Origin of the sequence: Gloeomargarita sp. SRBZ-1_bins_9, assembly GCA_039794565.1 — a bacterium.
GTDB lineage: Bacteria > Cyanobacteriota > Cyanobacteriia > Gloeomargaritales > Gloeomargaritaceae > Gloeomargarita.
Window position 1 is genome coordinate 111,808 of the sequence record JAUQVX010000002.1, and the last position, 54,515, is coordinate 166,322.

Sequence of the window (54,515 nt, forward strand, 5' to 3'; positions counted from 1 at the left end):
AGCCATGTTCTGGGGTTTGGGCTGCCTCCCCGATTCTGGGGGTCGGCGGGTGTGGTTCGGCGCGACCCCGGCATCGGTCCAACCCTATTGAGCTACAGTTGCCGGCTTTGACGGAGCACCACCGCCCCAGGGACCTGGATACGCCGCTCCCCCTCGACCAGGGGTAGAACTAGGGTCAAGGGTTGGTTCAGGGGTAGCACTCCCACCAAAGGCCGCAAGTTGTATTGCCCCACGTTGGTAACGGTCTCGGCTTTGGAAAAGTCATCCGCCGCCTCCCAGGTGGAACCCCAGGCGCAAAGGGTCAGGATGGCGCAGGTGATAGCGCTCAGGAAACCCCAGCAGGCGCAGTTGCAGTTGTTGTCGCCGGGCAAACAGCACCACCTGCCAGGCCCAACCGGCGTCGTCTTCGAGGGTGTGTCGGGATGGCACCAGCACCTGGCCGGGTACCTCGTCAAAAGTGCGAATAAAGGCCTGCCCCGGCAACGCCCAACTCCACAGGACCATCAGCAACAGCCCCAACACCAGCCAACGTTTCACGAACCCGCTGGCTTCTGGGGAATCACCACTTCGTACATCCCCCGCAGGTCCCCCACCCGGAAGTCATAGGCTAGGTCCTGGGGGTAGTTGTTTTTCACAAAAGCCGGCCGCGCCTCCTTGGGGCCATGACAAGCCAAACAACTGGTCTGCACATCAATCCGCCGGAAGTAGTACACCGCTTGGTCATCCTGCTGCCAAAAAGCCTGCACATCCGGGTGCTCCTGGAATTCCGCCAGGGCTTGTTCTTCGCGGGTGTTTTGGGGTCGGTGGTTGGGGTTGCGGTACTTCAGGGCCACCTGGCGCACCTGCCACCCGTGGGTCTGGCCAATCTCCTTGGACCGCCTCCCCACCGGCGCGCACACCTGCTGAAACGTCTCCAGCGTTGGCTCCTGGGCGCGTCCCTCCAGCGTACTGGCCAAGCCCACCCGCATCTGGTCCAATTGCTCAATGGCAGTCACCGCCTCCCCCAGTTCCGTGGGGTTCACCATGGCCCACGCCGGCTGGAACCATCCCCCCAGCAGCCCCAGCAGCAGAGCCAACACCATCAGTCCTCGCATGAAGCACCCCCTTCCTGGGCCTTTTGGGATAAATGGGTTAATGACTCGATACACATCTGGAAACAACGGGGGTCGGCCAGGAAATAAAGGCGGTTGTTGCCCTCCTTGCGACAAGCCACTAGACCCCCTAGACGCAACACCTGCAGGTGCTTAGAGACATTAGCCTGGCTCAAACCGGTACGGGCGCTCAATTCCCCCACACTGACCTCCCCCCGTTGCCCAATCCACCAGAGCAATTGCAAACGACTCGGGTCCGCCAGCAACTTGAAGAGGTCCGCCAGGCGTTCCACATCCGGCATCGTCCCCGTTGGTGGGATACCTAGACCCATCGTGCCCCCCCTAGGAAGCTGCCGGTTGCTGCTGCGGAGCCACCGCCTGGGACAACTCCAGACCAAACAGGAGACGCAGCCCCCACTTTTCCATCGCCGGCATACCCACCCCCAACCGCATCTTAGCAAGAAAGTACTGCTCAAAGACCGCCTTGGCCCAGTTGACCCACACCCCCTGCACCGCATAGGCATAACGGCGTTGACCTGTTTGGGGGTCAGGTAGCACCGGCGCGGCCACATAGCCAATCCCCGTTTCCCCGTACTCGGCAAAACAGAGAGCCTCTAGCGTCGGCACCTGCATTGGTCCGGGGATGGCCCCCAGGGCAACGGCAATGTTGTGGGCTGCCACCACCGCCATGGCCTCCGTCATCTGACCACTTTTGGGCAGTCCAACGGGAACGGGTGTTTTGTCCGGCTGGTCCAGGTGCACCGCCACCCCCACGCCGTAGATATTCGGGTACCGGGGATGCTGGAGCGTGGGCAACACCGGTAAAAACCCCCGTTCATTGCCCAGGTCCGAAGTCCGCACAAAGTCCGCCCCCCGAAACGCCGGTAGGATCATGCTGTAGGCAAAGGGAAAACACCGTCCGTCGGCAAGCACCACCTGAATCGCCGCATGGGTCACCGTTTGGATGCCCCGCCGCCGCATCAGGCCTTCGGTCAACTCGCGGGCGTTTTTCACCCCTGACACCCCCAAGTGACCGATGTAGGGTTCCGGCGTGATGTAGGAATTTGCACCCGCTCCCGTAGGCCATGACGCCGCAACTCCCGCTCCGCCAACAAAACAAATTCGTAGACCGGTCCAAAAAACCTGCCCCCGGCGCTGCTGCCACCACCAGGTCCCCCGGTTGTTCTAAATACCGCTGCCAAGCTGCCCGCGCCGCCAGCCCATGATTGGCCATGCAGATGGAGTGGGCATGCACCCCTAACCCCGGCACCAGCTCCATGGCCAACCCCGGTCCACTGGCAATCACCAAATAGTCATAAGGTAGCTCCTGCGCCGCCGTGTACGCCCGCTGAGCTTCAGGGTCCACCCGCACCACCGCGCCTTCTACCCAACCAAACCATACGGGCTAAGTCCAACTGGATACGCTCCAACGGCGTCAACCCCAAAGCCACCTGCACCAACCCGGGAATAAACGCAAACTGGGGCGATGCTGACACCACCGTCACCCGATGCCGCCGCCCCAATAGATGTCGCAACTCATAGGCCGCCGGTAAGCCCCCTAGCCCGGCCCCAATCACCACAACCTCCGCCATCGCCCTCCTCCAACATACTTGACCTTATTAACTAAATAGTTATATATTCATTTTGGGTGATACTGTAGGAGGTGGTCGAGGGATGGTGGTCAGTCGCAGGAAAAGGCGCTATGGCAAGCCCAGTCAGTGGGGGATGGTGTGGTTATTTTTCCTGATTGCCGTTGGCGGGTTATTTCAGCCCCTGCTGGGGTACCTAATGCTGGCGATGATGTTGTTTATCCCGTTTGAGGCCTATTTCCACGGGCGGTACTGGTGTGGCAATTTGTGCCCGCGGGGGGCGTTTTTGGATATTTTCCTGGCGCGGGTCAGTCCCCGGCGTCCTTATCCTCGGCTTTTTCGCAGCAAGTTGTTGCGCTGGGGAATTTTTGTGCTGGTGATGAGTGGGTTTGTGGTGCGCCTGAGCTATGCCTGGGGTGATTGGCTGGCGGTCGGCGGGGTGTTTGTGAGTATGTGCGTGGTCACGTCCACCGTGGCTATTGCCCTGGGGTTGACCTATAACGAGCGGGCCTGGTGTGCCATTTGCCCGATGGGGACGCTGCAGGAGTCCATTGCCAAGTTGGGGCCAGCTACCCGCAAGCAGCGCCAACCCGCAAAATCCACTCAAGCTCTACCGGCAGCAGGGGAGGTGGAGGAGACATGACGGCTGAGCAGCTCCAGCGCCCCTTGCGTCTGCCGGCTATGGTCTGGACGTTTTTGAAGTTAGGGTCCCTTGGGTTTGGCGGGGGCATGGCCATGATTGCCCTAATGGAGATGGAGTTTGTCAAAAGGCGGCGTTTGATCGACATTGAGGAGTTTATCCACGGGGTGGCCCTGAGCCAAATCCTGGGGTCGTTCCCGGTGAATGCGGCCTTTTTCATCGGCTATCGGCTGCACCGGTGGCTGGGGGGGGTGCTTGCTGGCCTGGCGTTTCTGTTGCCGTCGCTTGCCGCAGTCATCCTGCTGTCTTGGCTCTATTTCACTTACCACCACATGCCGTTGTTGCAGGCGATGCTCGACAGCATGGCGCCAGTGGTGATGGGGATCCTTGTCACCATGGCCTGGGGGATGAAAAGGCGGCTGGTGCATTCGCCGTTGGTCTGGGCGCTGGTCCTATCCGGTTGCCTAGGCAGCGTCGCTCGGGTCAATCCCCTGGCGTTGCTGGGAGGGGGTGGTCTGCTGGGCTGGTGGCAAAGGATGAATACGTCCCATCGCCCCCGAAAACACCCCCAGCCGGGACCAACAGCGGTGGTGGTGGGTGTGCCCTTGGCAGCTCAACTGGTGCCCCACGGAGCTGTTGGGACGATGGTGACATCGGTGCCGTTGGTGACCCTAGGCTGGACGTTCCTCAAGGTGGGGCTGGCCTTTTTCGGTGGGGGGGTTGTGCTCATCCCGCTGCTGAAGCAACTGGTGGTGGACCGGCTCCACTGGCTGACCATGCAGGAGTTCATTGATGGGGTGGCCATCAGTCAACTCATGCCGGGGACGATTGCGGTGCTGGCCACCTTTGCCGGGTATCGCCTGGGGGGATTGCCGGGTGCCCTGGTGGCTACAGCCGGACTGTTTTTGCCGTCGCTGGTGCTGATGACGTTTCTTTCCCAGTTCTACAGCCAGTTCCGCCACCTGGAAAACGTCAAGCATTTCCTGGCGGGAGTCAACCCGGTGGTGGTGGGGATGGTGATGTCGGCGGCCATTTACCTGGCCCCCACGGTGTTTCCCCTGCAGGAACCGGGGCGATTGGTCCTGAACGTGGCCCTGTTTGCGCTGACGTTGGTGATGGTGGGGCGTGACAAGCGGCATCCGGCCCTGGTGCTGGGTATAGGGGCGCTCACGGGGGCAATTTACGGTGCCATCGCCGGCTGATCTGCTATGGTTTCCTTAATGGCGTTGGCAGGAAAACCGATGTGGCGGGTGATCCCAGGCGGGGTGACGGCTCCCCAGGGCTACCGGGCGGGGGCAGTGCGGGCGGGACTCAAACCATCGGGGGCGCTGGATTTGACGTTGATTTACTCGGAACGGCCGGCGGTGGTGGCGGGCGCTTTTACCATGTCCCAGGTGCGAGCAGCCTGCGTGCGCTACTGCCAAGCCCAACTCCAGACGGGACAGCCAGTGCGGGCGATTGTGTGTAACGCGGGTCAAGCCAATGCAGCGACGGGTCCCCAGGGCTGGGAGGACACCTGTCGGACGGCGGTGGCGGTAGCCCAAGCTCTCAGCATCACCCCCCAAGAAGTGCTGGTGGCATCCACCGGGGTCATCGGGCAGCGGATTCCTATGGAGAAACTGCTAGCGGCGATTCCAGGGCTGGTGGCGGCGACGACCCGGGAGGGGGGGGACCTGGCGGCTGCCGGCATTCTCACTACCGACTTGGTGCCCAAGACCATTGCCCTAGAGAGCACAGCCCTTTCGCCGCCTTTGCGGATCGGTGGCATGGCCAAAGGCTCGGGTATGATCCACCCCCAGATGGCCACGCTGCTGGCGTTTCTCACCTGTGATGCGCCGGTGACGGGGGATTTCTGGCGGCAGGTGCTGCGTGAGGCGGTGGCGGTGAGTTTTAATCAGATCACGGTGGACGGCGACACTAGCACCAATGACATGGTGTTGGCCCTGGCCAATGGGGCGGCAGGGGGAACACCCATCCACGCCGAACATCCGGCAGCGCCTACTCTGGCGGCCATGGTGACGGAAGCCTGTACGGCCCTGGCCAAGCAAGTGGCGCGGGATGGGGAAGGGGCCACCTGTCTGATCGAGGTGCGCGTGCAGGGTACGGCCACGGATGAACAGGCCCGCCGCATTGCCCGCACCATTGCCGGTTCGCTGTTGGTGAAGGCGGCGGTGTTTGGCCGGGACCCGAACTGGGGACGGATTGCTGCGGCGGCTGGCCGGGCCGGGGTGCCCTTTGACCCGGATGAGTTGGCTATTGACCTGGGGGACATTCCCCTAATGCGGGCAGGACAACCCCTGACTTTTGACCGCGCGGCTGCCTGTGCCTATCTCCAGAGCGACCCGGTGGTGATCTGGGTGCGGGTGGGAGGGGGACCGGGGCAGGGCTGCGCTTGGGGCTGTGACCTGAGCTATGACTACGTGCGCATTAACGCCGAATACACCACCTAACGCTCCACCAGGTTCCCCTGTTCCAGGGCCACCAGCAGCCCTTCGCAGGCATCCATCAGCAAATCCAACACCCGTTCAAAGCCTTCGGGACCGCCGTAGTAGGGGTCAGGGACTTCCCGGGCCTGGTAAACGCGGCAGAATTCGCACATCATGCGGACTTTGTCCCGGTAGCGCCGTTGCGGGTCCAGGGCCAGCACGTCCCAGTAGTTCTCCCGGTCCATGGTCAGGATCAGGTCAAAGCGCTCAAAATCCGCCGGTTCAAACTGCCGTGCCCGCCCCGTGAGTACAATGCCCCGCTTGCGCGCCGCCGCCTGCATCCGTTCGTCGGGGGGGCTGCCGGCATGATAGCCAATCGTGCCCGCCGAATCGCACACATAGCGGTCCTGGAGACCCCGCTGCCGTAGCAGGTGATTCATCACCCCTTCCGCCGCCGGGGAACGGCAGATATTGCCCATGCAGACAAACAGCAATTTCGTTGGGGTGGTGGTCATAGCCACTGCCAACGCCTGCACCCCCAATGTACCAAAAATCGGTTCCCGCCCGGCCCCCAAACCCGCTACACTGAGCATTGATTCACTGAATCTAAACGGAGATATGGCGGCAGACATATACATTGGCCAGCGGGTGCGGGTCTGTTGTTTGAAGGACCGGGTCGGCCCGGCAGTGAGCCAGAAACTGGGACAAGTGGGGGTGGTCACGGACCTGCGGGTTGTGGACGGCAAAAGCATTGGCCTGGTGGTGAAGTTCAATGACCAGAGCCAGACCTGGTTTTTTCCGGAAGAGCTAGAACCCGTGTATTCATGACCCGAATTCTCACCTGGCTGGGCCAAGCGGGGCGGCGGGCTAAGGTGGTGGCGACGGTGGCCCGGTGGTTTGCCCAACGCCAGCGCCGGGTTCTGCTGGTGACCCATGACCCCAATCCAGCCTTGGAGGGGGAATTGGGGCAACCCCTGCCGACAGAACCTCAGGAAATAAGCGCCGGTCTCTGGGGGGTGCGCCTACAGTCGGTTCGGTTGCTGGAGCAGTTCTGGGAGGAACTCAAGGCCCTGGAGGCCCGCTACATCCGGTCCCCCTTTTTCCGGGATGTCTATGGACAGGAGCTGGGGGTGTTGCCGGGGTTGGACGGCTTGTTGACCCTGAACGCCCTGCGGGGGTATTGGCAAAGTCAACAGTACGATGTGATTCTGTACGATGGGGCCAGCGACCGGGAAACCCTGCGCATGGTGGGCCTGCCTCATCTGGCGGATTGGTACTACCGGCGGTTTCAGGAGGTGCTGCTGGCGTCGGAATTAAGCCGCAATGTGGGACCGTTGCTGGGGCCACTGGTGAGCGCGGTGTTTACGGGGGGATGGGAGCAGTCATCCCTGGACCAGCCCCGGCAATGGTTAGAGGAGCTATTGCGCCAGGGGCAAGCGCTGGTGCAGGACCCCCATACCCTGACGGCCTATCTGGTGACCACGGATGACCCGGCCGATGTGGCTAATGCCCGCTGGTACTGGGGCAGTGCCCAACAGGTGGATGTACGGGTGCAGGGGGTGCTGGTCAGTCAAGGAGACGAGACAGGTCTAAGGGAACCCTTTGCTCCTTTGCCGGTGGGCACGCTGGCGCGGTTGCCGGATTTGGACCAAGTGGTGCCGGTGCCGCCGCCGCTGGAAATGGATGAAGCGGCTAAACAAATTCGGTTGTTTTTGCCGGGGTTTCCCAAGTCCCAGGTTAAACTAACCCAGTATGGGCCGGGGTTGACGGTGGAGGCGGGGGACCAGCGACGCAATATCACCCTACCGCCGGCCTGGCAGGGACGCCGTATCACTTCTGCCCGCTTTCAGGAGCCGTACCTGACGATTACGTTCTAGGGGGGGTGCGATGGGGGACGCAGCGCAACGGCCAGCCGATCACCCAGGCGAAAGCGAAGTGGTTGGGCCTCGGCAGCGGGTTTGGCGTTGTGCCCCCCGGCCCCAGAAATGGCAACCTTTGTCTGCATCGCTGACCTGGCCCCTATGGTTGCTGGGGTTGGGGACGCTGGTGCTGGCTTACTGGCTGGTGCTGCACAGTTTTTATTGGGTGGGGCAATTGGTCAGTCAGGTGCTGTTCACTACTCTGCGTTATTTCACCTGGGTGCGCCCACCGGTGGGCTTGACGCTGGGGCTGTTGGTGGGGTGTTTGACTGTTTCGCCCTGGGTATTGCGCTGGTTGTTGCCGCGGCTGGGACCGGGACGGGGGATGACCTTGGCAGAGTTGGGCGACCGTTGCCCCGAAACGGCTCGGTTAATTGAGCGCTCCTGCCGGGAACGCCGCTGGCCCTTGGTCCGTCTGTGGTGGTTGGACCAGCCGGTGCCGGTGCTGTGGAGTTTTGGCTGGTTGCCCCAGGCCTATTGGTTGGTGTTAAGTGAAGGGGCGGTGGCGGCGCTGACGGACCGGGAATTGCAGGCGCTGGTGGCCCAGGAACTCAGCCGGCGTAGTCTGATGCGGTTGCCCCTGGGACGGACAGCGGTGTTTCTGGGGCTGGGGTTGCTGTCGGGGCTGACGTTGCTGCTGCAAATTCCCTACCGGCTGTATTTGGGCTTGGCGCGGTTAGGGGAGTGGTGGCCTCGGGGGGCGTGGCTGACGGGAACCTTGTCCTGGCTGTTTTATGGGCTGTGGTGGTTTTGGCGCTGGGCGGGGTTGGGTTTGGCCCGGGTGCTGACGTTGTATGCCGACCGACAGGCGGTGCAGATGACGGCTGACCCCAATGCCCTGGCCCGGGGGATCTTGAAACTCCACGGGGCGACGGCGGGCGTGTTACAGGAAAAGGGGGGAATGCCCCATCTGTACCAGTTGTGGGAGTTGCTTTTGCCGGTGCATCCCCGCTGGGGGGTGTATCTGGGAACGATTCCGCCGGAGGTGCCCTGGGAGCAGGTGTTGCGTCCCCGCTGGCCCTGGCTGAATATCGATCTGGCTCAGGCGGATGTGACAGCGCGGTTGCAGTTTTTGATGCAGGTGGCGCGGCAATGGCGCATTCCCCCGGAGGTGGAGATTCCCGAACGGCAACCGTTGCCCTGGCGACAACAGGCGTTGCATCTGGCTCCCTGGTTGGGGTTGGCAGGTGGTTGGCTCACGGGAGTAGTCATCGGTTGGTTAATGGGGGTGTTTGTGGGGCAACCAGACCGTTGGGTGGCCATTGCCCTGGCTTGGTTGGGTTGGGGGTGTGGGATGCTGTTGCGCATCAATTTCCTATACCCGGACATTCCCCCCCGGACGCCGGAGACGGAACCGAATGTGGTGCAAGCAGTGACGGTCGGGGCCTATTCGCCCGCCTACGGGCAACCCCAAATCTGGCAGGGGCAACTGCTGGGGCGGCTCAGTTGGGACAATGCTTTGGGGCAGGACCTGTGGCTGGCCACCCCTGGGGGAACCCTGCCGTTGCATTACCAGCCATCCCCTAGTTACCTGGGGCATTTGTGGTTGGGCAGCCGCCATCCAGTGCGCTTCATCGGTAAAACGGTGGTGGTGCAGGGCTGGTTGCGCTGGGGAGCGACACCCTGGATTGAGGTCCACCAAATAACCACGCGCCAAGGGCAAAAGACCAAGGGGGGACATCCCGTGTGGGCTACGCTGGCGGCGTTTGTGGCCATCGCGATTGGGGTGTATATCCTGGGGTTTGTGGGGGTAAGCTGGCAAATGTGGACGCCGTCCCCGCAACCCATGCCGGACTTGGGTTCGTAATATTCAAGGGCAACTGCTCCTGGCGATGAATTCTCCCGCTCCCAGCGACCAGGCACTGCTCCAGGGCATTCAACGTGGTGAGTCCCGGGCGATGGCGCTCCTTTACGAACGCTACGGTAAGTTGGTGTATTCCCTGGCCTTGCGGCTGCTGCAACAGCCCCAGGAGGCAGAGGACCTGACCCAGGAGGTCTTCGCCAGCCTGTGGTGCAGGGGGAACTACGACGCCCGGCGGGGTTCTGTTCCAACCTACCTTACCACCCTCACCCGCTCCCGGGGCATTGACCGCCTGCGCATGCGCCAGTCCCGGATGCGCTGGGTGCAACGCTGGGGCATTTTAACCGCCGGGCTGACGGAACCCCCCTTGTGGGAGCACCTGAGCCTGCGGGAACGCCAGGAGCGGGTCCGCCGGGCCTTAGACCAACTGGCGCCGGAGCAGCGGCAGCTCTTGGAAATGGCCTACTACCAGGGACTCACCCAAGCGGAAATCGCCCAGCAACTTAACCTGCCCTTGGGGACCGTCAAAACCCGCACCCGCAGTATCCTGAGTAAACTGCGGCAACTTTTGTACGACCAAGTATTATGACGTCCATGGCCGACCCACACCCCGAGCACTTGACCGACCTGGTTCTGGAGGAATGCGACCCGGTTGAACTGCTGGCCTGGGAAGGCCGGTTACAGCAGGACCCCGCCCTGGCCCAGGAAGTCGCCGAGTTACAGGCGGTCTGGCACAGTTTAGCCTACGGGTGCGAGCCGGTGACGCCACCTCCCAGCTTGCGAGGGCGGATTTTGGCGACGGCCCCTGGGCGACCCCGGCGTTGGTTATGGGCGGCAGCCACTGCTGGTCTAGTGGGCATCATGGGGCTGGGGATGGCCAACTGGCAGCTTTGGCGGCAGTGGCGATTGGCCCAGCAGGAATTGCGCCTGCAACAGGTCGTGATGGCTGCGCTCCGGCATCAAGACACCCGCATGGCCATCCTAATCGGGGCGACCCCCATGCTCCGAGGGGCAACCGTTCGCGTCCTTACCCTCCAAAGACAAGTGTTGGTGGTATTCAACGATAAACTGCCCCCTCCCCCGCAAAACCATGTCTATGTCCTGTGGGCCATCACCAAAGACAATCGCCACTTCCCCTGCGGCCAATTTGTGCCCAATAAAAACGGCATCATTCACTGGACCAACCCCCGCTTTTTGCCCCACGACCCCCGGGTGAAAGCCCTGGTCATCACCTCCGAACCGGACATGGGGAATGTTCCCAGGGGTTTTCCGATGATGAGCAGTGGTAGTTTATGAGGTGAAGGGGTTGGGCCGGAAATCCCCACGGGCAAAATCCTTGGCGGCAATCCGGGGTTACGGCCCGGTTTAGCCCTGGACATCGGGTTATCTTTCAGCGCCAGTCCTCGGTAAAATCCCAGTCGTCCTCGTCGTCGGCAGGGGGGGGGGTTTTACGGGGGTATTCCACATAATCCGGTTCCAAGACGATCGGTTCCGGTTCCGGGGGCCGAGGCGGTTGACCTAACCACTTATCCAAGCCCCAAGCCGTTAGCCAGCCGGCCAAACTGGCTAAGCCGAAGGCCACCCCCAACGGCAGCGTGACCAACGGTTGGCCCAAAAACACCAGGGGCACCCAGGGCTGCCAATTTTGCACCACCAGCATCCCCCAGACGACAGCCAGGGTGAGCTGCACCCCCTTTAGGACCACCGTTGCCATGGCACGCAATCCATCCCCAACTGGTCCAGCGCCCGCGCCACCACAAAATCCACCAAATCCAGCACCGACTGCGGCTGATGATACCAGGCAGGGATGGCCGGAACAATGCGGGCGCCCGCTTCCGCTAAGGTGGTGAGATTGCGCAGGTGAATCAGACTAAAGGGGGTTTCCCGAGGCACCAGCACCAACGGCCGCCCCTCTTTCAAATGCACATCCGCCGCCCGCTCAATCAAATCACCGCTGAAACCCGCCGCCAATTTCGCCACCGTCCCCATACTACAGGGCATCACCACCATCCCCAGGGTGCGGTAGGAGCCGCTGGCGATCCCCGCCCCGATGTCCCGCCAGTGATGGCAAATCAATTTTCCGGCTGTAGGTACCCCCACCTGTTCCCGCCAAAAAGCCTCCTGCTGGGGCACCGCTGGCACCTTCACCCCCATTTCCTCACTCCAGACCCGGTAGGCCCCTTGAGATAGCACCAATTCCACCCCATAGCCCGCATAGAGCAGGTGTTTCAACGCCCGCAGGGCATAGATTTGTCCCGACGCCCCCGTTGCCGCCAGCACCACCGGCCAGGACTGCCCCGTCATGCTTGGGTAGCCCATTGTACCAGGGCGCGAATCTGGGCAGGGCCAAATCCCAAAACCTCCCCCAGGGCCAGCTGAGCCAACAACCGCACCGCCGTTTCCCGATCTGCCGGGTCCAGCCCCCGTACCCCCGCCCAAAACAACTCCAGGGGGTCCACCTGCCGCAACCAGGTCTGCACCCGCTGGATCACCCGACTATCCACCCCGAGGCCCAGGCCAATGAGCGGCTTGTGTAGCGACCCCATCTCCGCCGGCGCCACCTCATCGTCAATGGCCATCATCGCCGTTGCCAAAGCCACTAGGGCCTCCTGCCGATTCAGCACCAATGACGACGGCACCGGCTGGCGAAACCGCTCCCACACGTAACGCATGTAACTTCCCCTGGCCGCCCCGCCACCCCCATTCTAAACCAGCAGGTCCTGGAGCGCCGGATGCACCAACCGTCCCGCCCGGGTATTGACCCCCCGTCCCAAGGGCGTATCGGGCGCCAGGGCGTCATAGCCGTGTTCCGCCAGGGTCAGCAGATAGGGCAACAGACTCTGGTTCAGGGCCTGGGTAGCCGTCCAGGGCACCGCCCCCGGCATATTCGGCACCCCGTAGTGCAGCACCCCGTAGCGCGTGTACACTGGCTGGGTATGGGTCGTCGGTCGGGATGTTGCCACGCACCCCCCCTGGTCCACCGCCACATCCACAATCACACTCCCCGGGCGCATCTGCTGCACCAGCTCCTCCGAAACCAGCCTCGGCGTCCGTTTCCCCGGCACCAGCACCGCCCCAATCAGCAAATCCGCCGTGGGCACCATTTCCGCAATGTGGGTGCTGTTACTGTGCAAAAGCAGGACGCGAAACCCAAACAAATCCCCCAGGGCGTGCAACCGGTCCAGATTCCGTTCGATGATGGTCACCTGCGCCCCCAAACCTACCGCCATGCGGGCCGCCTCCGTCCCCACCACGCCCCCCCCTAGAATCACCACGTGGGCCGGTTTAACGCCTGGCACCCCCCCCAACAGCACCCCCCGTCCCCCAGCCGGACGTTGGAGAAAGTGACTACCGACCTGCACCGCCAACCGCCCGGCGATCACACTCATCGGGTGCAACAGGGGCAGGCGACCGTCCTCCAACTCCACCATCTCGTAGGCAATGGCCGTCGTTCCCGCCCGCAGCAAAGCCTTCACCAGCCCCGGTTGCGCCGCCAGATGCAGGTAAGTAAACAACAGCAAGTCCGGGCGCAGATAGTCGTACTCCACCGGCAATGGTTCCTTCACCTTGACCACCAACTCCTGGGCCCAGGCCGTCGCCGCATCCGGCACCAACAGCGCCCCCGCCTGCCGGTAGTCCTCATCGCTAAAGCCCGCCCCTTGGCCCGCCTGGGTTTCCACCACCACCGTATGGCCGTGGGCCACCAGCGTTGCCACACTTGCTGGACTCAACCCCACCCGGAACTCCTGGTCCTTGATTTCTTTAGGCACCCCGATGCGCATGGCGTAACCCCCTTACCGCCGTTCTGCCTGACCCAATAGCGCCTGTCCCGCCACCGTCACCAAAGCGATCACCGTCAGCAGCGACGCCCCCGCAAAGGCCGCCACCGTCTCGTACTCCATATACATCCGCTCGATGTGCAGCGTCAGGGTATTGGTCAAATTAATCACCTTGCCGGAGATCACCGCCGCCGCCCCATATTCTCCCAATCCCCGCGCCGTCGTCAGGATCACCCCGTACAGCAGCGCCCAGCGAATCTGGGGCAACGTCACCCGCCAGAAAATCTGCCACCCCCCGGCCCCCAAGGTCTGGGCTGCTTCCTCCTCCTCCCGACCCATACTCTCCAAAACCGGCAGCACCTCGCGCACCACAAACGGCAAGGTCACAAACAGGGTCGTCAGCACCAGCCCCGGCGGCGCAAAGACAATTGGCAGCCCCCAGGCCTCCACCCAATGGCCAAACACCCCCACCGTCGGGCTGTAGAGCAAAACAAACATCAAGCCCACGATCACCGGCGAAATGGCCAAGGGCGCATCCAACAAAGCCAAAATCAACCCCTTACCCGGCAGGGGATACCGCGCCAGCACCCAAGCCGCCACCAGGCCAAACACCGTATTCACCGGCACCGCAATGGCCACCACCAGCAGCGTCAACCCCAGGGCATGCAGGGCCTCCGGCGTCATCAACCCCCGCAGGTAAGCCGACCACCCCTCCCGCAACGCCTGATAAAACACATTGACCAGGGGCAGGGCCACCATCAACCCCAGATACAGCGTTGCCACCCCAATCAACCCCCACGCCACCCCACCTTTAGGACGCACCGGCTGACGCATAGTTTAAGCTCCCCCCGAAGCCGTCGTGGCCGGTATGCGCGTGCGGGGAATGCTGTAGGTCCAAAAATCCTGGGCCAGCACCGTGTTCGGGAAAATGGCCTGGGCCTCCGCCAGCAAATCCGCCAGTTGAATGGGATTGCCCGGGGCGTAACGGGGACTGAAATGGGTCAGGATCAACTGCTTCACCCCTGCCGCCAGAGCCACCTGGGCCGCCATCGTAGACGTAGAGTGCAACCGCTCAAAAGCCAGAGCCGCATCCAGATGGGAAAAGGTGGCCTCATGCACCAACACATCCGCCCCCTGGGCCAGCGCCACCGCCTCATCGCAATAAATCGTATCAGTGCAATAAACAAAGTGGCGACCTGGTTGGGGCGGCCCGCAGAACTCCCGGCCATCGAACACCCGCCCATCCGGGAGCGTCACCGTTTCTCCCCGCTTGAGTTGCCCATAGACCGGTCCCGGCGGAATCCCCAACTGCTGCGCCTTGGCCACATTGAACTCCCCCGGTCGGTCCCGCTCAGACACCCGATAGCCAAAAGCCGGCACCCGGTGCTTCAGGGGCGCGCAGGTCACCTGAAACTCCTCATCCTCATAGACCAACCCCGGCGCCACCGGATGGACCCGCACCGGAAACCCAAAGCGCATTTGGCTATAGCGCAAACAGGCCCGAATATACCCCTGCAACTCCGCCGGGCCATAGACATCCACCGCGTGGTTATCCCCCGACAGGCCGCAACTGGCCAGCAGCCCCATCAGCCCAAAAATATGGTCCCCGTGCATGTGGGTAATAAAAATCCGGCGGATTTGACTGATGCGCAAATCGCTGCGCAGGAACTGGTGCTGCGTCCCCTCGCCGCAATCAAACAGCCAGACCTCCGCCCGCTGGGGTAACTTCAAGGCCACACTGGAGACATTGCGGCTGCGGGTGGGCACCCCCGAACTCGTTCCCAGAAACGTGATCTCCACCTCGCCTTTGGCTATCCACTCCCTGATCAGTGTAGCGAACCCCAGCGCCCCCGCCATTTGACGACCCCGCCCCCACCCCCTAAAATGAGAAAGCAAGTTACGGAATGTAAATTTTGTAACTCTTGTGTGACATTAGGGCTTTTGGAAGACGGGGTGTGCTATGGGACGACGCTGGTACTGGGTTTGGGGTCTGTTGGCGGTGGTGTTTTTGAGCTGGGGTTTGGCAGCGGCGCCGGCCCTGGCCTATGACAATCCCGATTTGTTGCCTGACCATCCCACGCCCATCATTGACCTGAACCATTCCTTAACCGATTTGCAGCGGGAAGCCCTGGCCCAGGAGTTGGAGCAATTCGAGCGGGAGCATGGCTGGAAGTTGCGGGTGGTGACCCAGTATGACCGGACACCGGGGCGGGCCGTCAAGGAGTTTTGGGGGTTAGACGACCGGAGCGTGTTGCTGGTGGCCGACCCGCGCGGGGGCAATCTCTTGAGCTTCAATGTGGGGGATGCGGTCTATGCCAAAATGCCCCGGCTGTTTTGGATCGAATTACAGGCCCGTTTCGGGAATATGTTTTATGTGCGGGACCACGGGGAAGACCAGGCCATCCTCCAGTCCCTGCGGGTGATCGAAGCCTGTCTGGTCAAGGACGATGGTTGCCGGGTCGTACCTGGTTTACCCCGGGAGCAGTGGCTGTTGACCCTGATTACTTCTTTAGTGGGGGGCATCATTTGTGGGTTTGCCGCCCAACCACGCCGCCCCGGTCAGGTGATTGCTTGGCAGTGGGTACTCATTTTCTCGCCCCTGTGGGGGATGTTGTTTATCTCCTTTGGCATTGGACCGGTGGTGAGCCGCACCAGCGATTGGTTACCCGTGTTTCGCAACGTGGCCGGTTTTGCCATTGGCCTGTTGGTGGCCTACCTGAGTCCCATTTTTGGCGAGCCGTCTCCTTCTAAAACCTGACGGGCGTGCTGGCGGGCCAGGGTGACGTAATGCTGGGCGTGGGCGATTAACTCGGCTGCCTCCTCGGGGGTGACGTGACGGATGACCTTGGCCGGCACACCCACCGCCAGGGAGTAGTCGGGAACCGCTTGAGTGACCACCGCCCCGGCCCCCACAATGCACCCCTGGCCGATGCGCACCCCGTTGAGCACAATGGCCCCCATGCCAATCAGCGTGCCATTGCCGATTTCAGCGCTGTGGATGATGGCCCGATGGCCCACCGTCACCCATTCCCCCAACACCGTCGGTTGCCCCGGGTCCCCGTGCAGCACGCACCCATCCTGGATATTCGTCCCCCGACCCAAAATGATGGGGCTACAGTCGCCGCGCACCACCGCCTGATACCAGATATTCACATCCACCCCAATCCGGACATCGCCGATGACGGTGGCGTTGGGGGCAATAAAACTGGCCAGGTGGGTATCCGGCAGGGAACAATCGGCCTGGTCAAAGTCCTTCATGACTGGGCAGCCCGTCCCCGCAGCGCCAGCACCGGACGATGGGTGTCAATGTCCGTCTGGGTGATGACCGTTTCTTCCCCCGGCGCGCAGGGGTACACCCCAGAGGGCCGGCCTGCTTCCCCGCTCTCTGCTTCGTAGAACGTCACCGGGCCATCCTCGGGACACTCGCGGTAGGCCGAGTACAAGTCTTCCCACGTGATGTCCTCCCCGTCGCGCACCTCTCGGATTTCGGCTAGCAAACCCACCAGGGGGTCGGGTTGGGTTTCCACCTGTACCAGCCGTTCCCCTTCCCAACAAAAGTGATGCCATTCCAGGCCCATGGTTCACTCCGCCCATGTGGTTGCCACTATTATAGGGTCACAACAGCTTGGCCTTGGGTTATTATCAAAGGCGAAGCGTCCTTAGCCTAGCTATGCGGCGGCGGCAGTATTTGTATTTAACCTTGGCGACCGGTTTAGGGGCAATTGCCTGTCAGTCCCAGCCCGTTCCCCCACCCAAGACCGAACCCAGTCCTGGCTCACCCGTCTATCTCAATGGCGCCGGTGCCACCTTTCCCTCCTTCCTCTACCTGAAATGGTTTAGCGAGTACCAAAAAATCTATCCCGAAGTGCAGATTTCCTATCAACCCATCGGCAGTGCCGCAGGCATCCAACAATTTCTCACGGAAACGGTGGATTTTGCCGGCAGTGATGTGGCCATGACCGATGAGGAAGCCGCCCAGGTGAAACGGGGTGCCCTGTTTGTGCCGATGACCGCCGGGAGCGTGGCCGTGGTGTACAACGTGCCGGGGGTGCCCACCGGACTCAAACTGTCGCGTCAGGTTTTACCGGCCATTTTCCTAGGAAAAATCACCCGCTGGAACGATGCGGAAATCGCCGCCTTGAACCCGGAAATCACCCTGCCCGATTTACCCATTACCGTCGTTTATCGTTCCGACGGCAGTGGTACGACCGCCATCTTTACCCGGCATTTGAGCGCCATTGACCCCCTGTGGCGAAACCAGGTGGGCACTGGTTTGACAGTTAAATGGCCAGTGGGGACGGGAATCAAAGACAACGCCGGCATCAGCGCCCAAATCCAGCAAGGCGAAGGGGTGATTGGCTACGTGGAATACGCCTACGCCAAGCAGTTGCAACTGGCGACTGCCGCTTTAGAAAACAAGGCGGGTAAATACCTGCTGCCGACGCCCAATGCGGTGGAAAAAGGGGTGGCCGACGTGGTGCTCGACAAGCGTCTGCGGGGATTTGTAGATGACCCCAGCAGCCCCGAAGCCTATCCCATCGTCAGCTACTCCTGGCTGCTGATTTATCAGAAGTACGACGATAAAAAAAAGGGGGAAACCCTACGTAGGTTTATCCAGTGGGCCTTGGTGGAGGGGCAAAAGTTTGCCACAGAGTTGGGGTATGTGCCCCTGCCGGGTCCGGTGGTTACGCAGGCCCAAACCTTGATGCAAAATCACACCCTGGTTGCATGACCCTACGACTGCACATTGGCGGTAAACATCCCCACCCGGACTGGAAGATCGTGGATATTGAACCCCGGCCGGAGGTGGACTACGTGACGGATGCCGCTAACCTCAGCCTGTTTGCTGACCAATCGGTGGACATGGTCTATGCCAGTCATGTGCTGGAGCATTTCCATTACGGTTTGCAGGATGAGGTGCTGCGGGTGTTGCGGGAGTGGCATTGGGTCCTCAAACCGGGGGGCCAGCTCCTGATCAGCGTGCCGGATTTGCGGGTGCTGTGCTGGCTGTACTGCCATCCCAACCTGCTGCCGGAGGAGCGATTCCATTTGATGCGGATCATGTTTGGGGGCCAGGTGAACCAGTATGATGTGCATAAGGTGGGTTTTGACATCGATATTTTGGGGATGTATTTAGCCGAGGCGGGGTTCAGTCGCTACGAGCAGGTGAGTGAATTTCATCTATTCCCCGATTGCAGTTCCCTGCGGATTTTGGACACCTTGATCAGCCTGAATGTGATTGCCACCCGTTAGGCAGCGTCGCCAGAGAATCAGGGCATCGTCATCGGGGTTTTGGTAATAGCCGGGGCGGCGCCCAAGTACCTCAAATCCACAGGATTGATAGAGGTGCAGGGCAATGGTATTTTGGCTGCGCACCTCAAGGGTGGCGTGCATAACAGTTGGGGGCAAGGTCTGCAACAGATGGTTCAAGGTGGCCCGTCCCAAACCTTGACGCCGGTGCTCGGGATGTACCGCCAGCAAAACAATATGGGCTTCATCGAGGATGACCCAGGCGGCGGCCATACTTCGCAGTCCGTCGGGAGCGACATAACCCACAAATAAGGTGCCGAGTTTTTGCAATTCCTCGGCGTACTGGCGGGGCGACCACCATCCCCCCAAGGCCACTTGGTCGAGAGCCACCACCGCATCTAGGTCCTGTACTGTCAGATGACGCAATGGCATAGGATGTTGGTTTTGCCTTAAACCTAGCTGCAAACCGGCCTTGACTGGCTGGGAGCACCCCAGGACCGGGCAAACCCCGGGAGCCGGACGGTTGTTTGGACTACACACTCAGGCAGCCCTTTGCCTAACGTAGTAAGTATCCTATCCTGGTCATCAACCCCTTGTCTTCAAGCCCTGGCCTATGCCCCGTTTTCGACCGCCAACGACTGCTGCAGCCGATGGTCAACCGACATTGGTGATTGTGGAGTCACCCACCAAGGCGCGTACCATTCGGCAGTACTTACCGGACAACTACCGGGTGGAGGCCTCGATGGGCCATATCCGGGATTTGCCTCAGTCGGCCAGCGAAATCCCCCCGGAGTACAAGGGCCAGGACTGGGCCACCCTGGGCGTGAACATTCACAACAACTTTGAACCCCTGTACATCATTCCGCCAGATAAGAAAAAGGTGGTTAACCATCTCAAGGCTGCCCTCAAGGACGCCAAGGAATTAATCCTGGCCACCGACGAGGACCGGGAAGGGGAAAGCATCAGTTGGCATTTGACCCAGGTGCTCCAGCCCCAGGTGCCCACCAAACGGATGGTTTTCCATGAGATCACCCGCGAGGCCATCCAGGAGGCCCTGCAAAACTGTCGCCAGTTGGACGAAGGGTTGGTGCGGGCCCAGGAAACCCGCCGGATTCTCGACCGGTTGGTGGGGTACACCCTCTCCCCCCTGTTGTGGCAAAAGGTGGGGCCGGGGCTGTCAGCAGGGCGGGTGCAATCGGTGGCAGTGCGGCTATTGGTAGAACGGGAGCGCCAGCGCCGGGCCTTTCGCTCCGCCGTCTATTGGGATGTGAAAGCCCGCCTGATGGCCCATGGCCTACCCTTTGAAGCTCGTCTGGTAACCCTCAACGGCGAAAAGCTGGCGACCGGCCAGGACTTTGACCCCAAAACCGGCCAGTTGTTGCCGGGGCGATCGGTGCGTTGGTTGTCAGAGGCCGAGGCCCAGGAACTGTGCCAGCGCTTATCAGGAGAAACCTGGCGGGTGCAGGCCGTTGATTCCCGGCAGGTCCAGCGCAAGCCCGCTCCCCCCTTTACCACCTCCACCCTACAGCAAGAGGCCAACCGGAAATTACGCCTTTCGGCCCAGGAGACCATGCGCATTGCCCAGAGCCTGTACGAGCAGGGCTACATTACCTATATGCGTACCGATTCCGTGCATTTATCCCAACAGGCCATCAACGCCGCCCGCGCCTGCGTGGAGCATATGTACGGCAAAGAATACCTCAGCCCCCAACCCCGGCAGTACGCCACCCAAAGCAAAGGCGCCCAGGAGGCCCATGAAGCCATCCGTCCGGCGGGCAGCACCTTTCGTACCCCCCAGGAGACCGGTCTCACCGGACGAGAACTAGCCCTGTACGAGTTGATCTGGAAACGCACCTTAGCCACCCAGATGGCGGAGGCCCAAATTACCCACCTGACGGTAATCATCCAGGCAGGGGATGCGGAATTTCGCACCACCGGCAAGCGCATTGATTTCCCCGGCTTTTTCCGCGCCTATGTGGAAGGTTCCGACGACCCCCAAGCCGCCTTAGAGGACCAGGAAATCCATCTGCCGCCCTTGGCCGTGGGGGACACGCCAACCTGTACCCAAGTGGAACCGGTGCGCCACGAAACCCAACCCCCCGACCGCTACACGGAGGCTTCCCTGGTGAAAACCCTGGAGAGTGAAGGAATTGGCCGACCTAGCACCTACGCCACCATCATCAGTACCATCCAGGACCGGGGCTATGTGCAAACCGAAGGCAACGCCCTGGTGCCCACCTTTACCGCCTTTGCCGTGACTGCTTTGCTAGAGCGTTACTTCCCCCACCTGGTGGACACGGGTTTCACGGCCCGGATGGAACAAACCCTGGACGAAATCGCTGCCGGTCACGTCAACTGGCTGCCCTACTTACAGGAGTTTTATCTGGGGGAGCAGGGGTTGGCCAACCAGGTGAAACAGCAGGCCGAAAGTATTAATCCGGCCACCGCCCGCACCCTGGAACTGGAGGGATTAGGCGACGCCAAAGTGCATTTGAGTACCCGCTACGGCCCCTACGTGGAAATCCCCCAAAACGGTCAAACCGTGACGGTTTCCCTGCCCAAGGACCTAACCCCTGGCGAGTTAACCCCGGCGGTTCTGGAGGAACTGCTGCGCCAGAAAACCGCAGGGCCCACCAAACTGGGTCTCCATCCTGAAACCGGCGAACCCATTTACGTTCTCATTGGCAGTTACGGCCCTTACGTCCAACTGGGAGACGTCAGCGAGACCAACAAAAAACCCAAGCGCGTGTCCCTCCCCAAGGGCATGACCCCGGAACAGGTCACCCTAGAAACGGCGGTGGGGTTACTGTCCTTGCCCCGCACCCTAGGTCCCCATCCCCAAGGAGGGGTGGTCAAAGCCGGTATAGGGCGCTTTGGCCCCTACATCGTCCACGACCGGGGCAAAGAGGGCCAAGAATTTCGCTCCCTCAAACCGGAGGATGACGTACTCACCATCACGCTAGAACGGGCTTTGGAATTGCTGGCCCAACCCAAGGCCGGCCGTGGCCGCAGCGCCCCCCTGCGCGACCTTGGTCCCCATCCCGACGACCACCAACCCGTGCAACTCTATCAAGGCCCCTACGGCTACTACGTCAAGCACGGCAAGGTGAACGTCGGTCTTCCCGAAGGGACCTCCCCCGACAGCCTGACGCTCGAGCAGGCCGTGCAACTGCTGGCGCAACGACAACCCACCACCCGCAAGCGTGCTACCACCCGCCGCAAAAAGACCTAGTTAGACTTAGTTCACTACCGGTTGTCGCGGAGGTTCGGGGCGCAGTTCGATCAAGGGGGCCTGGGGGTCGCTCAGGTCAATGGCGGCAATGCGGGGCAGGGGGACCTGGCGGGGCAAATGGCGCAAACGGTCCAAGGCCAGCAATTGGGCCGGCAACTGCTGTACATCGCTCCCTAACCGAACCCAACCCAACTCCGTTTGCAAACCCAAGTCCCCGGGCTGCTGCCAGTCAATGGCCGTGACCCGCACCGGACTGATGGTGATGGCACGGTACACCTGGGGCCACAGGGAGGTGTAGCCGGGATGCCAGCCCCGCACTTGCAGGGTGGGATAGCGCTGGAGACGGCGTAAAACTGGACCGTACTCCGGCCCCAGGCGATGCCCTTGTGCATCGAGAAAACCTTGGTTTTCGGGGGGACAGGGCGGAGGACAAACCAACACCGCTACCGGTTGGCGCTCCTGCACCCAGACCTCTACCCGCGTGGGAAAGGCCTGCCGCCGGACGCGCACCTGGGCCACCACCGGTTCTTGTTGCAAACGCTGGGTTAGTGCCGAGGGGGACACCTGCCACAGGGGCTGGGGGTAGTCAAACGGCAACCAATGTCGCACCTGCGCTTCGGTCAGCAACCCCTGGGTATGAATGACAATTTGCTCCGGTTGCACCACCCACCAACTGGGATGTTGCCCCAGCCAGAACAGGCCTGCTGTTGTTCCCAGGGTCGCCAGGGTTTGCCAGATCTCTAGCAAAAGTTGCCGTCGCTTTTGCCGCCGGATTTGCTGCCGCCGTTGGCGAAAGTCCATCCTGCCCCCAAAACGCCCTCTCCCCCTTAATCCTGACACGGGCGGCCGAGAACCACAACCCGACTACTACCCAGGCGTCAAAGTTTCTTAAAACTCTTTCTCATGTTTTTTTCGCCCAGATGGGTTAAGAATAGGGAGGGATACCTAAGGTGACGGATGCACAGGTGGCTAGCGGGCGCGTTGCGGGTGGAGCGGGTGACTGTTGCCATTCATGACCTGCCCCAGAGCCTAGCAGACGTGCGCGTGGTGCAACTTTCCGATTTCCACTTCGACGGTTTGCGCTTAAGTCCCGCTTTGCTACAGGCAGCTCTGGCAGCAACCCAGGCGGCCCAACCCGATTTGATTGTGCTCACCGGGGATTACATCACCGATGACCCCCAGCCGATTTGGGAACTGGCGGGGTATTTGGGGCAACTGCGAGCCACCTACGGCGTTTGTGCGGTGCTGGGCAACCACGACATCGAATGGCCCCAGGCGCGGACCATCGTCACCCAGGCCCTGACCAGTGCGGGGATTGAGGTGTTGTGGAACCAGGTGAGTTACCCCCTAGGGCCAGGTATGGCGGTGGTGGGTTTGGCCGATTTTTGGTCCAAAGAGTTCCGGCCAGCGCCCCTATTGCAGGCCTTACCCCCCCATTTGCCCCGACTGGTGCTCTCCCACAACCCGGATAGTGCGGACGTACTCCGGCGGTGGCGCGTGGACTTGCAACTTTCTGGCCATACCCACGGTGGGCAAATTGTCATCCCCGGTTGGGGACCCCTGCCGGCCTATACAGATGCCTGGAAACGCCGCTTGCCCCGCTGGTTGTGCCGTCGGATTCCGTCCCCCCTGTTCAACCAGAACTGGGACCGCACCATTGTGCACTGGGAATGGAGCCAGGGATTGCACCGCATTGGCCACAACCAACTCTACGTCAACCGGGGACTGGGCACCTATCTACCCGGCCGATTCGGTTGCCCACCTGAAGTGACTGTCATTACCCTGGTCCCCCACCCCCAACCCTACCCAGTCCATAACTGCCAAGCGGCGTTGGCGGGAATGACTTGACGGGCTTGGAGGGATTCGAACCCCCGACACCTTGATCCGTAGTCAAGTGCTCTGATCCACTGAGCTACAAGCCCTGGCACCGCAGACACCTATTATAGCAAGACCAACCCCCACCCCTTCACAATCTGTAACCTAATTAATGAACAAAATTCCCAATAACTGTGCTATCGTTAGCCGTAGGGTTGCTATTGAGAGTTAATCTCAATAACGGGTTATCCGACTGGGGGTAACCCGCTTTTCCCAAGTGCGTGGATTGAGGAGGTAAGGCGATGCAAACCTACGGAGAGACGGATGTGACCTATGGTTGGTGGGCGGGGAATGCCCGTTTTGCCAACTTGTCGGGGTTATTTATTGCCGCCCATGTGGCCCAAGCAGCGTTAATGACCTTTTGGGCGGGGGCGTTTACGTTATTTGAAATTTCTCGCTTTAATCCCGACCAACCGATGGGGGAACAGGGTCTGATTTTGCTGCCCCATTTGGCGACGTTGGGATGGGGTGTGGGGGAAGGTGGTCAGGTGGTGGATACCTATCCCTATTTCGTGGTGGGGGCGGTGCATCTGATCGCGTCGGCGGTTTTGGCAGCGGGTGCGTTGTTCCACACGTTCAAGGCGCCGGAGGATTTACAAACGGCCACGGGTTGGGCTAAGCGTTTTCATTTCGCCTGGGATGACCCCAAACAATTGGGCATCATTTTGGGGCATCATTTGTTGTTTTTGGGGGCGGGGGCGTTGTTGCTGGTGGCCAAGGCCTGTTGGTGGGGTGGTTTGTACGATGCATCCATCCATAGCGTCCGTTTGGTGACCCAACCAACGCTCAATCCCCTAGTGATTTACGGGTATCAAACCCACTTTGCCCAGTTGGACAATTTGGAGGATTTAGTGGGGGGGCATATTTATGTGGGGCTGATGCTCATTGGCGGCGGCATTTGGCATATTTTGGTTCCCCCCTTAAATTGGGCGCGGCGGGTGCTGTTGTTTTCCGGGGAAGCTCTGTTGTCCTATGCCCTGGGGGGGATTGCTCTGGCGGGGTTTGTGGCGGCCTATTTCTGTGCGGTGAACACCTTTGCCTACCCGCCGGAATTTTACGGCCCGCCCCTGGAGGTGAAGCTGGGTATCACGCCCTACTTTGCCGACACGGTAAAGCTTCCCTACGGTACGTACACGTCCCGGGCCTGGCTGGCCAATGCCCACTTTTTCCTAGCCTTTTTCTGCCTGCAAGGTCACCTGTGGCATGCTCTACGGGCGCTGGGGTTTGATTTCCGACGGGTGGAACGGGCTTTGAGTTCGTTGCAGATTTAGCACGCTGACGCTCCGACACGGCAAGGGGAGAGAGGAGAACTTTTTTTCTAATGTTGTGGAGGTGGGTTCATGGCCAAGGTTGGTTTGTTTTACGGTACGCAAACGGGCAATACCCAAAATGCCGCAAAGCAGATTCAAAAGGCGCTAGGGGGCCCCCAAGTCGTGGACGTGATTGACATCGCCAACGCGGATATTGAGGATTTCGCCCGATATGACTACATCATCATCGGCTGCCCAACCTGGAACATTGGTGAGTTGCAGAGCGATTGGCAGGGTTTTTATAACGAGCAATTGGGGTCCATTGATTTCAGTGGCAAAAAAGTGGCCTATTTTGGCTGTGGCGACCAGGTGGGCTATGCCGATAACTTTCAGGATGCCATGGGCATTTTGGAGGAGATGATTACGTCGTTGGGGGGGCAAACGGTGGGGTATTGGCCGACGGAGGGTTATACGTTTAATGGGTCGAAGGCGCTGCGGGGGGATCAGTTTGTGGGCCTGGCCCTGGATGAGGATAACCAGCCGGAGTTGACGACTAAACGGATTCAAGCCTGGGCTGCCCAGTTGCAGCGGGAATTTGGTCTGGATTGATCCCAGGGGAAGGGGGGGGCAAAAGTGTCTATAACTTCTCCCCCTATGGTTCAGGTACTGCAAAGGGTTGAGAAAAATGACTCGCAACTTATCTGCCTTCCCTTTTACCTATGATGTCCCTGCTATGCCCTTTAATCATTTGGTTGTTCTTAGTGGGCTTTTTTACGGCGGTTTGTTTGGCGTTGGTGGATGGGGTGGAGGTCCTGCAACGACTGCATCGGGTTCCCTGTGACCGCTGCTATTACTTTTCGGGGGACCATCGCCTGCAGTGTGCGGTCCACCCCGGTCGGGCCATGACTCCCCTGGCTGTGGATTGCCCGGACTTTATCGCCGCCAGGCCGCGCCGCTTCTGGTCGGGCAAGGACTAGTCTCCGCCGGGGACCGGGTTGGTGTAGGATCAAGGGGCAAACGCGAAGAGTCGGGCATGGCAGAGGTTTTGACGGTTGAGGGGATTCAAAAGTTGCTGCCCCATCGTTACCCGTTTTTGTTGGTGGACCGGATCGTGGAGTATGTGCCGGGGGAACGGGCGGTGGGCATCAAAAATGTGACGTTCAACGAGCCGTTTTTCCAGGGGCATTTTCCGGGCCGACCGCTGATGCCGGGGGTGCTGATCGTTGAGGCGATGGCCCAGGTGGGGGGGGTGATCGTGATGCAGTTGCCGGAGGCCCAGGGGCGTTTGTCGGTGTTTGCCGGGATGGATAAGGTGCGCTTTCGTCGCCAGGTGACGCCGGGGGATCAGTTGGTGATCGAGGCGCAGTTGGTGCGGGTGCGGCTGGGGCGGTTTGGGCAAATCCAAGGGCGGGCGAGGGTGGAGGGGGAACTGGTTGCCGAGGGGGATTTCCTGTTTTCCCTGGTGGATTGATGCCCGATTTGATTCTCTTTTGGCACCGGCGCGATTTACGCATCGAGGACAGTGTGGGGTTGTATCAGGCGCGCCAACGTACCCCCAAAGTGGTGGGTGTGTTCTGTTGGGACCCCCATATCTTGCGACGGGAGGATATAGCGCCGATACGGGTGTGTTACCTGCGGGAGTGTCTAGCGGATTTACAGCGCCAATACCAGCGGGTAGGCAGTGAATTGTTGATGCTGTGGGCGGACCCGGCGGAGGCGATTCCCCGGTTGGCCCAGGCGCTCCGAGCGGCGGCGGTGTATTGGCATGGGGATGTGGAACCCTATAGCCGTCAACGGGACCAGCGGGTGAGGCAAGCGCTCGACCAACAGGGCATCGCCCACCGCCAGTTCTGGGACCAGTTACTACATGCCCCTGAGGACATCCTGACCCAGGCCGGGCAGCCCTACACGGTCTTTACGCCCTTTTGGAAACGGTGGTCCCAGCAGGCGAAAGCCCAGCCCTATCCCCCTTTGCAGGACTGTGTGGGGCTAACGGAACCGGAGCGACAGGTGGCCCAGCAGGCGGGCGCCATTCCCCTACCAACACTCGAGCAGTTGGGGTTTTCCTGGTCCGGTGGGTTGGACTATCCCATCGGCACGGCGGGCGCCAAGGCCCTGTTGCAGGAATTCGGCCACTCGGCGATTTACAGCTATCACCAGCAGCGTAATTTTCCGGCTGTCAACGGCACGTCCCGGTTAAGTGCGGCCTTGAAGTTTGGGGTCATCGGCATTCGCACGGTTTGGCAATTTACCCAGGAATGTCTGGCGCATTTTCCGGGCAATGAATCGGTGGTCACCTGGCAGCAGGAGTTGGCCTGGCGGGAGTTTTATCAACACGGTCTGTATCATTTCCCCCATCTGGAAACCCACTGTCACCGGGCCAAATTTGACGCTTTTCCCTGGGAGAACAATGAACGCTATTTCCAAGCCTGGTGTGCGGGAGAAACGGGCTATCCCATCGTGGATGCGGCGATGCGTCAGTTGAACCAAACCGGTTGGATGCACAACCGTTGCCGGATGATTGTGGCCAGTTTTCTCACCAAGGATTTGCTGATTGATTGGCGCTGGGGGGAACGCTATTTCATGCAGAAGCTTATAGATGGGGATTTGAGTGCCAATAACGGGGGTTGGCAGTGGAGTGCGTCGGTGGGGATGGACCCGCGGCCTTTGCGCATGTTCAACCCCAATACCCAGGCGGCCAAATTTGACCCCGACGCGGAATACATCTATACCTGGGTGCCGGAGTTGCGTCGGGTGGAGGTGGCGCAGGTGTTGACCAACCAGATGACCCCTTTGGAGCGACGGGCACTGGGATATCCGCCGCCGATTGTGGACCACGCCAAGCAACAGCAACGGTTCAAACGCAAGTACCAGGCCCTAGCTGGAGCGGTATAATGGGGATTTACTGGGAGAGATGGCCGAGTGGTCGAAGGCGCAGCACTGGAAATGCTGTGTGGGGCAACTCACCGTGGGTTCGAATCCCACTCTCTCCGTTTTCAACCTGCACCGCCGTTGGATGGACACAACTGGACTCGAACCAGTGACCTCCACGATGTCAACGTGGCGCTCTAACCAACTGAGCTATGCGTCCCTGTAGTCTCCTATAGTACCATTGGCCTGAGACCTTGACCAGAGGCATGGGTGTTCGGGTTCGGCAGCACGTCAATCCCCTAAGTCGGCATTTTTGGGAACCAGTACCGCTTCCTGATTGGCAGTCAATTTATGCCCAACTCCACCAGCCGTTACACATTGATATTGGCTCAGCTAGGGGGGTGTTTTTGCTCAAAATGGCCCAGCAACAACCCCAGTGGAATTTTTTAGGCTTGGAAATTCGTCGCTCCCTGGTGGACTATGCCAATCAGCAAAAAACAGCCTATGGTTTAACCAACCTGCACTTTCTGTTTGCCCAAGTGAACGCGCATCTGCCAGCCATCCTGGAGAGTCTGCCGACAGGGGTTTTGCAGCGGGTGACGATTCAGTTTCCCGACCCTTGGTTCAAACGCAAACAACGCAAACGCCGCATCGTCAAACCGGAATTGGTGGCGGTCATTGCCCAGTATTTGCAACCAGGGGGTGAGGTGTTCCTACAGTCGGATGTGCAGGAGGTGGCCCTGGAAATGGTGGAGTTTTTTCGCCAGCAGCCGGCGTTTGTCCTGGTGGGGGAACACCTGCCGGACAATCCCCTGGGTATTCCCACGGAACGGGAACTGTCGGTGCTGCGGCGGGGATTGCCGGTGTATCGGTTTTTGTTCCAACGGCGATGACGGCTGTGGTAGGGATGGGGCTGGTGTCGGCCCTAGGACCGGATAAGTACCGTAGCTGGCAGCGTTTACTAGACGGTGATACCCCCATCCGGGTACGGCAACCCTTTGCCCACATTCCCCCGGCCCCGTTGGCTATGGTGGCCGATGCCCCGGCAGACCCCCGTCGGCTCTTGCTCATGGCACTAACGGAAGCCCTGCAGGATGCGGGGTGGACATTGCCCTTGCCGGATTGTGGGGTGGTGATTGCCTCCAGCCGGTGTGAGCAGGCGGTGTGGGAGCAATGGCTCGCAGGACAACGCCAGGACTTGGACCGCTGGCTGGACCACCTGCCTGGACGTTGGGCTGGTTGGGTGGCGGCTAAGGTGGGGGCCAAAAGTTGGGTGGCAGCACCAATGGCGGCCTGCGCTTCTGGCATCTGGGCGGTGGCAACGGCGATGGAATGGCTGCGCCGGGGGGATTGCTCACGGGTGATCGTAGGTGCGGTGGATGCGGCCATTACGCCCTTAACGCTGGCGGGATTCCGGCAAATGGGGGTGCTGGCGACGGAAGGCTGCTTTCCTTTTGACCAGAAACGCCAGGGCCTGGTGCTGGGGGAGGCGGCAGGGGTGTTGTTGCTGGCGGCTGAAGCTCTGCCCAAATACGGCTGGATTCGAGGCTGGGGATGCACCTGTGATGCCGATAGTCCGGTAGCCCCTAGTGCCGATACCGCTGCTGCCCAACAGGCCATCCAAACCTGTTTGGCCCTGGCCGGTCTTGCGCCAGCAAGCTGTGACGCTATTCACACCCACGGCACCGGCACGCCCCACAATGACCGGCGGGAGATGCAACTCATTCAGCAGCTTTTTCCTGAGTCTGTGGCGCTGCTGGCCACTAAAGGGGCAACGGGGCACACGTTGGGGGCGGCGGGCTTGGTCAATGTCATCTTCTCGCTGCTGGCGCTGCACACCCAGATGTTGCCCCCTTGTGTGGGGTTGACCCAGCCGGCGTTTCCGGGCCGGTTTGTCCGCCGCGCCCAACCGGCAACGTTCCAATTCATCCTGAATTTGAGTTTTGGGTTTGGGGGCCAGAATGGGGCGGTGTTGGTGGCTCGCGCCGGGGCGTAATCAGGCCGTAGTCGCTCCAGTAGCTGTGGCGGTTGCCAATAATGACGGTGCAGAACATGTCCACGGGTAATTGGGTGAAATGGGCCAGGTCTGACCGCCAAATTTGTTCGTCCGGGCGATAAGCCTGGCGTACGATAGCAACAGGCGTTTGAGGAGCGCGGTACTGCAAAAAAATGGCCTGGGCGGCTCCGAGTTGCCAGGTGCGTTTGGCCGAGCAGGGGTTGTAAATTACGGTTACAAAATCCCCCTGGGCGGCATGGGTCAGGCGCTGGGCAATCACCTCCCAGGGCACGTGTAAATCACTCAGACTAAGGGCGCAAAAATCCTGCATCAAGGGTGCTCCCACCCGGCTGGCTACAGCCTGTAGCGCCGAAATCCCCGGTACTATCTGCACCCGGTCCCGCAAGGGAGCATCAGGTTGGGCCTGCAACCACTCCAGCACCACCCCCGCCATGCCATAAATGCCGCAGTCGCCGGAGGAAACCACCGCCACCGTTAATCCCCAACTGGCCAGTTCAATGGCCCGTTGCGCCCGCTGGGTTTCTTGACCAATGGCGTACGGCTCCCAAATCTGCCCCGGTCGTCGTAAGGGGGCCAGCAATTCCAGGTACAGCCGGTAGCCGATCACCACATCCGCCTGGGTCAGGGCAGTGCGGGCCGCTGGGGTCAGTTGGCTCAAGTCGCCAGGCCCCATCCCCACCAAATACAAGTAGCCTTGACGGTCGGTCCACTCCCGGGGCGCTAAAGCTACGGCAACGGTGACATTGGGAAAGGTGTGCTTGGGCACCAACAGGGGACCTTGGGCCGCTTGGATGGCCGCCGCTTCCGCCACACTGGGGGTGCCGACGGCCTGGGCGACAACCGCCGATGGATGGGGGACCGGCGTTGCCCGCAATTGCTCCGCGCTGAAGGTACGTAGCGGCCACCTTTGGCTTTGCGCCAGGGCCACCAGCCCCTCTTCGTCCCTTTTGCGGTCAATCGTTGCAAGGCCGGCGACGGCTGCCAGGGCAAGTTGGTGCTGGACAAAAACCTGCTCAATGGCCTGGTAGATGACGGGGGCAGGGGTTCCCCGGGCGCAACCCACCCCCACCCACAACACTCGGGGATGCCAGACCCCATAGGTCACAGGGGGCTGTACCTGTCGGTGGGTGACCCAGAGCTGGGGATGGCGGGCGTTGGGGTGGTCGGTCCAAAGGACGGGTAGGTCCGGGGGGAGAGCCTGTCGCCATAGGGTCTGGCCGGCTTCCTGGATCACTTGCACCGGTTCACCCCGCAGGAACGCGCTGGCTAAGGCCGTCCAGTCTCCGGCTCCCCGACGCCATCCCCAGGGATGTCCCCAGGTATCCACCGCCGGTAGGTCCTGGGCGCTGGCGGCATCGGTGACAATAGCTTGGGCATCCAACCAGGCAGCAATGGCTCGACAGAGGACATCCCCCCGCCCCTGGTGGCCCCCACACACCGTAATGACGTACTGGCTGGATTCGGGGATACACAGCACCAGGGGGTCTTGGTGTTTGTCTCGCAGCAAAGGGGCAATCAGGCGCACCACCGCCCCCAGCGTCAACCCCAACACCAGTGTTCGGTGCCCATCCCAAAGTCGGCGCAGGTGTTCCCCCAGAGATGGGCCGTAAGCCAAGCCGCCGGTTGCCTGGGCCACAGACGGCGCACACCACACCGTTCCCCCAAAGTGCCGAGCGACATCGGTCAAGCGCCGGTAACTGGTCGGGGTTGTGGCGATCCAGGCCAGGGGGTGCCATTCGCTCCAGGGGTGGCTCATGGTGGTGAGGGCAGGGCCTCCTGTTGCTGCACCAGTTCGACCCCCCAGGACGTCCCCAGGCGGGTGGCACCGGCGCGCAGTAGAGCGTGGGCCTGCTCTAAGGTACGAATGCCCCCCGCTGCTTTGATCCCCACCCGTTGCTGGGTCAATTCCCGCAAAGCCGTCACCTGCTCCACCGTCACTCCACCAAACCAACCACTGCCCGTTTTCAGATACTGCACCCCCGCATCTAGACAAATCTCCACCGCCAGCTTTTGTTCGTCCGGGGTGAGCTGGCCCATTTCCACAATGGCTTTCACCGTTTGCCCGGTGTCTTGCACAATCTGGGCGATTTCTTCGTAAACGGCCTGGGTTTGGCCCCCTTTGAGCCAGCCCCAATGCAGCACCACGTCCAGTTCTTGGGCACCGTTGTCCACTGCCTCCATGGCCTCATAGAGCTTGACGGCGCTGGTGGTGGCCCCCAGGGGAAACCCAATCACGGCACAGACCCGGCACCGACGGTGAGGCAAACGTTCCACGCACTGGCGCACGGCGCTGGGATAGACACACACCACCGGAAACCCATACCGATCGGCAATGTCGCAGCCCTCGGCCACCTCCTGGGGGGTGATGCCTGGACGCAACAGGGCGTGTTCGATCACCGAGGCAATGTCCGGTAAATCGGTCAACGGCGGTTCTCCGGCCAACACGATACGATCATAAAGACAAAGTTCGGGACATGGCGATGGTGGATCAATTGATGCGGGCCACAGCGGCTGGGGGGGCCATCCGGGCCGTGGGGGTGATTACCACCCGGTTGGTGGGGGAAGCGCGACAACGGCACGGCTTGTCCTACGTGGCCACGGCGGCCTTGGGACGGACCATGAGCGCGGGATTGCTGCTGGCGTCGAGTATGAAACGGATGGCGGCCCGGGTCAACATTCGCTTCCGGGGGAACGGACCGCTGGGGACCGTGTTTGTGGATGCGGGGCGGGATGGCACGGTGCGGGGCTACGTGGACCAACCCCAGGTAGAACTGCCCCCCAATCCCCAAGGGAAATTGGATGTAGGCAGAGCGGTCGGTGCCGAGGGCTATCTTTACGTGCTGCGGGACAACGGCTACGGCTATCCCTATGCCAGTACGGTGGAGCTCGTCTCCGGGGAAGTGGGCGACGACATTGCCTACTACCTGACAACCTCGGAACAGACCCCCTCGGCCCTGGCGTTGGGAGTGTATCTAGAGGGGGGTCAAGTGCGCGCCGCCGGGGGATTACTCCTGCAAATCCTGCCCAAGGCGGCCCAGGAGGAAGGACTCATCGAGGTACTGGAATCCCGGGTGGCGGCCCTATCGGGATTTACGCCCCTGTTGTTAGCCGGACGCCAGTTGAGCGACATGTTCCAGGAATTGCTGGGGGACATGGACCTGGTGATTTTCCCCGAAGTCCAACTGGTACGCTTCCACTGCGGCTGTAACTTCGACCGGGTGCTGGGGGCGCTGAAAATGCTGGGCATCCAGGAACTCAAAAGCATGATCCACCAGGACGACGGTGCAGAAGTTACCTGCCATTTTTGCAGCTCCGTGTTCCACGCCCAGCGCAACCACCTGGAACAACTGGTGGAGGAACTGGAGCGGGAAGCCGCCGCCAAGCCACTGCGCTAGGGACAGTCCATTAAAAATCTCGCCGTTGCTGTACCGCCTGCATCAGACGCTCCTGCACCTCGGCGATCGACAAGGCCCCCAGGTCCCCACCGTGGCGGGTGCGGATACTCAGGGTGCTGCTTTGCTGCTCCTTGGCCCCCACGATGGCCATCACCGGAATTTTCGCCGTCTCCGCATTGCGGATGAGTTTCCCCAATCGTTCCCCCGACCTATCCACCTCCACCCGGAGGCCCAATTTCTGCCAGTCGGTGGCAAGGTTTTGGGCGTAGGCCACGTATTGTTCGGCCACCGGCAAAAACCGCAATTGCACCGGCGCCAACCACAGGGGAAAGTCACCGGCGTAGTGCTCGATGAGAATCCCAAAGAAACGTTCCAAGGAACCAAAAATGGCCCGGTGGATCATAATCGGTGTCTGGCGAGAACCATCCGCCGCCACATATTCCAAACCGAAACGCTGGGGCAAGTTGAAGTCTACCTGCACCGTTGAACATTGCCATAGCCGCCCGATGGCATCCCGAATTTTAATATCAATCTTCGGTCCGTAAAAGGCGCCCCCCCCCACATCCTCTTTGTAGGTCCAACCCTTGGTATCCAGGGCATTCCGCAGGGCCTTGGTCGCCAGTTCCCACACCTCATCGGACCCCACCGACTTCTCCGGGCGGGTGGATAAATTCACCTCATAATCCCGAAACCCAAAATCCGACAGGATTTGTTCGGTCAGGTTCAACACCCCCAGGATTTCCTCCGCCACCTGTTCCGGCAAACAGAAGATGTGGGCGTCGTCCTGGGTAAATCCCCGTACCCGCATAAGGCCATGCAAGGTTCCTGACCGTTCATAGCGATAGACCGTCCCCAACTCCGCATAGCGAATGGGCAACTCCCGATAGGAATGGAGATGGGTTTTATAGGTCAAAACATGAAAGGGACAATTCATGGGTTTGAGTTGATAGGCCTGGGCTTCGACGGGGATGGCCTCAAACATACTCTCCCGATAAAAATCCCAGTGCCCCGATGTTTTCCACAGGTCCAGGTGGGCCAAATGGGGTGTATAGAGCAGTTCATAACCAGCCCGCAGATGGGCGTCCCGCCAATAGTTTTCGATCAACAACCGCATCCGGGCACCCTTGGGATGCCAAAAGACCAACCCACCCCCCGCCTCCTCCTGGATGCTGAATAAATCCAACTCCTGCCCCAAGCGCCGATGGTCCCGCCGGAGGGCCTCCTGCTTGCGCTGTAAATAGGCCTGCAATTGCTCGGGCGTTTCCCAAGCCGTCCCATAGATGCGTTGGAGCATGGGGTTGCGTTCATCCCCTCGCCAGTAGGCCCCCGCCACGCTTTCCAGTTCGATGGCATCGGGATTGAGTTCCCCCACGTTATCCAAGTGTGGCCCAGCGCACAGGTCCCACCACTCGTCCCCCAGGTGATAAATCGTAATCGGTTCTTCCTTAATGTCAGCCAAAATTTCCAGTTTGTAGGGTTCATTTAAGGCCTGAATGCGGCGCAGGGCTTCCTCCCGGGTGACCTCCTCGCGAATAACCGGCAGTTTCTTCTTAATGATTTTCACCATCTCTTTTTTGATGGCCTTGAGGTCCTTTTCGGTAAAGGGTTCCGGGTGGTCGAAATCGTAATAAAAGCCATCTTCAATCCAGGGACCAATCGTCACTTTGGCCTTGGGAAATAGCCGTTGCACCGCCATGGCCATGACGTGGGAGGCCGTGTGGCGAATGCGTTTGAGCCGCTCCGATTCGCTCGTTTTGGGCAAATGAATAGGGTCCATGGTCCTATGATAACGCAGGGGCGGGGTGGCACAGGGCGGCCAGGCGCTGGCTGTCGAGCAAAAACACCGTTAGCGGTTCCTCAGACCGGCGGATCACATGGCTGGCCAGGCCCAAGGTATCGGCTTGCCGGTAAGTCGGGGGCAGCGGTTGTATTTCTGGTGGCGCCACCTCCATCAGGGCGGGGATGCCACTACAGGGAACGCCGTAGAGTTCACCGCCGCTGCGGACGACCGTGAGATGGGTAGGGGGACTGGCATTGGGTTGACCGAATAAATACTGGTGCAGGTCAAGGACGATGACTTCCTGCTGCTCAAAATGGGCAAGGCCGATGGGGCGCTGGCCGCTGCTGTAAACAGTGGGGTAGGGAATCACTTTTTGCACCTGGGTCAAGGGCCACCCCACCTGGAGGGAACCCACGGGAAAATACAAAACCTTCATGGCCTGATCCCTTGGGCTGGTTGTTCGTTGTCTATCCCTATTATGGAACTAAAAAAAACCAGCATTGGGTTGCTATTTGCAAAGCCAACGGGAAGACTAATCTTGGCGCGGTTGCCCGGCACTCCCCCCTGAGGAGGCCAAGGTCTGGCTGAGTTCTTGCAGTTTTTGCTCGTATTCTGCTTGGGTGATTTCCCCCCTTTGCAATTGCTGGTTGAGTTGTTGAATCCGGTCAGCATGGGCCTGCTGTTGGGCTTGGATCAAGGCGCGGTTTTTTTGATATTCCTGTTCCCCTTCCCGGCGGGCTTGTCTGAAGGCTTCCTGCAGGGTTTGCCGGTCCAATTTACCCCCCGAGGCGTAGTACTGGTTGGCCACTTTGCCGATGGCCCAGGTGGACGCATAGGAAAGGGATGCACCGACCACACTGCCCCAGCCGGGCACCAGCTTGGCCGCATTGCTCACCGCAATCCGAAACAGGGAAATGCCCACCCCCCCCACCATGCCATCCCGCAGTAACTCCGCTTCCCGCCGCTGCACCTGGTAACCCCAGTACTGCCCAATCTCTTCGATCATTTTCAACTGAAAGGTCAACACGGCAATGTCCGTGACCAACGCCAACCCCGGCACAGGAAAGGCCCCCAGCACGGCGGTAAAAATCGCGTAGTTTCGGATGATTTGGTCAATGCGCCGTTCCCGTTCCACCGGGTCCCTAATAGGGGCAATGGGGGTCGGTAGCAAGGTGCTGCGGGTATCCTCCAACAGACGCTGAATAAAATCCGCCTGCTCCTGGGGGATGCGAAAGGCCTGTTTGATCCGGGCCAGGACCTCCCGCTCCTCCACCGAGCGATTCCGGTCGGCGCAGGCCATGGCCAAGGCAGCCGCATAGACCTGTTCCCGGGCGGCGGGGGAGGTAATTTGCGCCAGCTCGGCCTCCAGGTCAATGTCCTGACGCACCAAATCCAGCAGGGATACGTCAGGGGGTAGGTCTAAATTCCGGCAGGTCTCTAGCAGGATTTCTTCTTCCTCGGCCCGGAAAATACCATCCGCCCGCGCCATGAAAATCAAGACCTTAATGCAAGCCAAGGCTTCCTGGGGCGACAAATTGGACATCAACCGACCTACTACAGCCTTGCCTCCATTCTAGGGGTGGATCCGGTTCGGGCGACACTTTCTTTACAATTAGATTAAATTTGCGGTCTGGGTGGAAGCTGTGGAAACAACTGCCCCTGCGTTGCCCTTGCCCTATACCCTGAACCCGGATTACCGTCTGGCTGCGAGTTTGGCAGTGGTAGGTTTGGTGGTAACGCCCTGGTCCTGGCCGGTCGGGGTTGGCTGTACGGCTCTGGCGGCCTTTCTGGCTTGGCAAACCGCTACCCTGCGCTGGACGTTTACGGCAACGGCGGTGGTTCTCACCCGCAACGGGCAGCCGATCCGCACGTTTCCCTATGCCGAATGGCAGGATTGGTACCTGTTCTGGCCGAGGTTACCGGTGGTGCTGTTTTTCCGGGAGGTGCGGAGCATTCACTTTGTGCCGGTCCTGTTTGACCCCGTGGCCTTGACCCAATATCTCAACCGTTACTGTCCCTCTAGGGGAGCGCATTGATGGAAACTCCAGAGACGGCGGCGTTGGCAGCCCAAATCGAACAACTGCGGGCGGACATTGCCCAACTGCAAGCGGAGAAGGCCCGGTGGCAAGCGGAAGTGCAGCAGGCCCAGGCCCAGTTTCAGCAACTGTTGCCCCAGGTGCTGCGGGAATTGGAGGAACGGCGTCAGAAATTGCAATTGAGTATTGAACAACTGGAACGCCGCCAGGAACGCATCCAGAAGGAAATGCGCTCGACCTTTGCCGGCAGCTCCCAGGAGATTGCGGTGCGGGTGCAGGGCTTCAAGGATTATTTGCGGGGGGCGCTCCAGGAACTGGTAGCCAGCGTGGAGGAATTGCCCCTGGTGCCCCCATCGCCGGCCCCGGACACTGAACCACCGCCTCCGGCCCGGAAAAAACCAATGCCTTTGCAAATCGCCGCCCAAACCTACGCGGACCAGGTGGAGGTGATTGAGGAGTGCCTGGAGCAGTACCGCACCCGACCGGATTACTACGGCCCGGCTTGGCAGTTACGGCGCACTTTTGAACCGGTGCACGAAGAACGGGTGCGACGCTGGTTTCTGGAACAGGGGGGCCGGGGGGCGCTCCGCAGTATGGGTAGTCGCCTGCAAAATATCCTGGTGACCTCGGCGATTATCTCCATCCTGCGCCAGCTCTACGATACGGATTTGCGGGTGTTGGTGCTCACCAGCGGCCCGGAACGCCTGGGGGAATGGCGACGGGGGTTACAGGACTGTTTGGGGGTCAGCCGGTCAGATTTCGGGGCCGAGGGGGGCATTTTGCTGTTTGAAGCCCCGGAACCCCTGGCCCACAAGGCGGACCGCTTTGAGCGGGATGACCTGGTGCCCTTTATTGTGATGGATGAAGGAGACGGGACGGTGCCGGTGGTGTTGCTGCAATTTCCCCTCTGGCTGACTTTTGCCCCCGACCCGAAGAAGGTGCGCCAACGGCAATTGGAAACGGACGAATTCGATTTCAAACTCTTCTAGGTCGGTTCCAGTTGTCCCTGGGAGAGCTGGAAATAGGCGGCGGCGGCCTGGCAATCCTGCTGGATTTGGGCTTGCAAGGCGGTGATACTGGGGAATTTCTGCTCAGGACGCAAAAAGTGGCGCAACTGCACCTGCAACTCCTGGCCGTACAAATCCCCGCGCCAGCGCAACAGATGGACCTCCGCCGTCAGGGTTTGCCCGTCTACGGTAGGCCGGTAGCCTAGGTTCATCACTCCTGGTTTGGGCTGGGGCCAACCCGCCGCCTGCACCTCCACACAATAGACCCCCTGGCGCGGCAAAAATTTGCGGGCGGGCAGTTGCAAATTGGCGGTGGGAAATCCCATTTCCTTTCCCATAGACCGTCCGGGCACCACTTGGCCAATCAAGGTATAGGGCCGTCCCAGTAGGCGTTCGACTGCCGCCACCTGGCCCTGCAACAACAGTTCTCGGATACGGGAGCTGCTGATGCGTTCCCCGTCTAACTGCTGCTCCGGGACGATGGTCACCCCAATACCCAAGGATTCCCCCAATCGCTGAAGCAACTGGGCATTGCCCCGCCGTCCCTGGCCAAAGCAGAAGTCCGCCCCTATGCTCACCTGACGCGCCTGCAACTGCCGGTGGAGAACCTCGAGGACAAAGGCTTCCGGTGTCATCTGGGCCAACTCCCGGTCAAAGGTCAACAGCACCAGTTGTCGGACACCCCAACTCTCCAGGATGGCCCGTTTCTCCGGCAAGGGCGTCAAGAGGGCGCGGGGCTGGCCGCTGAAATACTCCACCGGATGGGGTTGGAACGTGACCACCGTCGGCCACAGGTCGGGATGGGATAAAATCGGCGCAATGACTACACGATGACCCCGGTGCAGGCCATCAAAATTCCCCAGGGCAACGGCCGTTGGGGTCAGGACTTGGTCAGGGGTCGCCGGTATCCACACACTTTACATTTTGACATAATTCGCCCCCGCAAATGCTCGTCCCCTGCCTATGCTGGTAAGTAAACGGTTGTTGGGAGGATTGGGCAATGGCCGGTGTACAGTCGTGGGTGCCCCTGGTGGCGCGGGTATTTTTATCGGCGGTGTTTATTCGCGCCGGCATCACCAAAATTCTCAACCCGGAGGGCACCCAAGCCTACATGGCCAAGTTTGGCGTGCCAGGGTGGTTGTTGATCCCCACGATTATCGTGTTGCTGGCGGGGGGATTATCGGTGCTCCTAGGATACAAGGCCCGCTGGGGAGCGGCGTTGCTGATCGGTTTTCTCATTCCTGCTACCCTCATCTTCCACACCGATTTCAGTCAGAATATCGAGGTGATCCAATTTTTTAAGAATCTGGCGCTGATGGGGGGTCTGCTGCTGGTGGTGAGCTACGGCGCTGGCCCCTTGAGTGTGGACCACCCGCAACCCTAGAGACCGATCAGGGCCTCCACAAATTCGTAGCTGGAAAAGGGCCGCAAATCCGTTAACCCCTCGCCGGCGCCAATAAAGCGAATCGGCAACCCCAATTCCTGGGCAATGGCTAGGGCGATTCCCCCCCGGGCGGTACTGTCCAGTTTGGTGATGATGACCCCTGTTAGGCGCACCGCTTCGGTAAAGACCTGGGCCTGGCGCAGCCCGTTTTGCCCGAGGGTGGCATCGAGCACCAGCAGGGATTCGACATGGGCCTCGGGGGCTTTTTTGTCGATCACCCGCCGGATTTTGGCCAGTTCCGCCATCAGGTTTTGTTTGTTTTGCAAACGACCGGCGGTATCCACCAGCAGGAGTTCCACCCCCCGAGCTTGGGCTGCTCCAATGGCATCGAAGACCACCGCTGCCGGGTCCGCGTTGGGGGTAGGGTTGCTGATGACGTCAACGCCGGCCCGTTCGCCCCAGATTTGCAGTTGTTCCACGGCTGCCGCCCGAAACGTGTCCGCCGCCGCAATCAGGCAACGATAACCGGATTTCTGGGCCAGGTGCGCCAGTTTGCCGATGGTGGTGGTTTTACCAACGCCGTTGACCCCGGTGATCAACCAGATATTTAACCGGCCCCGCGCTGGCGTCAAGTTGGGGGCATAACCCCGTCGGTAGGGTTGTTCTAGCACCTCCCGCAACAGGCTGGCCATCAGCTTCAGGGCCATTTCCGGGGGGAGGGCCTCCTGGCGCAGGCGGTTTTGGATTTGTTGGATGACCCAATCGGTAACCGTCACCCCCACATCGGCTTGCAGCAGTAAGGTTTCCAGTTCGCCAACCGCCCGTTCATCCAGGGGTCCTTGCCCCACGATGGCCTTGAGCTGGTTGAGGATTTGGCGGCGAGTTTTGGCCAGGCCCCGGCGCAGTTTTTGTAACCAGTTGATTTCTTCGACGGTGACCTCTTCAGGTCGTCGCCCCTGGGCCGCCAGGACTTCGGCAGACCACAAAAAGCCTTCGTCTAGCTGCGGTAGGGGTTCGGCGGCAGGCGTCGTAGGGGCAGGTTCCGTTGATGACGACGGGGCGGCTAAGGATTCCTTGAGGGCGGCCAACCGGCTTTGGCGTAACGCCGCTGCTCGGGCCAGGAAGGAGGTGGGGGATGCTAAAGTTTCCGGTTCAGGTTCGGGTTCGGGGGAAACCTCGGGTGCGGCTGCCCCTTGCTGCTGTTGCCGGATATGTTCATAGGCCCGTTTAGCCCATTCCACATAATCTATCGCCGGGGTTGTCCCATCGGTGGGGGTTGGGTTCCGCTCGAACCAATTGAACGTCATGGGCAGTCATCCGTGAACCTGTGCATCCAGTATAGTGACATCTCCTATCAACCCAGGGAGGCCCGATCATAAAAAAGTTAAATGATTCCGTGATTCTGCCAGCGGCCTTTGACCATTTTTTTACGATAAAAGCAAGGGAAGCAAGGGGCGAAGCCATGCAAGGGCAACTGGAAGCGCAATTGCAACAGTTAAGTCGCAAGGTGGAGGACTTGGAACGGTTGATCGAACGCCTCCGGTTGGAGCTTTTGCAGTCGTTGGATTTGATGCAACAGGGTTTATCACCCCACCCGGCGCCGGGTAGTAATTACCTGGGTAGCCTAGCGGAACACCGCGATATTCTCCAGGAATCCCCCCCTGCATCCCACACCCTATCCGACCACCAGGACCTGCCCCCGGAAATGCAAATCCAACGCCTGATGGCCCAACTGACGGCAGCCTATAGCCGCATCGCCACTCTGGAAGAGCAATTGGTGGCCTGCCGCCTGCAACACCAGAAGTAACGTTCCCAAGGGCCATCCCCACTTGCCATAATGGATAGATGAAAACCTAGTAAAACTTTTTAATATTTGCTTAAAAAATGAGTCGTGGGGGTTGGCGGTCAGACAGGTGGGATTATGATGTGCTGATTGTGGGGGGGTCCCTGGTGGGGTTAACCCTGGCAGCGTGGCTGGGACCCCAGGGATTGCGGGTGTTGGTGGCGGAAGCGCAAAAGGGTTTGGCCGGGACACCTGAACGAGTCTATGCCCTCATGCCGTTGACCGAGGAGATTTGGCAGGCGGTGGGGGTCTGGCCGCAGTTGCAGCAGGTGGTGCAGGCGTACGCCCAAATTGACCTGACCGACCAGGGGCAACATCCGATTGTCTTTACCTCTAGGGATTTGGGGGGCAGGCCACAGTTGGGGTCGGTGGGGGAGCAGCAGCGTCTTTGGCCGGTGTTTCGGGAATTCATTGCCCAAACCCCCAATGTGACCTACTGGGAGGGGACACAGTTGCTGGATTGGGTGGTGACCCCCGGCGAAGTCAAGGTCAAACTGGAACAGGAGGGAGCTATCCTATACCGGTCGGTGGGATTAGTGGTGGGGGCGGATGGAGCGCGGTCACGGGTGCGGCAGCAGGCGGGTATCGGTGCTTGGTCGTGGCCCTACTGGCAGTCCTGTTTGACCACGGTGCTGTACGCGCAGGAACCACCGGTGGCCTATGAGCGGTTTTGGCCGGCAGGACCCCTGGCTTTGTTGCCTTTACCTGAGCAGCGCTGGGGAATTGTCTGGACGTTACCCCATGCCGAGGCGCAGCGGTTACTCCAGGCCCCTGTTGCCGAATTTTTGGGGGAATTACAGCCATTTTTACCCTTTACCCAGGTGATGGAGGTGGGACCGCGCCGTTGTTTTCCGGTGGAGTGGCGGCAGGCGCGGCGCTATGTGCAACCCCGGTTGGCGTTGATTGGGGATGCGGCCCATCGCTGCCATCCGGTCGGTGGTCAGGGGATGAATTTGGGGATTCGGGATGCGGCCACCCTGGGGGCTATTCTGGTGCAGGCCCATCACCGGGGAGAGGACATCGGCCAGTTGTCGGTTTTGCGACGCTATGAACGTTGGCGGTGGTCGCAGGTCCTGTTGTCGCTGCTGTTTACCGACCTGTTGAACCGGGTATTTTCCCAGGGGTGGGAACCATTGGTGACCCTGCGGGCATGGGTGCTAGAAACCATGCGGCGAGTGGGCCTGTTGCGCCGTGTGTCGCTCCATTTTATGACCGGTCTGTGGGGTCGCTTGCCCCAGGGAGTACTTGGACATGATTTCTGAAAAGTCATGGACTGCAATGACCCCGAAAACCAACTGTTAAAGCTGAACTGGGAGTACGGCCTCACAGGCTCCATGGCTGGGGAGGACATGGCCGACTTCCTGAAATGACCTGCTACGAACAAAGTATCTACACCTACAAACTAAACCTGGGCACCCCTACCGACCAGTTAGCTGCTATGGCCAAGGTATGGAGCTCTAAACAGGAATGTATCCCTTGGTGGGACTGCGCATTTAGGGAGCATTTTTCCCCTTCGTCCCACAATCGTACCGCCCCGCCAGGACAGCCATACCGCTTACCCCAATCCCTTGACCCGCTTGAGGAGGGCGAAGTTGCTACGGCATAACCGGGGTGACCCTGTGCCCGACTGGGCCGCAAGACTCCTGCGCCTGAGGTGAGTGGAAAAACGGTTACCGCTGCCGCAGACCGCAGGTGGGCATGGGTGCCGCACTGAAACCGCTAGACAGTTCGATGAGAGCGTAACCACCGGCCATCAACGCCCCAGTCACCACAGCACCGATGAGAAAGCGTTTCACTGCTGCTGTTTTGGGAGCCGGAGATTCGGTAGCCGACGGGGTCGGTTGATCAACCTGTTGGACTGGTGTCACGTTGGGCTTGCGGGGCATCAAGAAAAACATGGCCAAGACTCCCTACGAACTTGGCTCCCATTGTAGGGGGGGAATGGGCAAACGGCTAGTTTGGCTCCTCTGCTTTGTATTAATAATGTTAGGAGGGGTCCCCTCATCCAGGCGATGGCTGCTTTTCAGAGTTTTGCCGTTTTAGCGCTCAATTCCGCGGAACGGGAGTTGTGGGAACGGCTCAAGGAGGCTTGCAAGGCGGAACCCTGCGTGGCCTATTGCCGCTATCCCATTTTCACCGGGGCCGGTAACCTGCGCAAGGAACCGGATGTGGTGCTGCTGCACCGGGAATGGGGGCTGTGGGTTTTAGAGTGCAAAGGGTGCCGCAGCGAAAACATCGCCCAGGTCCGGGGCCATGAGTGGCAGATGCTCAATTGGTACCGGGAAACGGAAACGCCGGCTTGGCAGGCCGAAGATGGCATGTATGCCCTGGAGGCCAAATTCCGGGAGCGCCGGGAAACCCGCAGTTGTCCCTTAAGTTTTCACTTCCGGGTGGTGCTGCCCTGGGTGAAGCGAGAGGAGTGGCGCCAGCGGGGTTTGCCAGAAGTACCCTATGTCTGGTTCCAGGAGGACTTGCGGCGGGTGGCGCTGCGGGAGAAGTTGCAACTCGGTGCCCAAGAACGTCCCCAACCTCCCCTGACGGATGAACAGTGGCAGGCATTGCTGGGGGTGCTAGGAGGAACGTTGCCCCAAACGGAAGCCCGACCTATCGCGGCGGGTACTTCGGCTGACAATCCCGTGCGGGTGGTCCATTACATCGAGGCGCAACTGCGGCATCTGGACGAAAACCAGCAAAAAGTGGCGTTTGAGATTCCCGATGGCCCCCAACGGATCCGGGGCTTAGCCGGTACCGGCAAAACGGTGCTGCTTGCCAAACGGGCGGCTAAAATCCACGCGGCGCACCCGGACTGGCAGGTGGGATTCGTGTTTTTTACCCGTTCTTTGTATGAACCGATTCGCGCCCTGATTGCCACCTACTACCGAGAAATGACCCGCGCAGACCAGGACCCCAACTGGGAGCGGTTGCAGGTGCTGCACGCCTGGGGTGGCCGGCAACGGCGCGGGTTTTACTTCAATCTGGCTCGGCAGGTAGGAGTTAGACCGCTGACAGTTGGCGAGGTTTGCACCCATCTCAACCGCACTTGCTCGCCGCCGGAGGCCTTTACTTACGTCTGTGAACGGCTGGAGAAGGAGGCGCCGGCTATTCCTGTGCTCTACGAGGCCCTGCTGCTGGATGAAGGACAGGATTTGCCCCTGGCCTTTTACCGACTGGCCTACCAAACCCTGGCCGAACCCCGGCGGTTGTACTGGGCCTACGACGAGGCGCAGGGGATTGGCAATTTGACGGTGCCCCGGCCGGTGGACATCTTTGGCCGTCATGCGGACGGTCGTCCGGTGGTGGATTTGACGGGGAGTTACCCGGGAGGCATCCTCAAGTCCCACAATCTCAACCGCTGTTACCGCACGCCCCGGTTGCTGCTGATGGCAGCTCATACAGTGAATATGGGGCTTTTGCGTCCAGAGGGACCCCTGCAGGGGGTGACTACGAAGGCGGACTGGGAGGCCCTGGGGTATCGCGTCGTGGCGGGGGATTTTTCTGAAGCCAGTGTCAAGACGGGCCAAACGGTAACCATCACCCGCGATGCCACCCACCCTGTTGACCGGGAGGATTTCCCCTACCGCCAAGCTTTGGGGTCGGTCCTGCGCATCGAGATGTTTGGGAGTGAAGCGGCGGAGCAGGAGTGGATCGCGACTCAGATTGCCCAGGACCTCCAGCAGGGGTTGCGCCCCACCGACCTTTTGGTGACTGGGCCACGGGGGTCAGCAGAGCTGGATTACTTCCGCCAGTTGCAGGCCCGCTTGCGGCAGCAGGGGGTCAAGGCCATCATTGCCGGTGAAGATACGCCCCCTGATGTGTTTTGGCAACCGGAGCAGGTGACGCTGGCGAGTATTGGGCGTGCTAAAGGACACGAAGCCTGGAAGGTTTACGCCTGCCGGTTTCACTGGGCAACGCAACCGTTTTGGCAGGGAGAAACGGAACTCCACAAGCGCAACGAAGGATTTGTGGCCCTGACGCGGGCGCGGGTCTGGTGCGTGGTCACGGGGTTACAGGGGAAAAGTCCGGTTTTGGACGAACTGGCGGCGGTGGTGCAACAGGCCCCCCAACTGACCTTCCGGGCCTTTAACCAGGCGTCCCTGCAACGGGATATGACGGACCCAGACACCCATCCTCCCCTGGCGGAGGCGCTGGCGGGTGTGGAGTGGGATTAGGGGACGTCTCGCCGGGTAGGGCGGCCAAGACCGCTGGGAGTAAACGATTCACAGGCACCAGTTGTAGACCGGCGACCGGCTCCAGCTCCATCGGCGGCACAATCGCCCGCTGAAACCCCAACTTCACGGCCTCCTTGAGCCGGGTTTCCATTTGTTGCACCGGGCGAATCTGGCCGCTGAGTCCCACTTCACCAATCAGGACCGTCTGGGGCTGGATAACGCAGTGGCGCAAACTGGCTAACACCGCCAGGGCAATCCCCAAATCCGCCGCCGGTTCGGAGACGGTCAATCCGCCGGCTGAGGCCACGTACACGTCGTGTTTCGCCAGGGGCACCCCCAGGTGCTTTTCCAAAACCGCCAGGATTTGCACTAAGCGGTTGTAGTCAATGCCGGTGGTGCTCCGGCGGGGGGTGCCATAACCGGTGGAGGTCACCAGGGCTTGGATTTCCACCACCAGGGGGCGGGTGGCCTCACAGGCGACGATGGTGGCAACGCCAGGGGCAGGAGATTCCCGGTGGTGCAAGAACAATTCCGAGGGGTTACTCACTTCCTGCAACCCTTGGGCAGTCATGGCAAAGATGCCCAGCTCGTAACTGGGGCCGAAACGGTTTTTCCCCGCCCGCAACAACCGGTGGTGGGCCAGGGCATCCCCTTCAAAATACAGCACCGTGTCCACCAAATGCTCCAGAACCTTGGGTCCGGCGATGGCTCCCTCCTTGGTGATGTGCCCGACAATCAACAGGGCGATATGGTGCTGTTTGGCTAACCGCATCAGGGCCGCCGTGCACTCCCGCACCTGGGAAACAGAACCGGGGGCCGAGGTTAAAGCGGCATTCATGAGGGCCTGGATACTGTCAATGACCGCCACCCGGGGGCGTAGGCGCTCCAGTTCCCCTAAGATGGTCTCCAAATCCGTTTCCGCCAGCACGTACAAGTCAGGGAGAGCATTAGGGGGAAACAGCCGCTCGGCCCGCAATTTCACCTGCTGGGCGGACTCCTCGGCACAGACATACAACACCGGCAGGGTTGGGGACAGATGGGCCAGGGTTTGCAACAGCAGGGTAGATTTGCCTATGCCCGCATCGCCGGCAATGAGCACCAGCGACCCCGGCACAATCCCACCCCCTAGTACCCGGTCAAATTCCGCCGAACCAGTAGACCAGCGTTGCCAATGCTCAGAGGCGACGGCACTTAAAGGCAGAGCGTGCTGGGAGATGGCCCCAGACCGCAAGGAAGGTTCCTTGGGGGCAACCACCACCTCATCCAAACTGTTCCAGGCCCCGCACTGGCGACACTGGCCGAAGTACTGGGCATATTCTGCGCCGCATTCCCGGCAGACAAACCGGCTACGGGCCTTGGCCATGACCGACGAAGTAGCGCTGGAGAATCTGCTCAATGCGCCGGGCCGCCTGTCCGTCTCCAAAGGGATTCACCGCCTGGGCCATGCGCCGATAGGCTGCTTCATCCTGCAACAGTTCCAGGGCCTTGGTCACGATCCGGTCGGTGTCGGTGCCCACCAGCACAGCCGTACCGGCGGCAATCGCTTCCGGGCGCTCTGTGGTCTCCCGCAGCACCAGCACTGGTTTGCCTAGGGCCGGCGCCTCCTCCTGGATCCCCCCCGAATCCGTCAACACCAAATAACAGCGCTGCAAGGCCCCCACCAACTGAGGATAGTCCAGCGGCGGCGGCAAAAACACCCGGGGATGGCCCGCCAGCAGCGGCCGTAAACCCTGCTGCACCTGGGGATTGGGATGTAACGGCAGCACCAAGGCCGTATCCGGTACCTGGGCCAAGATGCGCACCAACGCCTGGGCAATGCGGGTTAGGGGTTCTCCCCAGTTTTCCCGCCGGTGGACGGTCGCCAGGAGCACCCGCTGCCGTTGCCAGTCCAACCCGGGGATGGGGCAATCGGGCTGCTGCCGGGCCACCTGCTGCAGGGCGTCAATCACCGTATTGCCCGTGTGGTGAATTTCACCGGTTACCCGTGATTCCCGGAGATACTGGACTGCCAGAGTAGTGGGGGCAAAATGCCACTGGGCCAACTGGGAAATCAACCGGCGGTTGGCCTCCTCCGGGTAGGGGTGGAACAAGTCATCGGTCCGTAACCCGGCTTCCACATGGCCGATGGGGATGCGCTGGTAGAAGCTACTTAAGGCAGCGGCAAAGGCGGTGGTGGTATCCCCCTGCACCAACACCAGTCGAGGTTGGAGCTTTTGCAACAGGGGCGACAGGCGCTCGAGGGTGCGACAGGTGATTTGCTCCAGGGTCTGGCCAGGCTCCATGATGGCTAGGTCGTAGTCCCACTGCACCCCAAACCACCTCAACACCTGGGCCACCATCTCCCGGTGCTGCCCTGTATTGATCACACGCACCTGCCAGTGGGGATTGGCCCGCAGGGTTTGAATGACCGGCGCCAATTTGATCGCTTCGGGGCGCGTCCCCAGGACGACAGCTACAGGAATCGGCATCACGCCCGCCTATTCTACATCGCGGAAGCGCCGTTGTTGGAGCACGGCCATCACCTGCTCGCAGCGTTCAACATCCCCCATTTCCAAAAACAGATCGGCAGCTTTACGTAAATCATCCACCGCTCCCACCTCATCCCCTAAGGCCAGGCGCACCTTAGCCCGGTCGAAGTAACAGGGGGCCAAATCCGTATCCATGCGCAGGGCTTGGTTAAGTTCCTCCAGCGCCCCCTGGTAGTCCCCCTTTTCCATCTTCACCAGACCCCGCTCATAAAAATCATCGGCCCCCATCTGCCGCTTGTGGGTGGTGACCTCCCTATGGATATAGCGGTAGTTGGGGTTCAGGTCGAGGGCTTTTTTGTAATCTGCTGCCGCTCCCTCGTAGTCCCCCAATTTGCGCCGGGCCAGGCTGCGGTTGTGATAAAATTCAGCGGCTTGGGGGTCGAGTTCAATGGCCCTGGTGTAGTCAGTGACCGCCCGCTGGTAGTCCTTGACCTTAAACCGAATCAGCCCCCGGTTGTAATAGGCCGCCGCCATGCGGGGGTTAAAGGTGATGGCCTGCTGTAGGTCTGCCAGGGCTTGGGCGTAGTTGTGCAAACGCCGGTAGGCCACCCCCCGTTCGTAATAGGCCTCGGCGTTGTGGGGTTCCAGGGCCAGGGCTTGCGTAAAGTCATGAATCGCTGCTTCGTAGTCCCCTTTTTCCGCTTTTTGGCGTCCCCGATTGATAAAAAGGGCTACCGGACTAGGGGAGACGGGCCGGGGGGGTGGAGGCGGTGGACTGGCGGCTACGGTGGATTGGGCCACAGAAGATGAAGATGATGACGCAGAGGTAGTCTCCCGCCGGGATAACCACCAACCGATGCCCACTCCCAGGGTGATGCCCCCACCAGCAACCATCAGCACCAAAGGCCAGGGATTGGTTGACCGGGGTGGGGTGGTAGCCGTCTGACCCTGGACAGCCGTAGTCCCCAACGCTATGGCCATCCCCCAGACCCACCAGGTTGCCTTGTTCATGGATTTGGCACAGTACCGGCTGCGGCCAAACGTACCTTTTATGCTAGCCGTTTGGCGCAGTTTTGCCAATGACGGGGTTGTTCATAATGGAAAAGGTCGATCGAAGACGTGTATGTTGCGACGCTGGCGCGGTCTGGGATTGGGGCTAGCACTCTTTTTAACCCTGTTGTTGCTGCTGGGCCTGAGCCAAAATTTGCTCCAACTTTACACTCAAATCCTGACGGTAGCGGGGGCGACGGCGGCTAATGTGCTGCTGGGCTTAGTGCTGCTGGTGATGTTAGGGCTACTGATCACCCTGGGTCGAATTGTCTGGTTGGCTGGTCGTCCGCCCCGCCGGCGGGTCAAACCTTCCACGGCTTTTTCCTCGCCCGACCTGCAACAGCGCCTGGAAACGATTGCCCAGCAACTGGCCCAAATCGAGGACCGCATTGCCCGCCAGGCCCTCGAGACCCAATATCAGGAACTCCTGGCCCAACAAAACCGCCAGCCCCTGCGTCTAGTGATCCTGGGGACCGCGTCCACCGGCAAAACCTCGCTGGTGAATGCCCTGTTGGGCCGTATGGCCGGGGATGTGGCGCCGACTTTGGGCACAACCCAAACGGTACAGGTTTACGGGCTGCGTCTCCAGGGGGTGCCGCGCCGGATCGAACTGGTGGATACGCCGGGGTTGCAGGAGGGGTCGGCAGCGGGCGCCAGCCGGGAACTGGAAGCCAAAGCATGGGCGCAGCGGGCGGATTTGGTGGTCTGGGTGGCGGATAATGACCTGCGCCAGTCGGAAATGACGGTGCTGGTGCAACTGCGGCAACTGGGCAAACGGGTGGTGCTGGCCCTCAACAAAACCGACCTCTACCTACCCGAAGACGAACAGGTGCTGCTGGAGAAAATCCGCCAGCGGCTCCAGGGGTGGATCGCACCGGAGGATGTGGTGCCCATTGCCGCTGCCCCTCCACCCGTTAAGTTGGATACGGGGGAACCCTACCAGCCGCCGGTGTACCTGGACCCCTTGCTGCAACGCGTCGCCGCTATCCTGCAAACCGAAGGGGAACAGTTGCTGGCGGAAAACCTGCTGTTGCAGTGCCAACAGTTGGGGGCAGAAGCGCAAACGATTCTGGAACGACAACGGCGGCGGCAGGCCGAGGCCATCGTGGAACGGTTCCAGTGGATTGGCGCAGGGGTGGTGTGGTTGACGCCTTTGCCGGGGGTGGATTTGTTGGCCCAGGCGGCGGTACATGCCCAGATGGTGGTGGAACTGGGGCAGGTCTATGGCTGTCACCTGAGTCTGGATCAGGGGCGCGAATTGGCACTGTCGCTGGCTAAGACCTTGACGGCCCTAGGGGTGGCCCGGGGAATTGCTAGCCTGGTTGGCCGCACCCTGAAAACCACCGTCGCAGGCTATGTGTTGACTTCAGCTGTACAAAGCATCAGCGCCGCCTATCTGACGCGGGTGGCCGGTTTGAGCTTCATCACCTACTTTCGCCAAAACCAAAGCTGGGGAGACCAGGGCATGGCCGCAGTGGTGCGTCAGTACTGGGAACAGGAAAAGTCCCAACTCCCCCGCTGGATTCACCAGGCTTGGCAACGCCTGCGCTCCCTCGACCCTCAATCTTAGGCTAGGCATCACCCCCTTTTAATGTTTTCTTAATTTGAGTGGCGGTTTCCCTGACTAAGATGGGCGTGGGGAGTATCCATGGTGGTTATGAACATTACCCGACGGGAAGCTCTGTGGTTTTTAGCCGGTGGGATCGGTGCAGTGGTGTTGGGGTATCGGGGTGGTCAAGCAGTACCGCCGGCGCTCAAGTTTCGTCCGATTCGGGGGGTGATGCCGGTGCCCACAGACAACCTGACGCCGGCCCAGCAACGCCAGGCTTACGCCCGGGTGGTGGTTCAGGATGACCTGGTACTGCCGGAGGGCTATACCTACGAGGTGGTGGCGGCCTGGGGAGACCCGTTGGGGGATGGTCGCTTTGGCTATAACAATGACTACTTGTCGTTTGTGGCGGCGGGCCAAGACCGGGCCTATTTGACAGTAAATTTTGAGTACATCAGCGCCCGGACCTGGCTGGAGAGCTACCGGCAGGTAATCGGTCAGGAGCTGCCGATTGCCGAGGTAGAAAAGGCGCTGGCGGCCGGACCAGTGGATGTGACGCGCCTGGCGGCTGACAGTCCCCTGCGCCGGGCCATTGAACAGATTACGGTGGCAGCAATGACGGATTTAGGGATTGGGGTGATGACTATCCGGCGGGAGGGCCAGCGCTGGGTCAAAAGCCCTAGTCCAGCGGACCGGCGGGTCACGGGTATTTCGGGTTGGCGGGATGGCCGCTATCTCCGGGCGACGGGACCGGCGACCCTGATTTTTGCCAAGACCCAGGGGCAGGGCTATCTGGATGGGCTGGGGGAGAAAATTATCGGCACGTTTGGCAATTGCGCGGGTGGCACGACGCCCTGGGGGACGGTACTCAGTTGCGAAGAGAATTTTCAGGACTTGGTGGCGGAACCGGTGTATCCCGACGGTACGTCTTTTGCCCCCGGTACGCGACCGTTTACCATTGCGGCAGACGGAGATTTGGCGGGCCACGGCAGCGCCCTGGGACTGGCGGGGAACAAATACGGCTGGGTGGTGGAGGTGGACCCGGCCAACCCCAGCGACTACGGCACCAAACATACCTGGCTGGGGCGGTTCCGGCATGAGGCGGTGGGGATTCGGGTGGTCCCGGGCAAACCCCTGGCCTTCTATTCGGGCTGCGACCGGCGGGGGGGACACCTGTACAAGTTCGTCAGCCGGGAGGTAGTACGCGACCCCCGGGACAAGGCCAATTCCCGCCTGCTGACCGATGGCATGCTCTACGCGGCCAAATTTAACCCTGATGGCACGGGGCGATGGATTCCCTTGACGCCGGAGACACCGGTGGACCCGGACCCCCCGGAAGTCCATGCCGGTGGTTTCATTAACTTGCCCCAGCGGCCAGAGGGGGGCTTTGCGCCCTTTACGACGACGGCCCAGGTGGAGCAGTACAAGCAGCGGTTTAAGACGCTGGGCGATCTCTACGTGGGTACGCGGGCGGAAAAGCAGGGGGCGATTTTGATTGATACCCACTATGCCGCCAGTGCCGCTGGGGCCACCTGCACAGCGCGACCGGAAGATACGGTGATTGCTCCCGATGGAACGTTGTATATCGCTTTTACATCCGGGAGTCCCAGCTCGGTTGACGGGGGGCCAGATGAGCGGGTGTTCGTGGGGCCGGGTAACCAACGCTCCTACGAGCCAGGCTGGATCATGGCGCTGCGGGAAAAAGATGGGGAGCCGGCGGCGTTGACTTTTACCTGGGAGATGGTGGCTGTAGGGGGTGAACCGGCCCTGGGGGGGGCAGGCTTTTGCAACCCCGATAACCTGATGGTGGACCCGGTAGGGCATTTGTGGATGGTGACGGACATTGGCACGTCCCGCTTAAATAGTCCGGCCCACATTCCCGGCAGCGGACGCTATGGCAATAACTCCATGTGGTTTATCCCTACCCATGGTCCGCAGGCGGGACAGGCGTTTTTGTTCGGCATTGGGCCGATGGAGTGTGAGTTGACGGGGCCGTGTCTGAGCGACGATGGCCGCACGCTGTTTTTGGCGGTACAGCATCCGGGGGAACGGCATGGTAGCCGCAGGGATGGGGCCCAGCGGGTGCTTCAGGTGCGCATGTGGGATACGGAGGGCAACCGGTTTATGCAGGAGCGGGTGGTGCCGTTGGGGTCGAACTGGCCGAGCAAAACGCCCAATGCGCCCCCCAAACCGGCGGTGGTGGCCATTCGCCGTCTAGACGGTCAACCCCTGGTCTAACCCGTTAGGATGGGTGTGAAGGGTTGGATGCTCTCACGGTGGTCCTAGAGCCGATTGCCATTCCCAGTCTGCTGCGTTTGCCCGAAAAGCGATTGACCCTGACGGTGCGGCAGAAGTTTATTGATTTGCCCCTGCTGACGCCAGTGCAAGGGGAGGTTGTGGTCACGCACCAGGGGACCTGTCTGCATGTCGAGGCCCAGGTGAATGCCATTGTCACGTTGACCTGTCGGCGGTGTCTTTGCCAGTTCAACCAGCGGTTGCCCCTGGCGGTGGAGGAAATCATCTGGCTGGATGCGGTTAAGAGTGACCCTAACGCCTGGCCTTTAGAGCAGGAGGTGCCCCTGACGGACCTGATGGAATACCTGCCGCCGGATGGGTGGTTTGACGCGGGACAGTGGCTGTATGAGCAAATCTCCCTGGCGCTGCCGACGAACCCCCTGTGTCGCCCCGATTGCCAGGTGGATTGGCCGGGGGGCGAAATCGAGCAGGAGGGGGAAACGATTGACCCGCGCTGGGCGGCTTTGGCGGCGCTGAATTGGCCGGAATAGCCTATGGATTTTGCCCAGGAGCTGGGGTTGCTGGTGCGGGCGCGCTATCCGTTTATTTATGTGCCCACCGCCGAGGAGGAGCGCTTGGAGCAGGTCATCCACCAGGTGGCGCGGGGGTTGGGCCAGTGGGGGGTCTATTGCTGGGATTTTGTGGAGGGCATCCAGGGGAATCCCAACGACCAGGGCTTTGCCCGGCGCAATCCCCTGCAGGCGTTGGAGTTTGTGGAAAAATTGCCCCCCCAGGCGCCGGCCCTGCTGGTCCTGCGGGACTTTAGCCGCTTTCTGGAAGACGTTGCCATTGCCCGCAAGTGCCGCAATCTCAACCGGGTGTTAAAAGCTCAACCCAAAAGTGTCATTTTTGTGGCGCCGGAGATGCGTTTGCCCCTGGAGCTGCAAGAGATTGTCACGGTCTTGCCCTTTGGGTTGCCGACGGCCCAGGAGCTACGTCAAGCACTGTTGGACATGGTGCAAGGCCTACCGGAACCGCCGCCGCCGGCGCTGCTGGAAGCGTTAGTGCGGGCCTGTCAAGGGTTGTCCCTGGAGCGGATGCAGCGGGTGATCGGTCGGGCTTTGGCCCAGCGGGGCAAACTCACGGAAGCGGATGTGGAGACCGTACTGCTGGAAAAACGGCAGATCATCCAACAGACGCAAATCCTGGAGTTTTGTACCCCGACAGTCACGTTGGCGGATGTAGGGGGGCTGGATAATCTGAAGCTCTGGTTGCAGCGGCGCCAACAGGCCTTTAGTCCGGCGGCACGGGAATACGGCCTGCCCTATCCCCGGGGTTTACTGCTGGCGGGGTTACAGGGCACCGGTAAATCCTTGACGGCTAAGGCGATTGCCCACCACTGGCAGTTGCCCCTGCTGCGGTTGGATGTGGGGCGCCTGTTCGCCGGCTTGGTGGGGGAATCGGAAAGTCGCACCCGGCAGATGATCCAAATTGCCGAAGCCCTGGCCCCCTGCGTGCTGTGGATTGATGAGATTGATAAGGCCTTTAACACCGCCGACAGTCGCTCCGACGGGGGCACCACCAACCGGGTCTTTGGCACGATTCTGACGTGGCTGGCGGAAAAGGAATCCCCGGTGTTTGTGGTGGCGACGGCCAATCAAATCCAGTTGTTGCCACCAGAGCTGTTGCGTAAGGGCCGCTTTGACGAGATTTTCTTTGTCGGGTTGCCCACGTTGGAGGAGCGCCAGAGCATTCTCCAGGTGCATTTGTCGCGCCTGCGTCCCCACACCTGGTCCAGCTACGACATCAAGCGCCTAGCCTGGGAAACGCCGGATTTTTCCGGGGCGGAGCTGGAGCAG

At 60.6% G+C, this 54,515-nt stretch carries 57 protein-coding genes, 4 tRNA genes and 1 pseudogene (2 of these 62 only partly in view); 33 read left to right on the forward strand and 29 right to left on the reverse strand.

The genetic code is table 11. The features are described 5' to 3' along the window. A tRNA-Met gene (locus Q6L55_02930) sits at positions 1-5 on the forward strand (it extends 67 nt beyond the left edge of the window). 87 nt (positions 6-92) lie between these two features. On the opposite strand, the pseudogene Q6L55_02935 reads toward Q6L55_02930, so the two are convergent. The 5 genes and pseudogenes from Q6L55_02935 to Q6L55_02955 all read right to left on the reverse strand — a co-directional run bounded on the left by Q6L55_02935 (position 93) and on the right by Q6L55_02955 (position 2,683). After that, positions 93-504 (reverse strand): annotated as a pseudogene (locus Q6L55_02935) (DUF3122 domain-containing protein). A 29-nt stretch (positions 505-533) separates the two neighbouring features. Next, positions 534-1,094, reverse strand: coding sequence for a DUF3365 domain-containing protein (locus tag Q6L55_02940; protein MEN9257672.1), 561 nt, complete (start codon positions 1,092-1,094; stop codon positions 534-536). Then, positions 1,082-1,423, reverse strand: coding sequence for a metalloregulator ArsR/SmtB family transcription factor (locus Q6L55_02945; GenBank protein ID MEN9257673.1), 342 nt, complete (start codon positions 1,421-1,423; stop codon positions 1,082-1,084). Before Q6L55_02945 ends, Q6L55_02940 begins: the two co-directional genes overlap by 13 nt. Before the next feature lie 10 nt (positions 1,424-1,433). Next, complete coding sequence (locus tag Q6L55_02950; protein MEN9257674.1) at positions 1,434-2,114, reverse strand: hypothetical protein; 681 nt, start codon at positions 2,112-2,114, stop codon at positions 1,434-1,436. Positions 2,115-2,446: 332 nt separating this feature from the next. Continuing rightward, a complete protein-coding gene (locus Q6L55_02955) occupies positions 2,447-2,683 on the reverse strand; it encodes an FAD-binding protein (protein ID MEN9257675.1) in 237 nt (78 codons plus the stop codon). A gap of 82 nt (positions 2,684-2,765) precedes the next feature. On the opposite strand from Q6L55_02955, the gene Q6L55_02960 reads away from it, so the two are divergent. The 3 genes from Q6L55_02960 to argJ are packed head-to-tail and all read left to right on the forward strand — an operon-like array spanning position 2,766 to position 5,770. Next, positions 2,766-3,323: a 4Fe-4S binding protein gene (locus tag Q6L55_02960; protein ID MEN9257676.1), complete on the forward strand. Its 558-nt coding sequence runs from the start codon at positions 2,766-2,768 to the stop codon at positions 3,321-3,323. Beyond that, on the forward strand, positions 3,320-4,522 hold the full coding sequence (gene chrA / locus Q6L55_02965) for a chromate efflux transporter (protein MEN9257677.1): 1,203 nt from the start codon (positions 3,320-3,322) through the stop codon (positions 4,520-4,522). The genes Q6L55_02960 and chrA overlap by 4 nt, the downstream gene beginning before the upstream one ends. Positions 4,523-4,561: 39 nt before the next feature. Further along, on the forward strand, positions 4,562-5,770 hold the full coding sequence (gene argJ / locus Q6L55_02970; protein ID MEN9257678.1) for a bifunctional glutamate N-acetyltransferase/amino-acid acetyltransferase ArgJ: 1,209 nt from the start codon (positions 4,562-4,564) through the stop codon (positions 5,768-5,770). On the opposite strand, the gene Q6L55_02975 is transcribed toward argJ, so the two are convergent. Continuing rightward, complete coding sequence (locus tag Q6L55_02975; protein ID MEN9257679.1) at positions 5,767-6,339, reverse strand: low molecular weight protein-tyrosine-phosphatase; 573 nt, start codon at positions 6,337-6,339, stop codon at positions 5,767-5,769. The two genes, argJ and Q6L55_02975, sit on opposite strands and share 4 nt — an antisense overlap. A gap of 25 nt (positions 6,340-6,364) precedes the next feature. Between Q6L55_02975 and Q6L55_02980 the strand changes: the two genes are divergently transcribed. The 5 genes from Q6L55_02980 to Q6L55_03000 are packed head-to-tail and all read left to right on the forward strand — an operon-like array spanning position 6,365 to position 10,762. Continuing rightward, a complete protein-coding gene (locus tag Q6L55_02980) occupies positions 6,365-6,574 on the forward strand; it encodes a DUF2862 domain-containing protein (GenBank protein ID MEN9257680.1) in 210 nt (69 codons plus the stop codon). Then, entirely contained in the window at positions 6,571-7,623 is a 1,053-nt protein-coding gene (locus Q6L55_02985) for an ArsA family ATPase (protein ID MEN9257681.1), read from the forward strand. Before Q6L55_02980 ends, Q6L55_02985 begins: the two co-directional genes overlap by 4 nt. Before the next feature lie 58 nt (positions 7,624-7,681). Then, positions 7,682-9,472 carry a hypothetical protein gene (locus tag Q6L55_02990; protein MEN9257682.1) on the forward strand — a complete coding sequence of 597 codons (1,791 nt, stop codon included), beginning with the start codon at positions 7,682-7,684 and terminating at the stop codon, positions 9,470-9,472. Between the two features lie 25 nt (positions 9,473-9,497). After that, positions 9,498-10,055 carry a sigma-70 family RNA polymerase sigma factor gene (locus Q6L55_02995; protein ID MEN9257683.1) on the forward strand — a complete coding sequence of 186 codons (558 nt, stop codon included), beginning with the start codon at positions 9,498-9,500 and terminating at the stop codon, positions 10,053-10,055. Then, positions 10,052-10,762 carry an anti-sigma factor gene (locus Q6L55_03000; protein ID MEN9257684.1) on the forward strand — a complete coding sequence of 237 codons (711 nt, stop codon included), beginning with the start codon at positions 10,052-10,054 and terminating at the stop codon, positions 10,760-10,762. Before Q6L55_02995 ends, Q6L55_03000 begins: the two co-directional genes overlap by 4 nt. Before the next feature lie 94 nt (positions 10,763-10,856). Here Q6L55_03000 and Q6L55_03005 read toward each other — a convergent pair whose 3' ends face one another. From Q6L55_03005 to rnz, 6 genes are read right to left on the reverse strand one after another with little or no spacing between them, the layout of a single operon-like run. Further along, positions 10,857-11,180 carry a hypothetical protein gene (locus Q6L55_03005; protein ID MEN9257685.1) on the reverse strand — a complete coding sequence of 108 codons (324 nt, stop codon included), beginning with the start codon at positions 11,178-11,180 and terminating at the stop codon, positions 10,857-10,859. Beyond that, entirely contained in the window at positions 11,162-11,770 is a 609-nt protein-coding gene (locus Q6L55_03010) for a flavin prenyltransferase UbiX (protein ID MEN9257686.1), read from the reverse strand. Before Q6L55_03010 ends, Q6L55_03005 begins: the two co-directional genes overlap by 19 nt. Next, entirely contained in the window at positions 11,767-12,138 is a 372-nt protein-coding gene (locus tag Q6L55_03015) for a hypothetical protein (protein MEN9257687.1), read from the reverse strand. The genes Q6L55_03010 and Q6L55_03015 overlap by 4 nt, the downstream gene beginning before the upstream one ends. Positions 12,139-12,171: 33 nt before the next feature. Beyond that, entirely contained in the window at positions 12,172-13,248 is a 1,077-nt protein-coding gene (gene ald, locus Q6L55_03020) for an alanine dehydrogenase (GenBank protein ID MEN9257688.1), read from the reverse strand. 12 nt (positions 13,249-13,260) lie between these two features. Next, positions 13,261-14,079, reverse strand: a complete 819-nt coding sequence (gene cysW / locus Q6L55_03025) for a sulfate ABC transporter permease subunit CysW (protein MEN9257689.1) — start codon at positions 14,077-14,079, stop codon at positions 13,261-13,263. 3 nt (positions 14,080-14,082) lie between these two features. After that, entirely contained in the window at positions 14,083-15,045 is a 963-nt protein-coding gene (rnz, locus tag Q6L55_03030; protein ID MEN9257690.1) for a ribonuclease Z, read from the reverse strand. 160 nt (positions 15,046-15,205) lie between these two features. On the opposite strand from rnz, the gene Q6L55_03035 reads away from it, so the two are divergent. Then, complete coding sequence (locus Q6L55_03035) at positions 15,206-16,003, forward strand: TPM domain-containing protein (GenBank protein MEN9257691.1); 798 nt, start codon at positions 15,206-15,208, stop codon at positions 16,001-16,003. Here the strand turns inward: Q6L55_03035 and Q6L55_03040 are convergent. Next, a complete protein-coding gene (locus Q6L55_03040; GenBank protein MEN9257692.1) occupies positions 15,958-16,503 on the reverse strand; it encodes a gamma carbonic anhydrase family protein in 546 nt (181 codons plus the stop codon). The genes Q6L55_03035 and Q6L55_03040 overlap by 46 nt on opposite strands. Further along, the gene (locus Q6L55_03045) at positions 16,500-16,823 is read right to left on the reverse strand and encodes a hypothetical protein (protein MEN9257693.1); all 324 of its coding nucleotides are present in this window, start codon (positions 16,821-16,823) and stop codon (positions 16,500-16,502) included. Before Q6L55_03045 ends, Q6L55_03040 begins: the two co-directional genes overlap by 4 nt. Before the next feature lie 92 nt (positions 16,824-16,915). Here Q6L55_03045 and pstS point away from each other — a divergent pair, with 92 nt between their 5' ends. Continuing rightward, a complete protein-coding gene (gene pstS, locus Q6L55_03050; protein ID MEN9257694.1) occupies positions 16,916-17,977 on the forward strand; it encodes a phosphate ABC transporter substrate-binding protein PstS in 1,062 nt (353 codons plus the stop codon). After that, entirely contained in the window at positions 17,974-18,498 is a 525-nt protein-coding gene (locus Q6L55_03055; protein ID MEN9257695.1) for a methyltransferase domain-containing protein, read from the forward strand. Before pstS ends, Q6L55_03055 begins: the two co-directional genes overlap by 4 nt. Here the strand turns inward: Q6L55_03055 and rimI are convergent. Next, on the reverse strand, positions 18,427-18,927 hold the full coding sequence (gene rimI, locus Q6L55_03060; protein MEN9257696.1) for a ribosomal protein S18-alanine N-acetyltransferase: 501 nt from the start codon (positions 18,925-18,927) through the stop codon (positions 18,427-18,429). The genes Q6L55_03055 and rimI overlap by 72 nt on opposite strands. 181 nt (positions 18,928-19,108) lie before the next feature. Between rimI and topA the strand changes: the two genes are divergently transcribed. Further along, positions 19,109-21,727, forward strand: coding sequence for a type I DNA topoisomerase (topA, locus tag Q6L55_03065; GenBank protein MEN9257697.1), 2,619 nt, complete (start codon positions 19,109-19,111; stop codon positions 21,725-21,727). 6 nt (positions 21,728-21,733) lie between these two features. Here topA and Q6L55_03070 read toward each other — a convergent pair whose 3' ends face one another. Next, entirely contained in the window at positions 21,734-22,528 is a 795-nt protein-coding gene (locus Q6L55_03070; GenBank protein MEN9257698.1) for an FtsQ-type POTRA domain-containing protein, read from the reverse strand. 156 nt (positions 22,529-22,684) lie between these two features. Here Q6L55_03070 and Q6L55_03075 point away from each other — a divergent pair, with 156 nt between their 5' ends. After that, positions 22,685-23,575 (forward strand): metallophosphoesterase, encoded by an 891-nt coding sequence (locus Q6L55_03075; protein MEN9257699.1) that lies wholly within the window; start codon positions 22,685-22,687, stop codon positions 23,573-23,575. Here the strand turns inward: Q6L55_03075 and Q6L55_03080 are convergent. Continuing rightward, positions 23,576-23,649: transfer RNA gene (locus tag Q6L55_03080), tRNA-Arg, on the reverse strand. A 195-nt stretch (positions 23,650-23,844) separates the two neighbouring features. Here Q6L55_03080 and Q6L55_03085 point away from each other — a divergent pair. The 6 genes from Q6L55_03085 to Q6L55_03110 all read left to right on the forward strand — a co-directional run bounded on the left by Q6L55_03085 (position 23,845) and on the right by Q6L55_03110 (position 27,845). Then, entirely contained in the window at positions 23,845-24,873 is a 1,029-nt protein-coding gene (locus Q6L55_03085; protein MEN9257700.1) for a chlorophyll a/b binding light-harvesting protein, read from the forward strand. Between the two features lie 69 nt (positions 24,874-24,942). Then, a complete protein-coding gene (gene fldA / locus Q6L55_03090; GenBank protein ID MEN9257701.1) occupies positions 24,943-25,461 on the forward strand; it encodes a flavodoxin FldA in 519 nt (172 codons plus the stop codon). Positions 25,462-25,571: 110 nt separating this feature from the next. Further along, positions 25,572-25,829: a hypothetical protein gene (locus tag Q6L55_03095; GenBank protein ID MEN9257702.1), complete on the forward strand. Its 258-nt coding sequence runs from the start codon at positions 25,572-25,574 to the stop codon at positions 25,827-25,829. 56 nt (positions 25,830-25,885) lie between these two features. Next, complete coding sequence (gene fabZ / locus Q6L55_03100; protein MEN9257703.1) at positions 25,886-26,323, forward strand: 3-hydroxyacyl-ACP dehydratase FabZ; 438 nt, start codon at positions 25,886-25,888, stop codon at positions 26,321-26,323. After that, a complete protein-coding gene (locus Q6L55_03105) occupies positions 26,323-27,747 on the forward strand; it encodes an FAD-binding domain-containing protein (protein MEN9257704.1) in 1,425 nt (474 codons plus the stop codon). Before fabZ ends, Q6L55_03105 begins: the two co-directional genes overlap by 1 nt. Before the next feature lie 13 nt (positions 27,748-27,760). Next, positions 27,761-27,845: transfer RNA gene (locus tag Q6L55_03110), tRNA-Ser, on the forward strand. A gap of 24 nt (positions 27,846-27,869) precedes the next feature. Here the strand turns inward: Q6L55_03110 and Q6L55_03115 are convergent. After that, positions 27,870-27,943 (reverse strand) — tRNA-Val (locus Q6L55_03115). Between the two features lie 46 nt (positions 27,944-27,989). Here Q6L55_03115 and trmB point away from each other — a divergent pair. Further along, entirely contained in the window at positions 27,990-28,616 is a 627-nt protein-coding gene (gene trmB, locus Q6L55_03120) for a tRNA (guanosine(46)-N7)-methyltransferase TrmB (GenBank protein MEN9257705.1), read from the forward strand. After that, positions 28,613-29,719, forward strand: coding sequence for a beta-ketoacyl synthase N-terminal-like domain-containing protein (locus tag Q6L55_03125; protein MEN9257706.1), 1,107 nt, complete (start codon positions 28,613-28,615; stop codon positions 29,717-29,719). Before trmB ends, Q6L55_03125 begins: the two co-directional genes overlap by 4 nt. On the opposite strand, the gene cobJ is transcribed toward Q6L55_03125, so the two are convergent. Both cobJ and deoC read right to left on the reverse strand, forming a co-directional pair. Then, the gene (cobJ, locus tag Q6L55_03130; GenBank protein ID MEN9257707.1) at positions 29,649-31,496 is read right to left on the reverse strand and encodes a precorrin-3B C(17)-methyltransferase; all 1,848 of its coding nucleotides are present in this window, start codon (positions 31,494-31,496) and stop codon (positions 29,649-29,651) included. The genes Q6L55_03125 and cobJ overlap by 71 nt on opposite strands. Beyond that, the gene (deoC, locus tag Q6L55_03135; GenBank protein MEN9257708.1) at positions 31,493-32,164 is read right to left on the reverse strand and encodes a deoxyribose-phosphate aldolase; all 672 of its coding nucleotides are present in this window, start codon (positions 32,162-32,164) and stop codon (positions 31,493-31,495) included. Before deoC ends, cobJ begins: the two co-directional genes overlap by 4 nt. 50 nt (positions 32,165-32,214) lie before the next feature. Between deoC and hslO the strand changes: the two genes are divergently transcribed. Beyond that, a complete protein-coding gene (gene hslO / locus Q6L55_03140) occupies positions 32,215-33,135 on the forward strand; it encodes an Hsp33 family molecular chaperone HslO (GenBank protein MEN9257709.1) in 921 nt (306 codons plus the stop codon). Between the two features lie 10 nt (positions 33,136-33,145). Here hslO and thrS read toward each other — a convergent pair whose 3' ends face one another. The 3 genes from thrS to Q6L55_03155 all read right to left on the reverse strand — a co-directional run bounded on the left by thrS (position 33,146) and on the right by Q6L55_03155 (position 36,461). Then, positions 33,146-34,912: a threonine--tRNA ligase gene (gene thrS, locus Q6L55_03145; GenBank protein ID MEN9257710.1), complete on the reverse strand. Its 1,767-nt coding sequence runs from the start codon at positions 34,910-34,912 to the stop codon at positions 33,146-33,148. 4 nt (positions 34,913-34,916) lie between these two features. After that, positions 34,917-35,351, reverse strand: coding sequence for a chemotaxis protein CheW (locus Q6L55_03150; protein ID MEN9257711.1), 435 nt, complete (start codon positions 35,349-35,351; stop codon positions 34,917-34,919). A gap of 96 nt (positions 35,352-35,447) precedes the next feature. Next, the gene (locus Q6L55_03155; protein MEN9257712.1) at positions 35,448-36,461 is read right to left on the reverse strand and encodes a DUF533 domain-containing protein; all 1,014 of its coding nucleotides are present in this window, start codon (positions 36,459-36,461) and stop codon (positions 35,448-35,450) included. 88 nt (positions 36,462-36,549) lie between these two features. On the opposite strand from Q6L55_03155, the gene Q6L55_03160 reads away from it, so the two are divergent. Together Q6L55_03160 and Q6L55_03165 are read left to right on the forward strand one after the other, a co-directional pair. Further along, positions 36,550-36,951, forward strand: coding sequence for a DUF3119 family protein (locus Q6L55_03160; GenBank protein ID MEN9257713.1), 402 nt, complete (start codon positions 36,550-36,552; stop codon positions 36,949-36,951). Continuing rightward, positions 36,951-37,940 (forward strand): DUF3086 domain-containing protein, encoded by a 990-nt coding sequence (locus tag Q6L55_03165; protein MEN9257714.1) that lies wholly within the window; start codon positions 36,951-36,953, stop codon positions 37,938-37,940. The genes Q6L55_03160 and Q6L55_03165 overlap by 1 nt, the downstream gene beginning before the upstream one ends. Here the strand turns inward: Q6L55_03165 and Q6L55_03170 are convergent. Beyond that, positions 37,937-38,872, reverse strand: a complete 936-nt coding sequence (locus tag Q6L55_03170; GenBank protein ID MEN9257715.1) for a bifunctional riboflavin kinase/FAD synthetase — start codon at positions 38,870-38,872, stop codon at positions 37,937-37,939. The two genes, Q6L55_03165 and Q6L55_03170, sit on opposite strands and share 4 nt — an antisense overlap. A gap of 86 nt (positions 38,873-38,958) precedes the next feature. On the opposite strand from Q6L55_03170, the gene Q6L55_03175 reads away from it, so the two are divergent. Then, complete coding sequence (locus tag Q6L55_03175) at positions 38,959-39,342, forward strand: DoxX family protein (GenBank protein ID MEN9257716.1); 384 nt, start codon at positions 38,959-38,961, stop codon at positions 39,340-39,342. Here the strand turns inward: Q6L55_03175 and ftsY are convergent. Continuing rightward, positions 39,339-40,649 (reverse strand): signal recognition particle-docking protein FtsY, encoded by a 1,311-nt coding sequence (ftsY, locus tag Q6L55_03180; protein MEN9257717.1) that lies wholly within the window; start codon positions 40,647-40,649, stop codon positions 39,339-39,341. The genes Q6L55_03175 and ftsY overlap by 4 nt on opposite strands. Positions 40,650-40,804: 155 nt before the next feature. Between ftsY and Q6L55_03185 the strand changes: the two genes are divergently transcribed. After that, complete coding sequence (locus Q6L55_03185; protein ID MEN9257718.1) at positions 40,805-41,149, forward strand: hypothetical protein; 345 nt, start codon at positions 40,805-40,807, stop codon at positions 41,147-41,149. A gap of 77 nt (positions 41,150-41,226) precedes the next feature. After that, on the forward strand, positions 41,227-42,447 hold the full coding sequence (locus Q6L55_03190) for an FAD-dependent monooxygenase (protein MEN9257719.1): 1,221 nt from the start codon (positions 41,227-41,229) through the stop codon (positions 42,445-42,447). 408 nt (positions 42,448-42,855) lie between these two features. Here the strand turns inward: Q6L55_03190 and Q6L55_03195 are convergent, their stop codons facing one another. Further along, on the reverse strand, positions 42,856-43,083 hold the full coding sequence (locus Q6L55_03195; GenBank protein ID MEN9257720.1) for a hypothetical protein: 228 nt from the start codon (positions 43,081-43,083) through the stop codon (positions 42,856-42,858). Between the two features lie 114 nt (positions 43,084-43,197). Here Q6L55_03195 and Q6L55_03200 point away from each other — a divergent pair, with 114 nt between their 5' ends. Beyond that, positions 43,198-45,354, forward strand: a complete 2,157-nt coding sequence (locus tag Q6L55_03200; protein ID MEN9257721.1) for a hypothetical protein — start codon at positions 43,198-43,200, stop codon at positions 45,352-45,354. Here the strand turns inward: Q6L55_03200 and radA are convergent. Genes radA through Q6L55_03215 form a run of 3 tightly spaced genes read right to left on the reverse strand, consistent with a single transcriptional unit; the run spans position 45,266 to position 48,833 of the window. Next, complete coding sequence (gene radA, locus Q6L55_03205; protein ID MEN9257722.1) at positions 45,266-46,717, reverse strand: DNA repair protein RadA; 1,452 nt, start codon at positions 46,715-46,717, stop codon at positions 45,266-45,268. The two genes, Q6L55_03200 and radA, sit on opposite strands and share 89 nt — an antisense overlap. Next, the gene (gene wecB / locus Q6L55_03210; GenBank protein ID MEN9257723.1) at positions 46,701-47,822 is read right to left on the reverse strand and encodes a UDP-N-acetylglucosamine 2-epimerase (non-hydrolyzing); all 1,122 of its coding nucleotides are present in this window, start codon (positions 47,820-47,822) and stop codon (positions 46,701-46,703) included. The genes radA and wecB overlap by 17 nt, the downstream gene beginning before the upstream one ends. Before the next feature lie 9 nt (positions 47,823-47,831). Then, positions 47,832-48,833 carry a tetratricopeptide repeat protein gene (locus Q6L55_03215; protein MEN9257724.1) on the reverse strand — a complete coding sequence of 334 codons (1,002 nt, stop codon included), beginning with the start codon at positions 48,831-48,833 and terminating at the stop codon, positions 47,832-47,834. A gap of 112 nt (positions 48,834-48,945) precedes the next feature. On the opposite strand from Q6L55_03215, the gene Q6L55_03220 reads away from it, so the two are divergent. The 4 genes from Q6L55_03220 to Q6L55_03235 all read left to right on the forward strand — a co-directional run. Beyond that, complete coding sequence (locus tag Q6L55_03220; GenBank protein MEN9257725.1) at positions 48,946-50,442, forward strand: GTP-binding protein; 1,497 nt, start codon at positions 48,946-48,948, stop codon at positions 50,440-50,442. A gap of 87 nt (positions 50,443-50,529) precedes the next feature. Beyond that, positions 50,530-52,659, forward strand: coding sequence for a DUF839 domain-containing protein (locus tag Q6L55_03225; GenBank protein ID MEN9257726.1), 2,130 nt, complete (start codon positions 50,530-50,532; stop codon positions 52,657-52,659). 23 nt (positions 52,660-52,682) lie between these two features. Further along, positions 52,683-53,207 (forward strand): YceD family protein, encoded by a 525-nt coding sequence (locus Q6L55_03230; GenBank protein MEN9257727.1) that lies wholly within the window; start codon positions 52,683-52,685, stop codon positions 53,205-53,207. Between the two features lie 3 nt (positions 53,208-53,210). Next, positions 53,211-54,515, forward strand: partial view of an AAA family ATPase gene (locus tag Q6L55_03235; GenBank protein ID MEN9257728.1) — the 5' portion only. Its footprint extends 237 nt past the window's final position; 1,305 of the gene's 1,542 nt are visible here — the first part of the coding sequence; the start codon lies at positions 53,211-53,213; its stop codon lies off the right edge, out of view.

Bases quoted from the DNA above. Each gene is read 5' to 3' on its own strand.
- Q6L55_02940 (MEN9257672.1), bottom strand. From the start codon at position 1,094: ATGCGAGGACTGATGGTGTTGGCTCTGCTGCTGGGGCTGCTGGGGGGA.
- Q6L55_02945 (MEN9257673.1), bottom strand. From the start codon at position 1,423: ATGGGTCTAGGTATCCCACCAACGGGGACGATGCCGGATGTGGAACGC.
- Q6L55_02955 (MEN9257675.1), bottom strand. From the start codon at position 2,683: ATGGCGGAGGTTGTGGTGATTGGGGCCGGGCTAGGGGGCTTACCGGCG.
- Q6L55_02960 (MEN9257676.1), top strand. From the start codon at position 2,766: ATGGTGGTCAGTCGCAGGAAAAGGCGCTATGGCAAGCCCAGTCAGTGG.
- chrA (MEN9257677.1), top strand. From the start codon at position 3,320: ATGACGGCTGAGCAGCTCCAGCGCCCCTTGCGTCTGCCGGCTATGGTC.
- argJ (MEN9257678.1), top strand. From the start codon at position 4,562: ATGTGGCGGGTGATCCCAGGCGGGGTGACGGCTCCCCAGGGCTACCGG.
- Q6L55_02975 (MEN9257679.1), bottom strand. From the start codon at position 6,339: ATGCTCAGTGTAGCGGGTTTGGGGGCCGGGCGGGAACCGATTTTTGGT.
- Q6L55_02980 (MEN9257680.1), top strand. From the start codon at position 6,365: ATGGCGGCAGACATATACATTGGCCAGCGGGTGCGGGTCTGTTGTTTG.
- Q6L55_02985 (MEN9257681.1), top strand. From the start codon at position 6,571: ATGACCCGAATTCTCACCTGGCTGGGCCAAGCGGGGCGGCGGGCTAAG.
- Q6L55_02995 (MEN9257683.1), top strand. From the start codon at position 9,498: ATGAATTCTCCCGCTCCCAGCGACCAGGCACTGCTCCAGGGCATTCAA.
- Q6L55_03000 (MEN9257684.1), top strand. From the start codon at position 10,052: ATGACGTCCATGGCCGACCCACACCCCGAGCACTTGACCGACCTGGTT.
- Q6L55_03005 (MEN9257685.1), bottom strand. From the start codon at position 11,180: ATGGCAACGGTGGTCCTAAAGGGGGTGCAGCTCACCCTGGCTGTCGTC.
- Q6L55_03010 (MEN9257686.1), bottom strand. From the start codon at position 11,770: ATGACGGGGCAGTCCTGGCCGGTGGTGCTGGCGGCAACGGGGGCGTCG.
- Q6L55_03015 (MEN9257687.1), bottom strand. From the start codon at position 12,138: ATGCGTTACGTGTGGGAGCGGTTTCGCCAGCCGGTGCCGTCGTCATTG.
- ald (MEN9257688.1), bottom strand. From the start codon at position 13,248: ATGCGCATCGGGGTGCCTAAAGAAATCAAGGACCAGGAGTTCCGGGTG.
- cysW (MEN9257689.1), bottom strand. From the start codon at position 14,079: ATGCGTCAGCCGGTGCGTCCTAAAGGTGGGGTGGCGTGGGGGTTGATT.
- Q6L55_03035 (MEN9257691.1), top strand. From the start codon at position 15,206: ATGGGACGACGCTGGTACTGGGTTTGGGGTCTGTTGGCGGTGGTGTTT.
- Q6L55_03040 (MEN9257692.1), bottom strand. From the start codon at position 16,503: ATGAAGGACTTTGACCAGGCCGATTGTTCCCTGCCGGATACCCACCTG.
- Q6L55_03045 (MEN9257693.1), bottom strand. From the start codon at position 16,823: ATGGGCCTGGAATGGCATCACTTTTGTTGGGAAGGGGAACGGCTGGTA.
- pstS (MEN9257694.1), top strand. From the start codon at position 16,916: ATGCGGCGGCGGCAGTATTTGTATTTAACCTTGGCGACCGGTTTAGGG.
- Q6L55_03055 (MEN9257695.1), top strand. From the start codon at position 17,974: ATGACCCTACGACTGCACATTGGCGGTAAACATCCCCACCCGGACTGG.
- rimI (MEN9257696.1), bottom strand. From the start codon at position 18,927: ATGCCATTGCGTCATCTGACAGTACAGGACCTAGATGCGGTGGTGGCT.
- topA (MEN9257697.1), top strand. From the start codon at position 19,109: ATGCCCCGTTTTCGACCGCCAACGACTGCTGCAGCCGATGGTCAACCG.
- Q6L55_03070 (MEN9257698.1), bottom strand. From the start codon at position 22,528: ATGGACTTTCGCCAACGGCGGCAGCAAATCCGGCGGCAAAAGCGACGG.
- Q6L55_03075 (MEN9257699.1), top strand. From the start codon at position 22,685: ATGCACAGGTGGCTAGCGGGCGCGTTGCGGGTGGAGCGGGTGACTGTT.
- Q6L55_03085 (MEN9257700.1), top strand. From the start codon at position 23,845: ATGCAAACCTACGGAGAGACGGATGTGACCTATGGTTGGTGGGCGGGG.
- fldA (MEN9257701.1), top strand. From the start codon at position 24,943: ATGGCCAAGGTTGGTTTGTTTTACGGTACGCAAACGGGCAATACCCAA.
- Q6L55_03095 (MEN9257702.1), top strand. From the start codon at position 25,572: ATGATGTCCCTGCTATGCCCTTTAATCATTTGGTTGTTCTTAGTGGGC.
- fabZ (MEN9257703.1), top strand. From the start codon at position 25,886: ATGGCAGAGGTTTTGACGGTTGAGGGGATTCAAAAGTTGCTGCCCCAT.
- Q6L55_03105 (MEN9257704.1), top strand. From the start codon at position 26,323: ATGCCCGATTTGATTCTCTTTTGGCACCGGCGCGATTTACGCATCGAG.
- trmB (MEN9257705.1), top strand. From the start codon at position 27,990: ATGGGTGTTCGGGTTCGGCAGCACGTCAATCCCCTAAGTCGGCATTTT.
- Q6L55_03125 (MEN9257706.1), top strand. From the start codon at position 28,613: ATGACGGCTGTGGTAGGGATGGGGCTGGTGTCGGCCCTAGGACCGGAT.
- cobJ (MEN9257707.1), bottom strand. From the start codon at position 31,496: ATGAGCCACCCCTGGAGCGAATGGCACCCCCTGGCCTGGATCGCCACA.
- hslO (MEN9257709.1), top strand. From the start codon at position 32,215: ATGGCGATGGTGGATCAATTGATGCGGGCCACAGCGGCTGGGGGGGCC.
- thrS (MEN9257710.1), bottom strand. From the start codon at position 34,912: ATGGACCCTATTCATTTGCCCAAAACGAGCGAATCGGAGCGGCTCAAA.
- Q6L55_03150 (MEN9257711.1), bottom strand. From the start codon at position 35,351: ATGAAGGTTTTGTATTTTCCCGTGGGTTCCCTCCAGGTGGGGTGGCCC.
- Q6L55_03165 (MEN9257714.1), top strand. From the start codon at position 36,951: ATGGAAACTCCAGAGACGGCGGCGTTGGCAGCCCAAATCGAACAACTG.
- Q6L55_03175 (MEN9257716.1), top strand. From the start codon at position 38,959: ATGGCCGGTGTACAGTCGTGGGTGCCCCTGGTGGCGCGGGTATTTTTA.
- ftsY (MEN9257717.1), bottom strand. From the start codon at position 40,649: ATGACGTTCAATTGGTTCGAGCGGAACCCAACCCCCACCGATGGGACA.
- Q6L55_03185 (MEN9257718.1), top strand. From the start codon at position 40,805: ATGCAAGGGCAACTGGAAGCGCAATTGCAACAGTTAAGTCGCAAGGTG.
- Q6L55_03190 (MEN9257719.1), top strand. From the start codon at position 41,227: ATGAGTCGTGGGGGTTGGCGGTCAGACAGGTGGGATTATGATGTGCTG.
- Q6L55_03195 (MEN9257720.1), bottom strand. From the start codon at position 43,083: ATGTTTTTCTTGATGCCCCGCAAGCCCAACGTGACACCAGTCCAACAG.
- Q6L55_03200 (MEN9257721.1), top strand. From the start codon at position 43,198: ATGGCTGCTTTTCAGAGTTTTGCCGTTTTAGCGCTCAATTCCGCGGAA.
- radA (MEN9257722.1), bottom strand. From the start codon at position 46,717: ATGGCCAAGGCCCGTAGCCGGTTTGTCTGCCGGGAATGCGGCGCAGAA.
- wecB (MEN9257723.1), bottom strand. From the start codon at position 47,822: ATGCCGATTCCTGTAGCTGTCGTCCTGGGGACGCGCCCCGAAGCGATC.
- Q6L55_03215 (MEN9257724.1), bottom strand. From the start codon at position 48,833: ATGAACAAGGCAACCTGGTGGGTCTGGGGGATGGCCATAGCGTTGGGG.
- Q6L55_03220 (MEN9257725.1), top strand. From the start codon at position 48,946: ATGTTGCGACGCTGGCGCGGTCTGGGATTGGGGCTAGCACTCTTTTTA.
- Q6L55_03225 (MEN9257726.1), top strand. From the start codon at position 50,530: ATGAACATTACCCGACGGGAAGCTCTGTGGTTTTTAGCCGGTGGGATC.